Origin of the sequence: Gardnerella sp. DNF00109 (genome assembly GCF_049262845.1) — a bacterium.
GTDB lineage: Bacteria > Actinomycetota > Actinomycetes > Actinomycetales > Bifidobacteriaceae > Bifidobacterium > Bifidobacterium vaginale.
In genome coordinates, this window is the sequence record NZ_CP058406.1 from 403,701 (window position 1) to 461,371 (window position 57,671).

The window sequence follows — 57,671 nt, forward strand, 5'->3', positions numbered from 1 at the left end:
ATGCTTTGCAGAAGCTTCAGACTGCTGCAGCTTCGTTGAATGGTGCTGATATTAGTGCTTTGCAGGAAGAGATTGCTCTTGAAGGCACTGTGAGAATGTCTTCTGTGTACCTATATGACACTTCGGATAAACAGACTGCATATAATGATGCTTTGCAAGATGCGCAAGATCTCGTTTCAAAGTTGGCTGATATATCTGGTACTGGTAAAGATCTTGCTTCTAAGACTCAATCAGAGCGTCAAGCTCTTGTTGATTCTGCTTTGAAGAAGCTCCAGCAGGCTAAGAATGCGTTGACTGGTGTAGCTCCTACTCAGTCTCTGTCTCCAGTTATTCCTGTGAATCCAGAGTTTGAGCAAAAGCCTGTTCCAGTTCCAACTCCCGATACAACTCCAACTCCAGAGCAAACTCGTGATTCTGGTTTTGGTGTGAATGATAATGCGCCAGCTATTGTAGATAAGGGCGAGTTGCATTTGCAGATCGAGGGTGCTGAATCCGATTTGCAATCTAGCGATAATGCCAATGGTTCGCAGCAGAACAATGTGGATGATAACTCTGGCAATTCTATTAATTCAGGGAATGTTAGCAAGAGTACAAATAGTGGTAATGGTGTCACCAGCAGTTCTGCTGCTAAGCAAGATAATGCATCCAATGATAATGGATCACATGATGCAAATATCGATTCTGGTGTAGAGAATTCTCCAGCTGTTAAGCAGGCGGATATTGATGTTTCTAAGGCAAAATCTAATGTTGATAGTGCTTTGGCGGAAGCTAAAAAGGTAGCGGACGATCCTCATAGCACTCAGGAACAAGTGAATGCTGCTGTTGAGAAGCTGAGTGCTGCACGTAAGGCTTTGCTTGCTGCTAAGTCTCGTGCTTCGCAGGTTCGTGATGATGTTCGTGCTCAGGTTATTAAGAATTCTAAGTCTGCTGGTATGCGTGCTTATTCGAATGCTGAAATGAGTAGTGATAGTAATAAGCGTGGAGAAATCAGTGGCATGAATACTGGTTCTGTTGTTGCTCCTACTGGGCTGCTGGCATCGCTTCTCGCTGCTGCTGGAGCGCTATTTGCTGCTCGTCGTGGTGGATTGCGCAAAAATAAGTAAGCAGTTTTAGCAGTGTAAATTGGTTGCTCGGTTTTATAGCTTTTTGCTTGTAGCTGAGCAACTTTTTTTATTCTCGTAACCTGCATGGCTGACTAGTTTATAACCGTATGCACTTATGCAGGTCATTTTTTACTTGTATTTGTACGTGCTATGGGGGTGAATATGGCGTAGGGTGTGTTTCGACGTTCGCGCGTTACAGCGCGCTCACGTCTTTGTCTGCTATTGTTCCTTTTTGCCCGCATTTGTAGTCGTTTTTGTATAAAGAGGGAACAAATGTGAGAATAGGGTTACGATTATGTGAGCGTGCTGTAACGTGCGAGCTTTATGGCTTCGAGTTGAAATATGTGATATATATGAAGTTGTAGTGTTTTTGTTCCCAAAATGCGTAGTTTTGAAAACAAAAACACTACAGAGTAGTAACATGCATATGTACTAAGAATGTGTTATGTGATTATTAGAGGTTATTTTTGTTGCTGCTATTTATTTAGAAACAAAATGTATTTCACTCATAGCCATATGATGCCAAGTATTTCCGATATCTACAGGAATAATACGATAGTATTTAAAAGAATTCTTTAGAATAGCTGCAGGGATTTTTATATATTGGCGTTCTATATGGACTTGAGAAGTTTTCCAAGGAATAGTAAAAATCATATCTTTTTGTCCATCTTTTATATTTTCCCAATTTATTCCATCTTTAGATGTGGAAAGCTTAAATTTTTTAATTGCCTGATCATTACCGTAGTTAGCGTAGAACTCTATGCCAGATATTGATCTACATTTATCAAATTTATAATTAATTGATATCTTTTCTTGCTTTAAATGAGAAGGCTTAAAGTCGAATACTCCAGTTTTATATCTATTGGTGATCTCCCCATTAAAAAGATTATCTATAGCATGAGGTTCTACAGGAACAAGTCCATTAGAACTATATCGTTTCATATTGTTTGCTGAAAATTCAGGCGTGATAACCATGTGGGTTACATGACTGCTATGCTTCTGCAAAGAAACAATATTTACAATCCCACGTTTCATTACTGTTTTACCGCTACGTAATTTTGAAATATCATCTTCTGTTATTGGATCCCATGTTACTGGTTCTTGAGTTTCTATTCCATCACTCCAATTAACGCGTACATATGATTTTGTGCCTAATATGTTCTTTTCATAATAATCCTTAATACCATCACCATTAATGTCATAAGATTTTGTATTTATATCTTTATTACCAACAATTGGGTTTTCAGCAATAATGCTAACAATATGTAATTGATCGGAGGATAAATTATGTTGATTTTTAGGCAACTTTTTGTAAACTCGAACATAATCTATATCCATGGTATTAGGATAAGGCTCCCATTGCCATGACCCTGTCCAACCTCCTGATCGTTTTTCGTATAAAGACAAAAGCTGAATCATAGGATAGTCAATATTTACTGATACTTTAGCGTATTCATTACCATCTACATAAAAAACGATACGATCTGGGTATCCAGAGCGTGTTCCTGTACCTTTTTGCCAATCAAAACCATATACATGATATTCATCATTGAAACTCTTATTTTTGTCGTAATACGATCTCAATCCAGTAAAATGAGGAAAAGCAATTTTATCTCTCCAAGAATGTAGATTTGGTGGAACCTTATGATTGTCCCTGCCTTGTACTTCCATGATATCAATTTCAGCACTTTGCTCTGGAGTATCTTCAAATCCTAAGAGCCACCATGCGCTATGTCTAGCAGAACCAGGTTGACCTTTCATTCTCATCTCGTAATAGCCATATTGATTAATATGAGTTAGCTCTGTTTTGTCTGGATTGCGAACGATGTTTTTTCCTGTCCAATTGTGTAAGCTATTGCGATTACCGGTAGAAATACCGCTAACAATAGTTTGCCCATCAAATTCTGGACACCATGGTTGAGAATTTTGATTAATCTGTAATTGCAAATGTCCATTATTAACTAGATAGTTACTCGCATTTTGCGAAGTAGTGCTCCATGAAGATAGATATTTATTTACCCAATATTTTGTATCCAAATTATTTTCATTAAATTCATCATGAAAAATCAAACGATAGCCTTGTTTTTGTAGTTGATTACCTGGTATATTCTTACCAAATTTTGCGTAAAATGTGACGCCATTGCTTAGTTCAGAATGAAGAGTCTCAGGAATTAGAGATAATTTAAATGGGAAGATTGCCTTATATTCATTTCCTGAGCTTTTTATTCGCCAAAACCAGCCTAGAAAATCTTTACCTTTCCTAATAGGATTTTCTGGCAGATTACTGTCATAGATCGTATAATCTTTGCCATCAAAATCGACTTGTAATGTTTTTATTACGTTGTCGTCAATCATGAAACGAACAGGAATATTTGTCTTGGCTTTATCAGTGTCTCTATTCTTAAATGTACGGCTATGCTTAGAATTGATTTCTAAACTGTTTGCCACCGAAAACCAGTTACTTTGTACAACACATGTACTTATACATATAGCAGAAAATATGCACATGCACTTTTTATTAAAATTGATTATCTTCATTGATTATCCTAATTATGTAAAAACATTTAGCTATAAATATTTAGCCCTTTACTGATCCAGCTAAAAGACCAGAAACTATCCACTTCTGGCAGAAGCAGAAGAAAATAAACACTGGAATCAAAGCTAATACAGTCGTTGCCATGAACAAAGGCCAGTTTGTTGTGAATTGTTGTACAGCATTGTAAACCTGTAAGACAACAGTCTGTTTGTCTGTTGATGATAAGAACACGCTTGGTAAAAGAAAGTCATTCCAAGTACCCATTGTTTGGAAAACAACTACGGCTACAATAATTGGACGTATAAGAGGCAGAACTATAGTCCAATATATTCGGAATGGTCCTGCGCCATCAATTTTTGCTGCTTCAAATAATTCTTGTGGAAGAGCTTTCATATAGCCAACAATAAGAAAATAGCAAAAGACGCAGCTACCCATATATAGCGCTACAAGACCTGTAAGAGTATCTGTTAAACCTATTGAAGATTCCATACGGTATAAAGGCAATAAAGTCGCTTGTACTGGTATTGCAAATGTAATCATTAGGATTGACCCAATAATCATAGTAAAAAGAGATTTTTTCTGTACTACACCATAAGCTGCAAGTGATCCGATTAATACTTGCAAAATAACAGCAACAGCAGTCACAATAATTGTGTTTATAAATGCTTGAATGATTGTTCCATCTGCAAACGCATCTATGTAATTATTCCATAACCATTGTGTTGGTAGCTGCAATGGGTGTTTAATCATGTCGATAGGTGTTTTGAATGAACTAATTACAACGTAGTACAGGGGGACAGCGCATATTAGAGCAATTGTCCAAACAACTATAGTTCGAACTGTTTGAGATACGATTTTGTGACGCTTATTCATTATTGGAATCTCCTTGCAACTGTGCTTGATACCTTCATTTGGATTGCAATAACAATTACGCAAGCAATCGTGAATAATGTAGATAATGCTGATGCTAAACCAACGTCAGATTGTCCCATGCCGCGCATAATTATCGCTTGAGTTATGGTATTTGTGGAATGACCAGGACCTCCAGCGGTCAATGTGTATGGTAAGTCGTATATTTTCAAAGCAGTTGTCATCAATAAAAATGTTGAAACAACCATTCCTGGAATTAACTGTGGCAAAGTTATATGAACGAATCGCTGTAAACCATTCGCACCATCTACTCTCGCTTGTTCATAGAGATCTGCTGGAATTGCCTGAAGCCATGCGATGTATAAAGTAGCATGCCATCCAACTTGCATCCATACTGCTACGAACATTACGCAAAAACGTGCCCAGTTATCTTGAGAAAGCCATTGAATAGAAGGTAAGCCAAATGTGTGTAAAACTTGATTGGCGACTCCAGAATCTAAAGGAGAAAAAATGTATTGCCAAATTAGACCAATTACCGCTTGTGCTGGTACTCCTAGGAAGAAGAATAATGATCGCAAAAAACTCTTACCAATCATTGCTTGATTTAAAACAACGGCTAGAGGAATTGCCAGACATGTAACTACGATGGTAACGATGAATGAATACATCAATGTAAAAATTAATGCTGAAAGTAATGATGTGTCAGAAAAGACTTGTTGATACTTTTGCAAGCCGATGAAGTGAAAATTTAAATCGTAGCCATTGAAATCAGTAAATGAGTAAAAAATTGATTGCATTAAAGGAATTAAAGTTAACACAATAAAAATAATCACTATTGGCAATAGGAACCAAAATGAAGTTAAATTATCTTTAAAGTCAGCTGAAGATACAGAAAACTTATGTCTTATTTGCTCAGAATTGCTGTTATTGTTTGGTGAACACCTCATAGTAATGCCCCCTCTATGATCTACAAATCTGCTATTGCTAACAGGATTACAGATGCAAATTACTCTCGTCAATGAAAACGGGTTGCACTCTGTAACAGATTTTACTGATTTAAAATTTCAGAGTGCAACCCATTCTGCTTATACTATTTCATCGAATTCCATTTATCGTCTAACAACTTAGTGAATTCTTTTGGAGTGATTTTTCCTTGAACTAGCTCTTGTTGACGAGATGCCATTTCTGTCATCATTGCGCTAGGAGACTTGGAGAAGTTCACCCAGTAGAATTTGTTATTTTGGAAATAATCTTTAATAACTCCAGCAAGTTCAGCAGGAGGATCTGCGCGATACTTATCAGATAATGACAAAGTTCCAGCATTTGTTGTGAACGTCTTAAGACCATCCTTGCTGTTCAAATATGCTAAGAATGTTTTTGCTGCTTCTTGCTGAGCTTTAGATGCTTTAGCTGCAATAGCGAATCCTTGGTCAGGGCCACCATTAATCCACTGCTCTCCATTCTTATAAGAAGGCATAGGAGCAACACCAAAATTAATTCCAGAGGCTTTTACATCTGCCAAATCCCAAGGACCAGAACGCATAACTGCAAGATTTCCAGTGACAAATTCTTGCTTTACCTGATCTGCTGTTAGGCCAATGCTCTTATGAGGAATGACTTTTGCGTCTATAGCTTTAGCCCATTCGCTCAATGCTGGAGTCCACTCTTTACTAAATGTTGAAGATCCGTTCCAGATTACTTCGTCTTGCTTATCGTTTTTGTCAGAAGCATATTTACTTGCTAATAATGCCTCGAATGTGCCAGATGGCTGTGTGTTAAAATCTTCCAAGAATGCGACTTTACCAGAATCATTAATCTTCTTGCCCATAGTAATAAAGTCGTCCCATGTCTTAGGGAATTCAGTGTATCCAGCTTGCTTCAAAATATCTTTATTGTAAAACATTGCACCAACCCAAGCAGAAACTGGCATGCCATATGTTTTACCGTTGTGTTGGAATAGCTTGAAGTTTGATTCATCAATTCCAGAGAAGAATTTTGATCCTGAAATATCCAGAGCTTGACCAGATTGCATTATGTCAGTGCGGTTATCCATTGTTAAATTGAAAATCGTCGGAGGAGTACCGCCAGCTAGTCGAGTTTGCAGAGTTTGGATGTATTGCGTTGAATTTTGACCATATTGCGCATCAATCTTAATATTTGGATGTGCTTTTTGAAATGCTGAAATTACATTGCCTATCTGATTTTTCTTGAAGTAAGAATAAAACGAAATAGATACTTTTCCAGCAGAATTTCCATTGCCACATGCTCCCAATGGTAATAACACTGTGGCGAGTGTCACCAGTGCCACCGCCGTGCGCTTTACATTTCGAAACCCACACCTCATTGTGATTTCCTTTCTTTGTGATAGCAAATCTTCTACCATCTTTTCAATACGTATTAGTACTGATAGGTACAGTATGACACATATCTTATAAAAATGCAACTTAAATATAGTTATATGTGTTTTTAAAAAGATATATAACAAGCGTAAAAATAGTGATTTATTAAGGGATTTCGTTATTTATGGGCAAGATAAACTTGTATGGATAAAGAATATTTTATATATATTAGACAATATCCATTATTAATATTATAGTAATAATACGTATTAGTAATAATTGAATGTATACAGATAATATTTTTTAGGATGCAAGATGAACGTGGAAATTAGTCGCACAACGGATGTGCTAAATACAGCAGAGACAACAAAAACAAATGTAGTTTCAAACATGGCTTCAAACATAGCTGATAAATTTGTAACCACAATTAGGTTGCTCGAAGGGGAGCGCTGGTGGGGTGGAACAGTAATTGATGGGATATATGAACCATTTGGGAAACAAGTATTTACAAGAGATTTGTCTGAATGGACTCAAAAACTAAGAGAAGTTCCTGAAGCCTCAAATCAATCTTCTCCGCTACTAATATCTACGTGTGGACGATATGTATGGTGCAAAGAACCTTTCAAATTTACATTCGCAGATAGAACTCTATCGATAGAACATTCATCATCTCTAACGTTTACCAAAGTTGGGGATAAATTATCTGATGCTTATAAGTATGCTTGCAATAAATATTTTCCACCAAGCGGTAGAAGTATACCTGCAGATCTTATTGATAAGCCGCAATATAATACTTGGATCGAAATGCCTTATGCTCCAACGCAAAATAAAGTAGAAAATTATGCGCGTCAGATTCTTGAATTAGGAATGCCATCTGGAATCATTATGATTGATGACAAATGGTCACCTGATTATGGTGATTGGACATTTGATATTTCGCGTTTCCCAAAACCTCGTAAAATGATTGACTCATTGCACGAACAAGGCTTTCGTGTAATGCTTTGGCTAGTGCCTTTCATTAGTCCTGATTCTGAAAATTTCCGTTATTTGGAAAAAGAAAATCTTTTATTGAGAAGTGTAAATGGGGAAACAGCAATACGACGATGGTGGAATGGCTTGAGTGCTGTTTTGGATTTGTCGCATCCAAAAGCAATCTCTTGGTTAGAAGAGAAGCTTGATGCTCTTAGACAAATAGGTGTTGATGGGTTTAAATTCGATGGTGGTGATTTTTATGAGTGTCATAACGATGACATTTCATACGAATCAATGACGTCTGCAGAATTTTGTGAGCGATGGGCGAAATTCGGGTTGCGCTACTCTTACAACGAGTTTAGAGCATGTTGGAAAATGGGTGGTCAGCCTTTAGCGCAGCGCTTACGAGATAAGCCACAATCGTGGGGGGTTGAAGGTCTACAATCGCTTATTCCAGAAATAATAGCTCAAGGTCTTATTGGTCACGCATTCACATGTCCAGATATGATTGGTGGAGGCGAAATTGAATCTATGCAAAATGCTAATAGTATAGATCAAGATTTCTTTATTCGGTATGCACAGATTGCAGCATTATGTCCTATGATGCAATTCTCTACTTTACCTCACCGTGTTTTAGATAAAGAGCATATGAAAGCTCTAATTTGTGCTATAAGAACGAGAGAAGCACATTTGCCGACGATACAAAAGTTTGCATTAAATGCTGCTAATACTGGTGAGCCAATAGTACGACCAATGTCTTACCACTACGATCATTGTGAAGATATAATTGATCAATTCTTACTTGGAGACAGAATTATAGTGGCTCCAGCTCTTCATAAATATCAAAAACAGCGTTCTGTTTATATTCCTGATGGAAGTTGGGAAAGTGATGATAAAATTATTTTTGATGGACCAACTACTATCATTGTTGATACGCCGTTGGATCGAATTCCAATATTCACAAAAAAAATGTAGAGTATATTTTGTATATACTATATATTCTGTATATTTTGGGATTGATGGCAAGTAGTACAAAGGTTGTAATTGCTTAGCGATAGGTTGTAATGCAATGAGAATTTCACAAGACGGATTTGCCTACAAAGCTCCTACAAGTAAAGATGTAGCGACTTTAGCTGGAGTTTCGCAAACAACTGTTTCGTTTGTTATTAATGATAAAAACGGGATTGCTCCTGAAACACGTAACCGTGTACTCAATGCAATGCGCACACTTAACTATCATCCTAACGCTGGCGCTCGCATTCTTCGAACATCTAAGACGAACATTATTGCACTATTTGCAGAGATGCGTAGCAATAAAGATGCAAATGAAACTACTCCTTACATAGATACCATAGTTCGTTATGCTGAAGAACATGGATATGATGTTATTCTTAACACAACTGCACATGATTCAAAGAGTATACAAAGATTAGCTAATAAGACACTTTGTGATGCTTTTATCCTTATGGATATTGAGACTAATGATCCTCGTATACCAGTAGTTTGCCAATTGACTCAGCCAACAGTGCTAATTGGAAGACCTAGAAATGCGCAGGGCTTGGATGTCGTAGATTTAGATGCTCGTATTGCAGGACGCATGGCAGTTGATGAACTATATGAGACAAATCATCATCATATTGCTGTAATAGGGGAGCCTGTGAGTAACCCGTACTCTATAGACTTTGAAGAGCCTGAAAACATGTTCTTTATTCACGAGTTCCATATGGCCATACGTCAAGAATGTGAAAAGCTTAATATTCCGTATTCTATAATCCCAAGAAAATCTCCAGACTGGACAGGTTTTGTTGAATGCGCTGACAGATTATTGAAGTACAAAGATGATAGACTTGGTATTATTGTTCGTCAGCCTAGTGTGGCTCAGTGGTTGTTATGGTATTTGAAAGAACGAAATATTCAGCCTGGGAAAGATTTATCGGTTATCGTACATTGTTCTGATGATTATGCAGAGAGTTTCCCAACGCCTATTACTAATATTTCAACTGTTCCAAGAGAAGTTGCAAAAACTGCGATTCAACTAGTACTTCAGAGACTAGATAGTGAATCCAATCAACAGCATTCTGAATTTAAACAAAATAAGATTATTTCTAATCGCACTAATCGTGAGATACTTGTAGCTCCATCTAATATACATAGGAGAGCAACGACTGTTACATCATGGTAATACGCCTTTTAAGTATTTCATATGCAATTTGTGATATAAAAGTATTATGTCTCTTATGCGCAAAACAAAGCACGTGCTTATGAATAAACTTAAACGCGTGACATGTTTATGCGCAGCTGCGTCGATTTCTCTATTGGCGCTAGCGTCTTTGAGTGGGTGTGAGCCTAATAATCACGCGGTTGGGGATACGGGTAAGGCAGACGACATAGTTCACGATGGCATTGACGTAGAAGATATCAAGCTACTTATAGTTGGGTCAAAATCCGCATCTCTTGATTCCAAGCTTCTTCATTTATGCGAAAAATCTGGTTTGAGTGCAGCTTATGCTTCTGTGTCGGATGTTAAGAACGCTAATGAGGCTGCAAGGGATGCGATTAAGTCTGCTTCCGAGCAGCCTGTTTCTATGATATTGATTAACAACATCAATATTGATGCTTCAGATTCTACAGATTTAGGTGTTAAAAGCAATGCTGGTGGAGCGCATGTAGATTCAAAGGCTCGTGAATCTTGGATTGATGCGCTTAAATATGCTCGTTTTGCTGGAATACCAGTAGCTCTTGTGAATCCTAAAAATCCTCCAAAGGATTCAACTTTGTATGCTGCAAAATTGTATATTTTCAAGGATTTAGACAATCAAGCTTTGTTTGAGTTTAATAGGGATAATAAGTCGAATGTAGATAAATCGGGAAAAATTCAACATTCATCTCTTCTAAAAATCGTTCAATCCTTAATAGATAATACGCCTCACAGCAGGGATGTGATTATAAATGACAAGAACTAGCGTAATTAAGAAAGATTTGCCAGAGACTTCGCGGAGGCTGCAGATGCGTGATTTGAATAATTTGTGTGACATAAGTGACATGTCTGATTTGCCTGATTTGCCAAAAGTTAACGAATCTGGTTTAAATGCAGATGAAGTTTCTTATGCTGTGGAAAATGGCGACGTTAACATTACGACTAATCGAACATCTAGGTCTGTGCTTTCTATTGTGCGCGCAAACGTGTTTACACTTTTTAACGCGATTATCTTTGTAGCAATGGTGGTTGTTCTCGCTACTGGATCTTGGAAAGATGCCGTTTTTGGTTTTGTTATTTTGATTAACACTGGTATTGGCGTTGTTACTGAGTTGCGTGCAAAACACACGCTTGATAGGCTTTCGATTCTTGTGGCTTCGCGGTCGATTGTGCGACGAGGCGGAAAGAACGTTTTTATAAACCATTGCGATATTGTGCTTGGTGATTTGTTATGGGTTCGTGCTGGAGACCAGGTTCCTGCAGACGTGCAAGTGCTTGAATCTTGGGGTCTGGAGATGGATGAGTCAATGCTTACGGGCGAATCTGCAACTGTACGTAAGGCTGCAGAGGATCGTGTATATTCTGGCTCTACCGCTGTTTCTGGTGTTGCTTTGACTCGTGTTACGGCTGTGGGTGGCAACAGTTATGCTGCTAGATTGGCTGCTCAAGCAAAGGTTTACACTAAAACAATTTCGGATTTGAGCCGCGGAATTAACACGATTTTAAAGTGGATGACGATTGTTGTTGTGCCTCTTTGCGCTTTGCTTGTATGGTCTCAGATTAGTAAGGTTGGTGGTTTTGCGCTTGCGTGGCAGACTGGCAATTGGCGTAGTGCCGTGGTTTCTGCTGTCGCTGGTGTTGTTGGCATGATTCCAGAAGGTCTTGTGCTTTTAACTTCGCTTAATTTTGCTGTTGCTGCTATGCGCCTCGCTCGAAAAAAGACTCTGATACAAGAGCTAGAATCTGTGGAAACTTTGGCGCGAGTGGATTGTTTGAATTTGGATAAAACTGGCACTATTACGGATGGTGGAATCGCATTTGTAGGCGTGGATTTGCTTGATGACAATTTAAGTGATGTTGCAAAGCAGAGCAGCGCGGATGCTTTCGACTTGAATGATGGTTTGCGCGGTTTTGTAAATCAAGCTTTATTTGATTTATCTAATGAAGAAAATCCAAATGCTACTGGTATAGCAATTATGGAAGGTCTTGGTAGCAAAGATACCTTTAGCAAAGGTCTTAATGATAAAAATGTTGAAAATCAGGGTGTATCCTCTGGCTGCGTAATAAATAATCGTCTTCCGTTCTCGTCTTCTAGAAAATGGAGTGCTATTAATTACAAGCATAAAGATGGTAGTTTTGAAACTTGGTACATGGGTGCTCCAGAAGTTTTGGTTAGTGCGATCCGTGAGTTTCGTGATTGTTCTGACGGCAATTCTGATTCTAACTATTCTAATATGCGCTCGCATGAGCAGTTTGATCGTATTTTGCATAGTGTAAACGAATATGCTCAAAAAGGTGAGCGTGTGCTTCTCCTTGCTTTAGATGACAGCGATTCATGTGATTCTACTTTTTCTGATTCTCCTACTATTTCTTCTAATGCGCGTCCTGTTGCCTTGGTTCGCTGTTCGGAGAAAATTCGTTCGGATGCTAGACAAACGCTCGCATGGTTTAGGAAACAGGGAGTTAGATGCCGTGTTATTTCTGGCGATAATCCTATAACAGTTGCTGCAGTGGCTGAAAAAGTTGGATTAACCGGCGATTCTAAGCCTGTTGCTATGGATGCTAGGAATCTTCCTAAAGATGTTAATCAGCTTTCTCAGGTGCTTGAGAATGTTGATGTTCTTGGTCGTGTTTTGCCAGATCAAAAAAAGGCAATTGTTCAGGCTCTGCATGCTAAGGGTCATGTTGTTGCTATGACTGGCGATGGTGTTAACGATACTCTTGCGCTTAAAGAAGCGGATTTGGGTGTAGCTATGGGGAATGCTGCTCCTGCAGCTAAGGCTGTGGCTCAAGTTGTGCTTGTTGATTCGTGTTTTTCGCATCTTCCAGACGTGGTTGCTAGGGGTCGTCAGGTTATGGCAAATATGGAGCGTGTTGCAGGATTGTTCCTTGTTAAAACTGTGTATTCTGCACTTATTTCGGCTGGTGTTGTTCTTCTTGGTCTTCACTTCCCGTATTTGCCTCGTCACATAACTTATATTGGCTCGTTAACAATTGGTATTCCAGCGTTTTTGCTGGCTTTGGCTCCTAATTCAAGACGTTATATTCCAGGGTTTTTGCATCGTGTTGTGCGTTTTGCTCTTCCTAATGGTGTGGCTGTTGCTATATCTGTGTTGGTTACGGCTGTTTTTGCTCCTATGATGTTGGTGCGTGGTTTAGATGCTTCTGGTGTGAGTGCTTCCAAGCTCATTGTTGGTGCAGCCAAGTCTTTGGATGTGACTCGTAGTATTTGTTCGGTTGTTGTTTTTGCGCTTGGTGTAGTGGTTTTAGCTACTGTTTCTAAACCTATTTTTTCTTGGCGTGGAATAATGGTGTTGTGCTTTGCGCTGGCTGGTGTTGTGGGTGTGTTTATACCGTTTGTCGCTCATTTCTTTGATTTGCACATTCCAACTAATGGGAACGATATGTTTGTTATGATTTGTGCAGTAATGTTTGCTTTTGTTGTGTGGATGCTTTTACACTTATTTAGCAGACTAATCGTAAGTTGGTTAGACAACAGTCATTCTTCTGATATTTCTGCTGCAGATATTTCTATGGATGAAGATGCTGATTAGCTTTTATTAGCTTTTATCAACTTTAGTTGGTTTTTGGGTTTTGTAGTGCATTTTATTTTTATGTTGAACGCAACGTATATCGAATCGCTGCGTGTCGTGACTTTGAAATTATGCTTACAATGTATATGTGTTCAGTATTTTAGAAATGTTTTCGATTGGTGTAGGACCTAGTTCTTCTCATACTGTTGGTCCTATGCGCGCTGCGAACGCTTTTGTTACTTCTTTGAAGGAAAGTGGAAAGCTTAATAATGTTGCGCGAGTTCATGTTACATTGTACGGTTCTTTGTCTCTTACAGGTTTAGGTCATGGCACGGATCGTGCTTCTGTTGCAGGTTTGGAGGGTAATTTACCTGACGATGTTGATACAGAACACATGATGACTATTCGCGAATATTGTAAGAAAACTGGTACTTTGACTCTTGCTCATAGTCATACTATTGAATTTGATTACGATTCAGACGTGATTTTTGAAAAGTGGAAGCGCATGGTTGCACACCCTAATGGCATGAGGTTTGTGGCTTTTGATTCTCAAGGTAATACTGTTGACGAGCAAGTTTGGTATTCAATTGGAGGTGGTTTTATTCGCAAAGGTAACGCGAATGATGCAATGGTTGGGTTGCATGATCGCGTTTTAGACGATGCGAATAATGTTGATGATTCTAAGTCTGACTCGACAAATAATTCTGTAAATGGCGATTCTTCCGTAAATTCTTCCAATGATTCAACTGTTCCTTATCCTTTCTCGACTTGTAAAGAGCTTATTTCAATTTGCAAAAAAGAACATAAGAATATAAGTGATATTGTTTGGCAAAATGAGCTTGCTTTGCATGAGGGAGATGCGCATTACGTTCGCTCCTATTTGCTACATGTGTGGAAGGTTATGAGCAAGTGTGTGGAAAATGGTTGTAATTCTAAACAGGAGATTCTCCCTGGAGGACTTGATGTTCCTAGGCGTGCTCCCAATATGTATGCTCGTCTTGCTGCTAATTCAGATATGCTTCGTCAGAATCATCGTAGGGCTGATTCAGCTTTAGAAAGCTCCGATTCTGCGTGGGTTAATCTTTTTGCACTTGCTGTGAGTGAGGAGAATGCTGGTGGTGGTCGTATTGTTACGGCTCCTACTAATGGTTCTGCCGGAATTATTCCAGCTGTTTTGCAATATTATTGGCGGTTTGTAGATAGTGCTAGTGAAGATGGAATTGTAAGATTCCTTCTTGCTTCTGGCGCTGTTGGATACCTGTTTAAACGCAATGCTTCGATTTCTGGTGCAGAAGTTGGATGCCAGGGAGAAGTTGGTTCCGCGTGTTCTATGGCTGCTGCTGGATTATGTGAGGTGCTTGGCGGCACTCCTGAACAGGTTGAAAATGCTGCGGAAATTGGTATTGAGCATCATCTTGGTTTGACTTGTGATCCTGTTGGCGGTTTGGTGCAGATTCCTTGCATTGAGCGCAATGCTATGGCTGCTAATACGGCGATTAATGCTGTGAGAATTGCTCTGCTAGGTGATGGTTCGCATATTGTTAGCCTTGATAATGCGATTAAAACAATGAAGGAAACTGGTCAAGATATGATGTCTAAGTACAGGGAAACATCTAAAGGTGGACTCGCCGTAAACGTTGTTGAATGTTAGATTGAATGTTAGATTGAATCCTAAATTAAATTTTGGATTAGATTAGGATTTAACTTTATATTATTGGCATAGGTAGCGGTTGAGTGCTAATCTAAATCACGCTATAAGATTACAGAACTGTTATAATGTTTGAAGTTTTTGGATAATGCTATTAAACATTAGTTGATTTTTGCAAATGTTTTAAGCATTTACATATGGCTGTAAGGGATTGGAAAAGATTATAAAGGAGGGCAATATGGCACAGGATATGCCAGAAGTCGTTGCGGAATTTGGTACTACGCCAACGGTGACGTTCCCAGCGTCTGAGCCGCCAGCGGGGCTTAAGGTTGTTGAGTTAGTAGAAGGTAATGGTCCTTTAGTTCGCGCTGGAGATACTGTGACTGTTAATTATCATGGTGTTGTTTGGGGTGCGGATAAGCCGTTTGATTCTAGCTTTGATCGTCATAGGCCAGCAAGTTTTGGCATTGGCGTTGGTCAGGTGATTCAGGGGTGGGATCGTACTGTTCCAGGTCATAATGTTGGCTCTAGGCTTCTTGTTTCTATTCCGCCTGAGTATGGTTATGGTTCTCGTGGAGTTCCTCAGGCTGGAATTAGTGGTTCAGACACTCTTGTGTTTGTGATTGATATTATTTCTACGCGATGAATATTGCGTGTGGTTGATTTTTAATTTGCTGTTTTATTCTTTGTTCTTTATTAAGGAGATTACAAAATGGCTGAAGAAAAAACGATTTTGTTGACTAAGGAAGCTTACGATAAGCTCAAGGAAGAATTGGCTCATCGCGAAGGCGAGTATCGTGATGAAATTACTGAACGTATTGCTGCTGCGCGAGCTGAGGGCGATTTGTCTGAAAATGGTGGTTATCAAGCTGCTCGTGAGGAGCAGGGCAAGAATGAGGGTCGTATTAACGAGCTTATTGTTAAGCTTCGTAATGCTAAGATTCTCGAAGCTCCAGAAGCTGGCAGTGTTGGGAATGGCTCTCTTGTAACCTTGGAGCTTGCTGGCCGAGAAATGACTTATGTACTTGGCTCTCGCGATATTGCTGTTGCTACAGATTACGATGTTATTAGTCCAGAATCTCCAATTGGTGCTGCAATAATGGGCGCTAAAGCAGGTGATACTGTTAGCTATTCTGCTCCAAATGGTCGTGAGATTTCTGTAACTATCAAGGATTCTCATCCTCTTGCATAATAAATTTTATGTGACAGGAAAGTTCATTTTTTTTTTAATCGCTGTGATTTTAAAGCTCTTATAGCTGCTAATCACAGCGATTTTTTTTTATTGTTTGTTTTACATATTGAGAGAGTATTTGTAATGTTTTGCGTTTGCTAGAAATTTAGTTCTAGTTCTGCTTAAAACGTTAAATTTTTCTTAAGATAGTAACAACTTTACCCATTATTTTTGCGTGTGATCCATCTATAGGTGAATACGCTGGATTGTGTGGCATAAGCCAGACGTGACCATTGTCTTTTCTAAACGTTTTTACAGTAGCCTCATTATCTAGCAGTGCGGCAACTATATCTCCATTTGTTGCTTCATTTTGTTCTCGTACAACAACGTAATCTCCATCGCAGATTGCTGCATCGATCATTGAATCTCCATGCACTTCTAGCATAAATAGATTTCCGCTTCCAGTAAGTCTTTCTGGCAATCTCATAACATCTTCAACGTGTTGCTCTGCTGTTATAGGTGTTCCAGCTGCAATTCTCCCAACAAGTGGTACGTCGTGTGAGTGAATCAATGAGTCGTTGTTGTATATGCTTACATCTACTGCTGATTTTGTAATCAGTGTATGAGCTTTCTCCTTATTTTTCTTTAAGAAATCTCCAATAACCTCAATGGCACGCCCTTTATTGGCGCTTATTCTTATTAGTCCTTTCATTTCTAAGGCTCGCAATTGATGTTTTACGGAAGAAGGACTTCTTAAGCCTACAGCTTCGCCTATTTCTCTAAATGATGGAGGAAATCCATGTTCTTCAAGGCAATTTTGTATGGCATCCATGATTTTGCGCTGACGATCTGTTAGCGGTTCTGTGTTGTGCGCCGCGGAATCACTAATCTCGTTTGTGTTGATATTCATGGTGTCTCCTTTCGATGATTTTATTCTATGACAAACTTGCAAAAAAATCAAACATATGTTCGACACGCCGTTGCATCTTTAGAACAGATGTGTCAAGATTGATACACCTGTTCGATAGAACAAATGTTCATATGGATTTATATTGATTTAAATTTGTGAGAAAGGGTAATTATGCATAAGAGATCAAAAGCAACTGGTGCTTTATATAGTCAGTTTGCGAACAACGGTACTTGCGTAGATAAAACTTGTTTAAAGCGAAATAAGTATAGTAAATCTTTTATTAGATTTATTGTTTTTGTTGCTTTAGTGTGTTTTGCATGGATTATTTTTACTCCAAAGCCAGCAGTTTCTGCAGTGTCAAAATCTTTTGTAACATACACTGTTCGTCCTGGAGATACTTTATGGAGTTATGCAAAAACTATAACAAACAAAGACAGTAATATTTCTGATTCTGTAGATTATCTCATGCAAATTAATAATTTAGATTCAGCAGATTTAGAAGTAGGTCAGTCTATAAAAGTGCCGTTTATATATGATTAATCAATGTAGATAATTTTATTCGATAGTTAAAATATGGAGGTTTATATGGATTGGATTTGCGAATGTGACTCGTATGATGAAGATCATAACAATGTTGTATTTATGGCTTCGTCGATATATGAAACAAGGGTACGAGTAATTGCAGATATGGTTTTATATCCATCAATTCAGGTATTTATTGGTAAAATTTATCAAGAATATGGACAAAAATATGAAAAAATCGATTTATTTATATAACAAATATTAAAGCATATATAACATATTTTAATAATTTTTAGTATGCTAGATGTATGCATTGTCCTTTTTGTAAGAATTCCGATACTAAGGTTATCGATACGCGAATTAGTGAAGATGGATATTCGATTCGTCGCAGACGTGAATGCCAGATGTGTGGCAACCGCTTTACGACAGTTGAAACTACTCAACTGCTTGTTATGAAACGATCTGGTTCAATTGAGCCATTCGACCGAGCAAAGGTGGTTGCTGGTGTAGGAAAAGCTTGTCAGGGTAGACCTATAGACTCTGAAGCTTTAAAGACGTTGGGAATGGAAGTTGAAGCTGATTTGCGTGCTCGCGGATTAGCGCAAGTTACATCTGAAGAAGTTGGAAAAGCAATATTGAAACCATTGCGAGAACTGGATGAGGTAGCTTATCTTCGTTTTGCTAGTGTATATCAGAACTTCGCTGGCTTGAAGGATTTTGAACAAGCCATTGAGGATCTTAAAAAGAGTAAGCAATAACCCTTCTTGTTTGACCCATATATTTCAATAGGTCAAACAATGTACTAGGTTATTCGGGTTTAGTGTTTTTGTGTTTATTTTGAAAAATCAGCATCATCTTGTGTGCGCAAGATGACTAATCGCTGTGTTGGTCTTGTCATAGCAACGTACAGATTTGCTGCTGCTGTAAGCATAGATGCTGCTTCTTGTTCTATTTTAGAAGGTTGCATCAGAATTACGGCATCGTATTCTAATCCTTTAACGTCTTCAGGCGTGCAAACGCTAATCTGACTATCGTCTGAATTCTGTTGAAGTATACGATTGTATTCTTTATCGGAAAGATTTTTACGAAGAGTATCTTTAACGATTTTATCAGTATGGTCTAATAGTTCATTAGGAACTATTATCGCTACGCGACCACTTCCATCTTCTGATACGAATTCTTTAAACAAATCAATGCAATATTTTGAAAGTGTTCTATCTAGTTCATCTTGATGCTTAAGTGTATGGGTAACAAGAGAATCAGGAACAGATCGTACAGCATTAACTGTGGAAATGTACAATCCAGAGTTGTTTGCCACTTTTCCTGCAGCATCTGAAACTTCTTTAGGGTTACGATAATTAATGGTCAACTCGTAAAGATCCCAGTTTGCATCTCCAAACAGTGAGCTCATATTCTTTTGCCAATGATGCGTTCCACCTAAAGCAGATGTTTGAGCAACATCACCAACGATTGTAAATGATCTAGAAGGGCAGCGACGGATTAGCATTCGCCAATCCATTGCTGTAAGCTCTTGAGCTTCATCTACGACCACATGACCATAAGTCCACTCTCTATCTGACGCAGCAAGATTGGCTACCATGCTTGTATCGTCACCTTGAATGTTCTCTATGAGCATATCTGCGGTGACGATTCCATTTCCAATGCCATTTTGAGCAAGTGTTTCAGAAGCGTATTGCTGCTCTTCGAGCTTTTTGCGAGCATTTGCAGCATTTTGTGCCTCAACTTTTGGATCTGCACCTAGAAGCTCCATAGCCTCATCAAGAAGCGGTATATCAGAGCGAGTTAGAGGACTACCTTTTGGTCTAGTTAATACACAAATATCGTCTTCACTTAACCAAGGAGCATATATGCGAAGTTGTTCAGGTTTAGAAAACAGCTGGTCAATAAGCCACGTGGCAGTCATAGGGAGCCAAGCAAGATTCAGAGTAATCTTAAGTTTCTCTTCCATACGAAGCTGCGATGTAATATCGGATATTTCAGACTGCGAAGGAGTATAATCTAACTGTTCCAGGTATCTATTTCTAAGTGAACTTATAACTGACTTTACGAAAGTTTTGCGAGCCTGATTATGAGGTTGGTGTGTTCGTTGAGCATCTGATTGTGCAAGCTCAATATCCTCTTTTTTGAGTTGTACAGCAAACCCGTTTATGCGTAGCGTTGGTAAATCTTTAGGAACACGTATTCTTGCACAAACAGCGTTCTGAATAACGTTTTTCATGCGATACATTCCCTTAAGCTTTGCCGCATGTGGAGTATCTTCTGCAACAGCATGAACATTTGGGATCAAATCAGAAATTGTTCTACTTACAACACCAGTTTCACCCAAAGAAGGCAAAACTTGATCTATATATCTTAAGAATGCCGAGCTTGGTCCTACAATCAGAACGCCTGATTTTTCAAGTTTTCTACGATGTGTATAAAGAAGATATGCTGCCCTGTGCAATGCTACGGCGGTTTTGCCAGTACCAGGTCCACCTTGTACAACAATAGTATGGTCAAGAGGAGCGCGAATAATGCGGTCTTGTTCAGCTTGAATAGTTGCAACAATATCCGTCATTTTTCCAGTTCTACGAGAACCTAGTGAAGCTAGTAAAGCACCTTCGCCTGTTAGAGTTCCCTGCTTAGAAGCCTTGTTTACCTCGTCTGCATGAATATCAAGAATCTCGTCTTCAACTCCAACAACTTCGCGGAATTTAAGAGTTATATGCCTACGCATAACGATGTTTCCATGGTGACGTGGCGTCGCCTCATAGAATGGTCGCGCAGCTTCTGCTCGCCAATCTGTAAGAATAGGATCGTGATTTTCACTGAGTAGACCAATCCTACCTATGTAGTGTCTTGTTCCTTCGCGATCGTCCAGTCTTCCAAACACAAGCCTGTCTTCTACGGCTCTAAGTTGAGTTAACCGATCCTCATACATTGTTGCAAATGAATCACGTTCGGTGCGCTGAGTAGGCGACCCGTGTGATCCTGCAGCTCGTACAGCGTCAAGTCTTGTACGAACTGTAGAGCGCAAGTCATCTAAGCGTCCGTAAGCGCAATCAACTGCTTGTTGTTCTTCGCTAAGTTGTGAGGAGTACGTAGACATTTGTGTCCGTTCTTCTTAAATGTTGAGCTAAAAACTAGGCGTTTAAGTATATCTCGAGGCTTATACACGGTATTTTCTAAGAAAGTTTTTGCGACGAATGCATAAAGTGGCACTTTTATGAAAAAAAATATTATTTTTTTATAAAAAGTGGGGATTTTTGGTGAGGAATGGGGTAAAATGGTGAACGATGTGCAAGTGGCATATTGCATGTTGAAAAGGAGGTGGAGTTATGGCTCGTAATAATGCGGATGATAATGCGCAGAATAAAGCCAATTCCTCCTTTATGCATGCTCAAAATCTCTCTGACAGTGATTCTCAAAATATTGCTCAAGCTAATGCTCAGGAAATGCATATGCCAATGCAAAATCCTCAAGCGTACGCTCAGCCTTATTATGTGATGCCACAGATGTATCAGCCACAGCAGATTCCGCCAATGCAGCAGATTCCTTTTGCGCAATCCATTAGCCAGGCTCCATATTCGGCTTTTAATTCCACTCCTTTACCGAATAATGAAGATTCTCGTGGTAATGGCATAAGCAATCAGAATCAGCAGCAGAATCAAACCCCAATTCTTCTTGGTACATATGCTCCAAAAATTGATGGAAAAGGTCGTGTAGCTTTACCAGCGAAATTTAGATCTCAATTAGGGAATGGTTTTGTTATGGCGCGCGGTCAGGAACGTTGCGTATACGTACTGCCAATGCAAGAGTTTCAACGTATTACAACGCAGATTCAGCGCACATCTATGAGCAATAAGTCTGCAAGAGACTATTTGCGAGTGTTTCTTTCTGGCGCTGTAGATCAAGAACCAGATAAGCAGGGACGCATAGTAGTTCCACCAATGTTAAGAGATTACGCAAATCTTGGAGACGAGATTGTTGTAATTGGTGTTGGCACTCGCGCAGAAATATGGAATAAGTCTGCTTGGAACAAATACCTTGCAGATCGTGAGCAAGATTATGCAGATATTGCAGATGATGTTCTTCCGGCGGTGATCCAATGAAAGGTGATCCGATGAAGGACTTATCTACAATACACGCACCAGTATTGCTCGACGATTGTGTAAATCTAGTATCTCCAGCGTTAAACCACAAGAATTCTGTTGTTGTGGATTGCACGCTGGGTCTTGCTGGTCATGCAACAGCTTTTCTTAAAGCTGCTCCTCTTGCAACGCTTGTAGGCATAGACAGAGATGGCGAAGCTCTTGAGCTGGCTACGAAAAGAATGCGTGAAGAAGGATTAGACGAACGTTTTATTCCAGTACATGCAGCATTTGATGAAGTTGACAAAGTTCTTGAAGATTTAGCAATCTACCATATTGATGCAGCATTTATGGATTTGGGACTTTCTAGCTTGCAAATAGACGAAGAAGATAGAGGATTCTCATATTCTCACAACACTGCATTAGATATGAGAATGGACACTACACAAAGCATAACAGCTGCGACTATTCTCGCGACTTATGATTCGCATAAGCTTGCGAATATTTTCCGAGAATATGGTCAAGAGCGTTTTTCTGGTCCAATAGCTCGCAAAATTGTTCAAGTTCGTGAAGAGACTCCGATTACCACATCTGGTCAGCTGGTTGAATTAGTTGATAACGTCATTCCTCGTTTTCATCGTGCTCCAGGAAACCCAGCTAAGAGAGTTTTCCAAGCTCTTCGCATTGAGGTTAATGGAGAATTAGACAAACTTGCTAGGACACTACCAAAGTTGGCTCTGCGTTTAAATCAAGGTGGCAGGATTGTTGTTGAATCTTATCATTCGCTAGAAGATATTGCGGTTAAAAGATTCATGAACAATGGCTTAGAAGTAGATGTTCCAGCGAATATGCCTATTGTTCCAGCAGATGCACAGCCTTTCTTTAAGGCGCTAACTAGAGGAGCTGTAAAAGCATCTAAGGAAGAAATAGCAAATAATACTAGGTCTTCGTCTGTTCGCTTGCGTGCAGTGGAACTGATTCGAGATATTCCAGAACGTTGGATTAAGGAATTTGAATCTATTTCTAGAGGTATTGAAGAATCATCTAATTCTTCGACTATACGATTTGCACATAAAAAAGGGGGTAGGTTCTAATGATTAAACCATTAAAAAACCGTGCTCCTGGATTGTCTACTGTTACTGCAACAGCAGCTCCTGCAGGTCGTGTAAAAGAAAAAGTTGTTGGAGATTCAAGGAAAAATCGTGTTCTAAAATCCCTTCCATTGGTATTTAGCGCATCAGACCGCAGATCTTACACAGTAATGAACCGCTTGCATAAGGTTATAGAGTGGAGCAATACTCGTAAAGCGCCTCTTTTTAATGTGATTATCGTTGTTTTGTTCTTAGTAATCACTCCTACAACATCTCTATTGTTGCGCACAAAAATGGCAGAAATATCTTTTGAACAGGCTGCTACACAATCGAGTATTTCTAGGCTTCGTCAAGATGTAGAAACAGCGCAAACAAAATTAGATACTTTAGAGGCGGATCTTCCAGCAAAAGCGCAAACGATGGGAATGGTTCCGCAGCAAGGTGCAATAACCGTTGATTTAAGCGATTATGCAAATAAAAAGAAAGCTGAAAAAGCAATGCTTGATGCTAAGAAAGCTCAAACACAGGCTAGTTCTAAGAATCAAAAGTCGCAGCCCAAACAGCAGGCGCATGATTCACAACAATCTAAACAACAATCTAAACAACAAAAACCAAAGGATAAGGAGAAACATTGATGAGCCGCCAAATCAAGCAACGTTTCGCCAAATATTCAGGCAAAGTTAATGGAGTTGTTAATTCTATTAAAGACAAAGTTAATAGAACAAGCAATTCCAGTGGATTTTCAAAAACCAGTAAGTCTCTAAAAGATGGTATTAGTCGCGTTTTTAGCTTACTGAAGCTGATTAAAAGAAAATCGCAATTTACAAGGTTTAAAAAGGCCAGCACATACAATGCGAATTCTTATGAGGCTTACGGATCCTATAATCGGTCTGCTGCTAATAAGACTGCTGCGATGAATAGCACAGTTTTTGCAAAGAAGTGCGTAATTGTTGCAATTATTTTTGCGTTTGTTGCAACATGTGCAATAGTAAAACTTAGTTTTATACAGCTTATTAATGCTCGTTCTACTGCTCAGGCGGCTCAAGCAGAACGTATTAGGACAAAACCAATTCTTGCTAGAAGAGGTCGTATTTTAGATACAAACGGTTCAGTTCTTGCTCAAAGTGTTGAAAGATACAATATAATTGCTGATCCTATGAATGCGCAGGCGTTTAAACCTACTCCTTGCACAAAACAAACTGCTGGTAATTGTCATTCGATTAATGGTAAGGATGTTGAAGGTACTGGTGCCGTGGCGGTGGCACGTCTTTTAGCTCCAATTCTTCATATGAGCTCTGTTGAAATCGGCGGAAAGATTTCTGGATTGGGTCGTTACGCAGTTATCAAGAGGAATGTGAAGCCTTCTGTTAAGCGTGCAATTGACAAACTCAACCTTTCTGGTTGTGTTTATGCAGAAAACAGTAGTGAACGAGTGTATTCAAGTGGTCCTATTTTGGGTGCCCTAATTGGTTCTGTCAAAGATGCCGAAGAAAGCTCTAGACCAGAGGCAAAGGGTAGAAGAGGCGAAATAGGTGAATCTGGATTAGAGCTTTCGCAAGATAAAGTTTTAACTGGTACAGATGGATATCAAAAGTATCAGGGAAACAATGTTGGAAATGAGAAAATTCCTGGCACTGTTAGCGAATATAAAGATGCTGTAAATGGTAATGACATAAAGTTAACCATTGACAGCGATGTAGATTGGTACGTTAAAAAAGTTCTTCTTGACGGAATGAAGCAGTACAAAGCTGGATGGGGAATTGCTGTTGTTCAGGATATTCGCACTGGTGAGATTCTTGCGTTAGAAGATACTGACGATATTAAAGCTGGTTCTTCAGCTGCTAGAGCATCTGTTTCTAAAGCGGTTAGCCAGATCTTTGAGCCAGGTTCTATAGGCAAAGTGTTTGCCATGGCTGGAATGGTTCAATCTGGTGCGCGTCAACTCAGCGACAAATTCTCAGTTCCAGGGACAATAGACAAACAAGGTCAGGTTTTCCATGATTCTCACAGTCATGGTATTGAACGTTTAACATTAGCTGGAATTTTAAAGGAATCTTCTAATGTTGGCATGATTTTAGCTGGCGAAAAATATCCTAATAACAAGCGTTATGAGTTTTTGTCTAAGTTTGGAATTGGGCAATATACTGGTTTAGGTTTACAAGGTGAATCTCCTGGTCTTCTTCCAAGCGTACAAGCATGGGATGGTCGTAAGCAAAACACTGTTTTGTTTGGTCAGGGTTATGCCACTAACGCTTTGCAAATTACTAATGCTATTGCGACTATTGCGAACAAGGGTGTAAGGCTCCAACAGTCAATAATCAAATCTGTAATAGATCCTCATGGACGTGTTTCAGAGCACAAGAGACCTCAGGCAACTCGCGTTTTGGATGAACATGTAGCATCGCAAATGTTGAATGCTATGGAAAGCACAGCGGAATCTTACAAGAACTTTATATCAATTAATGGATACCGTGTTGCTGCTAAGAGTGGTACTGCAGAAGTAGCGGGATTCGGTGGAGGATTAAGTTCTATCGTTGCAGATTGTGCTGGAGTCATTCCTGTGGATAATCCACGATTTGCTATTACAGTGGCATTAAGTAATCCTCAGGGAACTTTCGGCGTTGTTGCAGCAGCACCTCTTTTGAAAGCAATTGGAGAATTCTTGATGCAAAAGTATGATGTTCCAGTTTCTACTCCTCGTAGCAACCCTATTGCTGTAGAATGGTGATATACAACAAATAAGGGCGAGTGCGAGTATGAATGCTGTTGATGAATTTTCCAGAACCAGAGTGACGCTTGGTTTTGCTGCTGAACAGTATGGTTTTGAGGTAATTCCTTCCTTTGCATCTGGTGTGACTATTACATCATTAGCTTGTGATGTTAGAAGTGTTAAACCAGGTTGTCTTTTTGTTCCTTCATCTCGAGTAGATAAGAGACAATTAGAGGCTGCTAGAGATGCTGGAGCGTATGCTGCAATGGTTCCTCCAGAGTTTAGATCTGAAGCAATGAGTGTAGGCATTCCTCTGCTGGTATCTTCTAATAATCCAATAACTCTCGGTAAGCTAGCTTGTGATGTTAATTGCGATCCGTCATCTTTTATAGCAACTTTTGCAGTTGCAGGAGATAGTGATGATGAGATTTACGCAAATGTTATACGTTTGGCTGATTTTCTTCATATGCTCGGCAATCCAGTTGGTATTATTAGTGCAGCTGGGTCTAGCTCTCTTCAAAGAGAGTTAGATTTAGAGTATCCTATGGGAATAATTGATATACAGCATAACTTGTCTGTGTGTGTAGAAGATGGCGCTGCAGCTGTTGTAATAGCATTAAATTCTGCAACTCTTAGTAAAGATGCATTGCAGTCTGTTAACGTTGATGTCCTTGGAGTTGAAAGCAATAATGCTTTAGCAATGGCTGGAAGCCTTGACTTATATGCAAGCGACTCTTCTTATTCTGATCCTTACTCTAATACTTCAAAATTTGATAGTCATGCAAATCATGCAAGTCATGCAGATGATAATGCAGATAATCATTCATATAATAAAAAGAAGTATGATTCTGATACTACATTAAATCAGAATTCAAAATCGCAGCAAAAAGTCGAATCACTTAATTCCGATAGTGAATCTCATAGTGAATCCGATAGCGTATCTGATATTTCTTCTTATAGAACTTCTGCTAATAAATCTGATAAACATTACGAAAATAGTTTTATCAAAAATCAAAATGATGATTCCGCTATAGATGAAGAAAGTATGAAGTCCGCGCGACCAGTAATAAGTTTTTATACTCTTCAACAACGTTATGGGTTTGTAAGTCATGAAAGATCTTATTGCGTTATGCGTTCCCGTGAATCAGATGAGTTAGCTGCTTTAGCAGATCAGATTGGTGGCAAGGATGTTCACAAACATCTTTCTCTTTCAATAGCGATGGTTCTTGCAGCTGGAGTTAGAAGAGGAACTATTAAAAGCGCGTTACGAGTGTCTCATGAATTAAAGTAGTGTTAATTAAAGTAGTGTTCAGAAACGTGTTGATGATTAATAGATTTGTTGCAAAGCAAATGAAACCAATGTTGGGAAAATAACGAGGTTATGATGCAAAATAAGACTTTGGGCAATAATACAACGACCAATAATATGCGTATGATGCCTATGAGTGTTAAGGAAGTAGCTGCTGCGGTTAATGGCAGACTTTTTATAGGTGGTTGTTTAGTAAAAGAAAACCACAGTGTTACTTCTGAGAAATTTTGCATAACAAATAATGATGTTGTTATTTCAGATAATGATGTTGTTATTTATGCAACAAGTGATTCTCGTAAAGTTGTGGATTCTTCCATATTTGTAGCAATACCAGGCGATCGTGTTGATGGTCATGATTTTGTTCAAAAAGCTGCAGAACTTGGTGCAAAAATCGCAATAGTGGAGCATTTTGTAAAGTTAGATGAGTCTAATAATAGTAAAATTGCTCAAATAGTTGTTGAAAATTCGGTTGAAGCTCTTGGACTTTTAGCAAAACACAATCTTGAGCGTCGCCGCGCGTTAAATACACCATTTAGTATTATCGGCATAACTGGTTCAGTAGGAAAAACCACTACAAAAGATATGCTCAAGGCTCTTCTTTCAACGCTCGGTAACACTGTTGCGCCAATTGGATCTTTTAATAATGAAATTGGTTTGCCATTAACATCTTTGCAAGTAAATGAAAACACGAGATTCCTTATTGCAGAAATGGGAGCAAATCATGTTGGCGAAATCGCAAAACTAACCACAATAGCTCCTCCTGATTTAGCTGTTGTATTGAAGGTGGGTGTTGCGCATTTAGGTGAGTTTGGTTCTGTAGAAAGAATTGCTCAGGCAAAAAGTGAGATTGTTAGAGGTCTTGTTGCACACGGAATAGCAATTTTAAATGCTGATGATTTTCGAGTATCTGCAATGCGTTCTTTAGCTGATCAAGATAAATTGCGTTGGTTTGGTAAAAACACCAATACGGAAGGTGATTTTGACGCATCTAACAATGGCAATTACCAATTGTCTGCAAGTGATATTTCATTAGATGAAATGGGTTGTGCAGAATTTGTTCTTAATGAGAAGAATGAGGATAAGTCTAAAAACTCAGTTAGAGTCCATCTTGCTATACAGGGACAGCATAATGTTATGAATGCAATGGCTGCTTCTAATGTGGCAAGATATTTTGGAATGAATCTTGAGAGTATTGCTAAAGTTTTGCATGAAGTTTCGCATATTAGTCCGCATAGAATGCAGCTTTCTAAAATTTCTAACAATAATAATGTTTTTACGCTTATTGACGATTCATTCAATGCAAACCCTGATTCCATGAAGGCTGGAATTGATGGATTGTGTTCTTATGAAAATCATGACTTACATAATTTAAACGTTAATGCTGAAGAAGATCTAACAAGTAAAAAGAATAATATTTTTAGAATAGCAGTTCTTGGATCTATGTTAGAGCTTGGTTCTAATGAGAATAATATGCATGAATCAATAGGCGAATATGTTGCAAAGCATAATATTGATGCGCTAATAGCTGTTGGTTCTAAGTTTGATAAAAAATTAGATGAACTAGCTGGTTGCATTTATAAAGGTGCTAAAGATAATTGGCAGAATAAGAGCCTTGATGTTGAAAATGGCGTATATTTTGTTCATGATTGCACTGAGGCGGATAACGTTGTGTGGAACCTTGTGGCCGCGCATTCGAGTAGTGTTGTGTTATTGAAGGGGTCTCATGCTTCAGGCTTGAGCGTGTTAGCTGAACGCTGGTCTAAACTTAATGAGAGTCTTAATGAACATACGGAGGTTAACCTGTGATTGCGCTTATCGTGGGAATTGTGGTATCGCTGATTGTTACTATTGTCGGTACGCCGCTTTTAATCCGCTTAGTACACCGTTTAAATTACGGTCAGTACATTCGTCAGGACGGTCCACAATCTCATTTAGTTAAACGTGGAACTCCTACAATGGGAGGTGTTGTTATAAACCTTGCTGTTGTAGTTGGTTGGGCTGCTTCTGCTCTTTACAGATACTTCTCTGTTGGGCGTACTCCATCTTGGTCTGCGGTTCTTGTGCTTTTTGCAATGCTTTCTATGGGTTTCCTTGGGTTCATTGATGACTTTGCAAAAGTTCGTAAAAAACAGAATCTTGGTCTTTCGGTTCGTGCAAAGCTGGTTGGTCAAATTATTTTTGCAAGCATTTACGCACTTTTGGCTCTAATGCTACCAACTCAGTCTGGTATTGCTAGTGCTCAGGCTGGTATGAGCTTTATTGAAAAACCATTCCTTGATTTTTCAATGTTTGGGCAAGTCGTAGGAATTGTGGTTTTTATTATTTGGGTTAACTTCTTGATGGCGGCTTGGTCTAATGCTGTAAATCTTACAGATGGTTTAGATGGTTTAGCTTCTGGCTCTTCAATGATTGCTTTTGCTGGTTACGCTATGATTGCGTTCTGGGAAAGTTACCACGTTAAAGGTGGCGGTCATTTTGGTTTCTCGTACGCAGTATCTGACCCTCTTGATTTGACTATTATTGCTGTTTGTGCAGCTGTTGCCTGCTTTGGATTCTTATGGTACAACTCAAATCCTGCTCAGGTATTTATGGGAGATACGGGATCATTGGCATTAGGCGGTCTTTTTGCTGCTCTTTCTATAGCTACTCATACCGAGTTCCTAGCTGTTATTTTGGGCGGACTATTTGTTATAGAAGCATGTAGTGATGTAATTCAGGTTGGATGTTTTAAGCTTACGCATAAGCGAGTGTTTAAAATGGCTCCTATACACCATCATTTTGAGCTTGTTGGCTGGGCAGAAGGTAAAGTCGTTGTCCGTTTTTGGATGATTGAGCTTATGTTTGTACTTTCTGCATTGATGATGTTTTATGCGGATTGGGCTGGTCATTCTGGGTTACTGATTTAACGATTAGTTCTGACTTAACGATTAGCATTGACTTAGTAATTGAGTATCTACTTGGTAATTGGTGAGGGTTAAATAATATGAGCAGCGTTGCAGAAGATTGCTTGCTTAGGGAATTGTCGTTCCACAAGAAGTTCCCATTCAATAATGTTCTTGTGGCGGGTCTTGGTGTTTCTGGCATTGGTGCTGTAGAAGTGCTTAAATCTGTTGGTGCTACAGCGATTACTGCAGATGAGCGTAAGGAAGAGGCTCAGGTACACGATTTTTCCAAGATTGATTGGGATAATATAGATGCTGTTGTAACATCTCCTGTTTTTAATCCTCGTACACCTTTTATTCTAGAAGCGCAGAAGCGTAATATTCCAGTTATTAGTGAAGTGGAGCTTGCTTGGCTTGTTCGTGTAAACTCAGATAAAACCAATAATCCTGCACCTTGGGTTGGAATCACTGGTACGAATGGAAAAACTTCCACTACAGAGATGACTTCCGAAATGCTAACTGCTTGTGGTTTTGATGCTCCTGCAGTAGGAAATATTGGAAAATCGGTTTCTCACGCTGCTATGGAATCAGAACATGATGTTTTGTGTGTAGAATTAAGCTCTTTCCAGCTTCATTTTACTAATTCGATGAGATTAGATTGTGCAGCTATTACTAATATTGCTGCGGATCATTTAGATTGGCACGGTGGGATTGAAGCTTACGCAAAAGACAAGTCTAAAGTTTTTAATGGGGTTAAAAAGGCTCTTGTTTATAATGCTCAGGATCCTAGAGTAAGTGAACTTGCAAGTAACGCTCAAGTAGAAGATGGTTGTAAGAAAATTGGTTTTACACTTGAACCTCCAGAATCTGGAGAAATAGGTGTTGAAAATGGTTGGATTGTAGATAAGAGTGGTGTTGCTGGCGGAAAAGTTGGAGATCCAGTTAAATTAGTGGAGCTAAGGGATCTTAAGCATTTATGCGAACCAGACGGAAGCGTATATCCTCATCTTCTTGCAGATGCTTTGACTGCTTTAGCTCTTACATTAGGGTTGAATCCAGATGTTGAAAATGCTGTAAAAGCTTTGTGTAACTTTGCTCCAGGAGGTCACAGGATTCAAACTGTTGCAACTTTAAATGCTAACGATGATCTTCCTGAACACTCGATTCGTTTTGTAGATGATTCAAAGGCTACTAACGCTCACGCTGCAGCAGCATCTATTTCTAGTTTTGGTAAAAAATCTGTAATTTGGATCGTTGGGGGGCTTGCAAAAGGCGGTTGTTTTGAAGATCTAGTTAAAGATAATAGAAGTATTATAAAGGCTGCTGTTGTGATTGGTGTAGATCAAAAACCGATTATAGAGGCTCTTAATGCTAATGGAAAAGATATTCCAGTAACTATTGTTTCTCCAGATGGAACAGGTTGTGAGTCTTTTGATTATGCGGATGATTCTGTTCTTAAAAAAGTGGAAAACGATAAGACTATTAGCCCAGATTCTTCTCTAGGTCAAAAAGTTATTTCTAAAGCAGTTGATGCTGCTGGATGTTATGCAAAACAAGGAGATGTTGTGTTGCTGGCTCCAGCGTGTGCATCAATGGATCAGTTTGTGTCTTATGCGGATCGCGGATCTCGTTTTGCTAAAGAATCTGAGCGATGGGTTAATAGTCATGAACGTGAATAGCAAAAAATCTAATCCTAACAATTCTAATAAAAAGCCTTTGCGATTGTTTTCTTCTAGTAAAAAACAGCGTTCTACTAAATCGTCAAGAGCGTATGAAACTTTTAATGAAAACAGTCATGCTTTTAAACAATACGTTGGTATTCGTAGCATATTTAACCCATTATGGTGTTTGTATGGTTTAAGAATATCTGTTGCAATGCTTTCTGTTTTCGGCTTATTTATGGTTTTTTCAAGTTCCTCAGTGACTATGATTACTTATGGAGCAGGTCCTTGGGGTTCTGGAATAAGTCAATTGATTTATTGCATTATTGGATTTATTGGTTATTTGATTGTTTCTCGTCTTCCAGTCGATTTCTATAAAAGTAAGATTATTGTTATTTACGCAATATCTGTTTTTATGCAATTTTTGACTTTTGTGCCAGGAATTAGACATGAGGTTAATGGTAATGCTAGCTGGATTAAAATAGGTCCTTTTACAATGCAGCCCGCAGAAATAACCAAGTTAGCTATATGTATTTGGCTTCCTATGGCTCTTATACTGGCTAAAAAAGCTTATGAGCGTGTTCAAATGCGCGCATACATTCCGTCTGTAGTGGCTCTCGGAGTTTCATTGCTTCTTGTTGTTGCTGGTAAAGATCTTGGTACTGCGTTGATTATTCTTCTTATAGCCGTAGTCGCATTTTATATAGGAGGATTCCCTACAAAGTGGCTCGTTATCGCTCTTATATCTGCATCTGCAGCTGTTTTATTGTTGGTTGTTACTAGTCAAAATCGTATGAGGCGTATTCTTGCGACTATCCATGGTTGTGATGCTAAGTCTATAAAAGGCGTGTGCTTCCAAGCTATTCATGCGCAATATGCTATGGCTTCTGGTGGTCTTATGGGTGTTGGCATAGGTAATTCTCGAGAAAAATGGAATTATTTACCTTATGCTCATAATGATTTTATTTTTGCGATTATCGGCGAAGAAATGGGATTTTTTGTAGCGTCTTGTGTGATTCTTCTTTATATTGTTATTGGATGGTGTTTGTTAACTTCCGCATTGCAATCTCATAGTAAGTTTGTTTCGATATCTCTTATAAGTATTGCTACATGGATTGTAGGTCAGGGTTTAATAAACATATTGGTTGTGGTTCAAGTTCTTCCTGTTATGGGTGTTCCTATGCCGTTTATTTCTGCTGGTGGTTCGTCTTTAGTTATGTGCTTGTTGAGTATTGGTGTTGCGGACTGTTTTATTAGAAGTAACCCTTATATTAAGCCTAGTATTAATAGCAGTATTAAGTCAGTTTCTAGTGAGGATGACAATAAACGTTAAAGTCTGGTTATTGTCTAATTGTTTAGTCTTAGATTAAAGTTTTAGATTAGGTTAGAAATTATTATAATTAGTGGTTTTAGATTGATTTAAATTTATTTTAGATTCACTCTAGCTTGAATGTAGGTGGTTTATATGGAAGATGTGAACTCTGATTCATCTGTCGATAATGTCGATGAAGATTCTTTGCATGTTGTTTTAGCAGGGGGCGGAACAGCAGGTCATGTTAATCCTCTTCTTTCTGTAGCTAGCGCGTTAAAAGATTTAGATGAATCTGTAAAAATTAGTGTTATTGGAACTAATGTTGGATTAGAAAAGACTCTTGTTCCACAAGCTGGTTTACCGCTTGATGTCATTGAGAAAGTTCCTTTTCCTAGAAAACCTAATTTATACATGTTTAAGTTTCCTTTTAAATGGGTTCGTGAAAAGAATAAGGTTCGTGAAATACTGAAAAAAAGACGCGCTGATGTTGTTGTTGGTTTTGGTGGTTATGCTTCTGCTCCTGTTTATTCGCAAGCTCACAGCATGAGATTGCCTATTGTTATTCATGAGCAGAATGCTCGTGCTGGAATGGCAAATAAACTTGGTGCGCGTTGGGCTAACATGATTGGTTGTGTTTATGATGGCACTGGTTTATGCTCAAAATTAGGTTCGTGCACAAAAGCGTTACGAGTCGGTTTGCCTCTTAGAAAAGCGATATCTGATTTATGCGCACAAATTACACAAGATTCTGATTTAGCTAGGATAGAAGGTGCTAAAAAGCTTGGATTAGATCCAAGTAGACCTATTGTACTTGTTACAGGTGGGTCTTTAGGTGCTAAAAGTTTGAACGATTCTGTTTCTATTGCTGCTGGCGATTTGCTTAAGTGTGCTCAAATAGTTCATCTTACGGGTTCTGGAAAGTCTAAAGAAGTTAAAGATAATGTTGCGCGAGTGGCTGGTCTTAATCAAATAAACGACGTTAAGCCAGAGCATGCAGGTTTAGGTGATTATCATATTTGTGAATATTTGGAGAGGATCGACTGGGCTTTTGCTTGTGCAGACTTGGTGATTTGTAGGTCTGGCGCTGGTACTGTTGCAGAAATATCTGCTATTGGTCTTCCTGCAATTTACGTTCCGCTGCCGATTGGTAATGGTGAGCAGCGTTTTAACGCACAGCCTGTTGTGGATGCAGGAGGAGCGATTATGGTTAGCGATTCTGATTTTACTGTTGATTGGATTCGTGACAATGTGTTGAAATTGCTTGACAATACAAATCGTCTTGAACAAATGCGTGAAAAATCTTGGAAATATGGCATTCGTGATGCTGCGAGTGTAATGGCAAAATATATTCTTGATATTGCAAAAGAAAGCAGAAGATAATTATGGATATTAATATGAATCCTATGCGCTCAGCATTTGAAGCAGACCAGACTATATCTTCGTTAGGCTCTGTTCACTTTATTGGAATAGGCGGAGCTGGAATGAGCGTTTTGGCAGAAATGCTACACGAAGAAGGGGTGGAAGTAAGTGGATGTGATTGTCAAGAAAATGACCACACAAGACGCTTAGAAGAACTTGGAATAAATGTAAAAATAGGTCAAAGTGCAAGTCATATAAAAAATTCCGATATTCTTGTGTATTCTAGCGCGATTAAGCCGAGTAATCCTGAAATTATTGCTGCTTATCAAAATGGTGTGAAACTTGTACACAGAAGCGACATCTTATCCTTGCTTTTAAGTGCTAAAAGGGGAGTAACTGTTGCTGGAGCGCATGGCAAAACTACAACAAGCTCACTTTTAGCACATATTTTGCGAGTTTGTGGTAAAGGTGATCTAGCAGACCCGAGTTATGCGATTGGTGGATCTATTCAAGCACAAGATGGTGGTGAAATAGACGGAGGGCATGCTGGCAGCGGAATCGTTATGGTTGCAGAGGCGGATGAATCCGACGGCAGCTTTGAAAAATATAATCCGTATATTGCAATTGTTACAAATGTTGAAGCGGATCATTTGGATCATTATGGAAATGCGCAAAATTATCGCTCGGCTTTTGTTGAACATTTAAGCCATGCTCTTGGGCATATTGTGATTTGTGCAGATGATGATGGCGCTCGTGCCGTTTTAGATGCTTTAAGCGATGATTCTCTTAAAAAAACAATCGTTTACACAAGTAATAAAGATAATGTTTCTTTGCTGAATGATCGAGTGAAAAGTTTTGTAAAATTTGCCTTTATTGAGCATGAAAGTGAAAAAACGGGTAGCGGAAGTGAATCGTTTGTTATTGAATTTAATGGCGATTTTATAGACGTTAATCTTATAATTCCAGGATTGCATAATGCTAGGAACGCATGTGCTGCTATTATTGCTGCGATGCTTTTAGGCATGAGCCCTAAAGATGCGGCAGATGGTGCTTCTAGTTTCCGTGGGGCTTCTAGGCGATTCGATATTCGTGGGTGTGTTAATGGAGTAACGGTTGTAGACGATTACGCGCATCATCCTACGGAAATAGATGCTCTTTTGCGCGCTGCAAGAAGAAGATATCCGAATGCTAGTATTCGTGTTCTTTTCCAGCCGCATCTGTTTTCTAGAACTCGCTCTTTTGCGCATGAATTTGCATCTGCATTATCTCTTGCAGATGACGTGATCGTCACTGGAATTTTCCCAGCTAGAGAAAAACAGGAAGATTTCCCAGATATTCACGCGTCAACTATTGTTGATGTAGCTAGGAAAGATGATATTACGTCTAATATCGAGGCAGTGGAAGATATGCGTGAAGGTGCTCTAAAATTGGCTAATCGAGCAAAAAATGGCGATGTGCTGTTTACTGTTGGAGCAGGAAGTATCACAGCTATGACATCTGTTATGCTTGAAGCATTGAGTTCCAAAAGTTTGTGAGTTTATAAGAGTTTATAAAATTTTAAAGCAGATAAAAGTCGTAAGCTGATTTAAGAGGTAATGTATGGGGCGTGTGATTTTTAGCAAATCTGAAGGTCGTACTGTATCTAGTACGACTGGAAACGATGCGGAAAATCGTAACCTGATTTCTAAAAAATCATTGCGCAAAAAAGGTAGAACAGCAAAATCGAATTTAACTACATCTGATAGTTCTATTGAGTTTGTTACATCTTCCGTGCCTACAACTGCATCTAAATCTTCTGCGTCTTCTGTAACTGCAGAGTTTTCTGTATCGGGTGAATCTACAAAAAATAATGCTTCTAAGAACACTTTTGTAGATGCTAGGAGACTTTCTGTAGTTGATTTTGTAAAACAGACTTTGCGTTCAACCGCTGGGCCATTAGGTATTGTTTCTAGGCCTAAAGTTATAGATTTCAGTGCTAGAGAAAAAGAAAAAAAGTTCGCTAGTTTACGTACGATTCTGTTGAGATTTCTCTATAGTTTTCTGATAATTGCATCTATAACATTGCTATGTTGGGTTCTATTCTTTTCTCCTGTATTTAGACTTAAGTCTAAAAATATTAGTATTTTTGGCTCTAACGAATGGGTTAGTGAGCAAAAAATTTCGTCTATTGCATCTAATCAGGTAAATAAATCGCTGTTTTTAGTGTCATCTCAAGAAATAATTGAGCAACTTAATAACATACCTGGTGTTACAGAAGCTAAGGTTTCAAAAAAATTCCCTCAAGGATTGCAAATAACGGTTAGGGCGCAAAAGCCTGCTGCGATACTTAAATCTCACGGTAGTGAAAAATTAACAGCTGTTGACGTTAAAGGTAGAGTTCTTAATGCAGTTGAAAATGTTCCTACTACAGGAATTCCAGTTATTGAAGTTACAGACGTTCACAAGAGTTTGAGCAGTAAGGCTGTACGTGAGGCGTTGAAAATTGTAAGTTCTTTGTCTGAAGATTTTCGTTCACATGTAATGCGAGTTAGTGCCAGAACTCAGGATTCTGTTGAAACTGAGATTTCTTCCACTGTTTCTAACGTAGAAATTCATCGTGTAATTGTTTGGGGTGATTCTTCAGATTTAGATCTTAAAAAGGCGATTGTAGACGTGATTATCAATGATCCTAGCAAAATTGGAAACAGGCAACGTCTTGATGTTTCTGCTCCCGCGAGACCTATTTTAAAGTAGTTCGTTTAAGCGGATCTTATTTAAGCGTATTTTAATTGTCAAGCAAAGATGTATAATAGTAATTCGTGTGTGCCAACGGTTCGCCTTATGTTATAGGTGTTCTCGTTGGGATATCCCAAGTGCCAAGGATAGCGCGCAGTAATGCGTGGCTGGAGGCATGAGGGCCATCGGGCCGGTGGACTGTGGCTTTTACTCTTTTAACCGATTCATGGTTTAAGGTGTGCTGCAGTGTGGCGGTTTTCACCAAATAGAAGATAACAATGAATCGGAGAACTTAAGTTGCCTACGATTGAACAACTCGTCCGTAAGGGACGTCAGGCCAAGCCTAAGAAGTCAAAGACTTTGGCCTTGAAAGGTAGCCCGTTGCGTCGTGGCGTGTGCACTCGTGTGTACACCACCACTCCTAAGAAGCCAAACTCTGCGCTTCGTAAGGTTGCTCGTGTGCGCCTCAGCTCGGGTATTGAAGTAACCGCCTATATTCCAGGCGAAGGTCATAACTTGCAGGAGCACTCCATTGTGCTCGTGCGCGGTGGCCGTGTGAAGGATCTCCCAGGTGTGCGTTACCACATCGTGCGTGGTGCTCTCGATACCCAGGGTGTTAAGGACCGCAAGCAGGGTCGTTCCCTGTATGGAGCAAAGAAGGCGAAGTAAAACATGTCACGTAAAGGACCTGCAAAAAAGCATCAGCTGCTTCCTGATCCAATCTACGGCTCGACCGTCGTGGCTCAGTTGATTAACAAAATTCTTCTCGATGGCAAGAAGTCCATCGCAGAAAACATCGTCTACACTGCTCTTGAGCAGGTGAAGGCAAAGACCGAGCAGGAGCCAGTTTCTGTTTTGAAGCGCGCTCTCGATAACATTCGTCCAAGCCTTGAGGTTCGTTCCCGCCGCGTCGGTGGTGCAACCTACCAGGTGCCAGTCGAAGTTAAGCCTGCTCGTGCAAACACTTTGTCCTTGCGCTGGCTTACAGACTTCTCCCGCCTTCGTCGTGAGAAGACTATGGCTGAGCGTTTGGCTAACGAAATTCTCGATGCCTCCAATGGCTTGGGTGCTTCTGTAAAGCGCCGCGAGGATACCCACAAGATGGCAGAAGCAAACAAGGCTTTTGCTCACTATCGCTGGTAATCCACAAGATAATCGGTATCTTAAAGAGCTAAGGATAATAATATGGCACAAGATGTGCTTAACGACCTGAATATGGTTCGTAACATCGGCATCATGGCGCACATCGATGCTGGTAAGACTACTACCACCGAGCGTATTCTTTACTACACTGGTAAGAATTACAAGATCGGTGAAACTCACGATGGCGCATCCACCATGGACTTCATGGCACAGGAGCAGGAACGCGGTATTACTATTCAGTCTGCTGCAACCACTTGCTTCTGGCAGTGTCAGACTCATGACACTGACGATCGCTACCAGATCAACATCATCGATACACCAGGACACGTTGACTTTACCGCAGAGGTTGAGCGTTCTTTGCGTGTTCTCGACGGTGCTGTTGCAGTGTTTGATGGTAAGGAAGGCGTGGAGCCTCAGTCTGAAACCGTTTGGCGTCAGGCTGATAAGTATAGTGTTCCACGTATTTGCTTCATCAACAAGATGGATAAGCTTGGCGCAGATTTCTACTATTCTGTTAAGACCATTAAGGAAAAGCTTGGTGCTAAGCCTCTCGTTATTCAGCTTCCAATCGGTGCTGAAAACGACTTCCTTGGTGTTGTTGACTTGATTCGTATGAAGGCTTACGTCTGGAATGACGTTAAGGACGATATGGGTGCCCACTACGACACCGTTGACATTCCTGCAGACCTGCAGGAGCGTGCAGAAGAATATCGTGCCGAGCTTATGGATCAGGTTGCAGAAGCTGACGAAGAGTTGCTTGAGAAGTACCTCGAATCTGGAGAGCTTTCTGAAGAAGAAATGCGCGCGGGTATTCGCAAGCTTACTATTGCTCGCGAAGCCTTCCCAGTAACTTGCGGTTCTGCATTCAAGGATAAGGGCGTTCAGCCAATGCTGGATGCTGTTGTTGACTTCCTTCCAAGCCCAGAAGATGTTCCATCTATTAAGGGCTTTGATCCAAGCGACGAATCTGTTGAAATTGATCGTAAGCCAGTAAACACCGATCCATTTGCAGCTTTGGTGTTCAAGATTTCAACCCATCCATTCTATGGAAAGCTTGTGTTCGTGCGCGTGTATTCTGGTGAAGTTAAGCCAGGCGATTCTGTGTACGATTCCACCAAGTCCAAGAAGGAACGTGTTGGTAAGATATTCCAGATGCACGCAGATAAGGAAAATCCTGTAGATTCTGCAGAAGCTGGAAACATTTACACCTTTGTCGGTTTGAAGAATGTCAGCACTGGTGATACTTTGTGCGACGAAAAGAACCCAATTTCTTTGGAATCCATGACCTTCCCAGATCCTGTTATCGAGGTTGCTGTGGAGCCAAAGACGAAGGCAGATCAGGAAAAGATGAGCTTGGCTTTGGCTAAGCTTTCTGATGAGGATCCTACCTTCCAGGTTAAGACCGATGAAGAGTCTGGTCAGACTTTGATTTCTGGTATGGGCGAGCTTCAGCTCGACATTATTGTGGATCGTATGCGCCGCGAGTTCAAGGTCGAAGCGAATGTTGGTAAGCCACAGGTTGCTTATCGTGAAACCATTCGTAAGGCTGTTATGAACCAGGAATACACCCACAAGAAGCAGACTGGTGGTTCTGGTCAGTTCGCAAAGGTTTTGATGAACTTCGAGCCAATCGATCCAGAATCTGGCGAAGTCTATCAGTTCGTTAACGAGGTCACTGGCGGCCACATTACTAAGGAATTCATTCCTTCCATCGACGCAGGTGTGCAGGAAGCTATGGAATCTGGCGTTTTGGCAGGCTTCCCAGTGGTTGGCGTTAAAGCAACCGTTACCGACGGTCAGACTCACGACGTTGATTCTTCGGAAATGGCCTTCAAGATTGCAGGTTCCATGTGCTTCAAGGAAGCTGCTCCTAAGGCTCACCCAGTAATCCTCGAGCCAATTATGGCAGTGGAAGTTCGTACTCCAGAAGAGTACATGGGTGACGTTATGGGCGATTTGAACTCCCGTCGTGGAAACATTCAGTCTATGACCGACGCTACTGGCGTTAAGGTTATTGACGCTAAGGTTCCACTGAGCGAGATGTTCGGCTACATTGGTGATCTTCGTTCCAAGACTCAGGGACGTGCAATGTTCACCATGCAGATGGACTCTTACGCGGAAGTTCCAAAGGCTGTTTCGGACGAGATTATTAAAGCCCAGCGCGGCGAGTAAAAGCGCACGCTACTTCGGTGTTTTGTGTCCCTAGTCAACGCTAGAATTTCGTACGTTGACTGGGTTCTGGCACCGAAGTGGCACCTAACCCAGAAACCCAGTAAATATGTAGCGAGAGGCTTCACATAAGGTTGTGAAGCAAACTACGAGACGTCCAGGAGGACAAACACATGGCAAAGGAAAAGTACGAGCGTACTAAGCCGCATGTTAACATTGGTACCATCGGTCACGTTGATCACGGTAAGACTACCTTGACCGCGGCTATTTCTAAGGTGCTGCATGGCGAGTATCCAGATCTGAACCCTCAGTATGACTTCGATCAGATCGACGCCGCTCCAGAAGAGAAGGAGCGCGGCATTACCATTAACATCGCCCACATCGAGTATCAGACGGCTGCACGCCACTATGCTCACGTGGACGCCCCAGGCCACGCTGATTACGTTAAGAACATGATCACTGGTGCCGCTCAGATGGATGGCGCAATCCTCGTGGTTGCTGCTACCGACGGTCCAATGGCTCAGACCCGTGAACACGTCTTGCTTGCTAAGCAGGTCGGCGTTCCAAAAATTCTTGTTGCTTTGAACAAGTGCGATATGGTTGACGACGAAGAGCTTATCGATCTCGTTGAAGAAGAGGTCCGTGACCTCCTCGAAGAAAACGGCTTCGATCGCGATTGCCCAGTCATCCGTACTTCCGCTTACGGCGCTTTGCATGATGACGCTCCAGACCACGACAAGTGGGTAGAGACCGTCAAGGAACTCATGAAGGCTGTTGACGAGTACATCCCAACCCCAACTCACGATCTTGACAAGCCATTCTTGATGCCAATCGAAGATGTGTTCACCATCTCCGGTCGTGGTACCGTTGTCACCGGTCGTGTTGAGCGTGGTAAGCTCCCAATCAACACCCCAGTTGAGATCGTTGGTTTGCGCGATACCCAGACCACCACCGTCACCTCTATCGAGACCTTCCACAAGCAGATGGATGAGGCAGAGGCTGGCGATAACACTGGTCTTCTTCTCCGCGGTATCAACCGTACCGACGTTGAGCGTGGTCAGGTTGTGGCTGCTCCAGGTTCTGTGACTCCACACACCAAGTTCGAAGGCGAAGTTTACGTCTTGACCAAGGACGAAGGTGGCCGTCACTCGCCATTCTTCTCCAACTACCGTCCGCAGTTCTACTTCCGTACCACCGATGTTACTGGCGTTATCACCTTGCCAGACGGCATCGAAATGGTTCAGCCAGGCGATCACGCAACCTTCACTGTTGAGTTGATCCAGGCTATCGCAATGGAAGAGGGCTTGACCTTCGCAGTTCGTGAAGGTGGCCGTACCGTTGGTTCTGGTCGTGTGACCAAGATTCTTGCCTAGTATTTTTTCTAACTGAAGATATTAGTTAAGTCTTAGAAAAGACCCCATGAGGAAAATCGTGGGGTCTTTTTGTATTTTCTGTTGAAGAATTACACATAGATCGTTTTGTGTTGTTTGGTGTGTTGTTTGGCGTTGTTTAGCGTGTTTTGAATTTTTACTTTTTTATAGTTATCACAAAAATTATCACAACATTGTTTTTTTTTTAAATGTTATTGTGTAAATGGCGAAAGTGTGTCTGAGAGTCAGTCTTTTGTTGGAATATTGGGGTTATAGGCCAAAAAGTGTGTAATAAATCATGTCTCACGCATTGCAATACAAGGGTTTTGCGGTAATCAAATCTGTTTTCTGCACATTCGCCACCCGGATAAAAAGTGTGTAAAAAATCAGTTCATAACCCTTATAGCAGTACGGCTCGCGGCATATCGAATGTGGGTTATTTCTTATGTTCTTTGGTGTTCGAAACATGTATTAGCTGAATATTTAACAATAAATCGTCAAACGCTGTTACTGTCGCAGATTACGTACTGCACTAGTAACATATGACCCTTACTTTCTCAGTTGGCTGACTGAGTTATTAACAGTGTCGTGCCTATTACCGTTATTTTCTCAGTTCGTTAACTGAGTTATTAACGGTGTGTGTACTGTGGCTTATACGCCAGAAGATTAATCAGCTTAGCTTTACACACTTTTTAGCCTATAGCCCATAAATCATATGTGAATAATGAAAAATCTAAATACGAAAAAACCCAAGCCGCAAAGCTTGGGTTTTGTTTGTGCCCCCTCAGGGATTCGAACCCTGGACACGCTGATTAAGAGTCAGCTGCTCTAACCAACTGAGCTAAAGGGGCGTTGGTCATTTCTTGAGCCGAGTAATAACTATACTCAGAATCGATTTATTTGCAAGTTACGGCGTGTCGTGTTTTGTTATTAGTGCTATAACACTTTTTGGTTTCACATTTTATATTTCGGAAAAATTTCGATAAGAAGTTTATCTAAAGTAACATATGTTTATAAATATAAGCAATATTTATAAAAAATAGTAACAAAAAACGAGTTTTGAATCTTTTGTGTGAACAACATGTTAATTTATAGTTGTATAATCAACGCAATTCTGAAAAATTTTCTCTTTAGAAATGGCTATATTTAGCCGTTCTTTGTGGGTTGATTCGTATTTTTTAACTGTTTATGCATAAAAATTTACATATTTATGTTTTTTTTTATTTTCCTCAATGCTAGGCTTGTGAAAAATATTTTATAAGTATTTCATTGAAGGAGAGCGTATTTATGAAGTTCAAAAGAGCATCATATTTAACTCGCTTAGCTGCATTAGGAGTTGCTACAGCAACCCTTATCGTGCCGCTTTCCGGATTAACTACAGCATACGCAGAAACTGTATCAAACGTAAATGTTAATAAAAAATCTGATAAAACCACAATTTCTGGTGCAAATAAATTGCTCAGCAAAGCTGCTGATTCAGGTCATGTGCCTACAGAAGCAGAAATTAAAAGAGCTATTAAAGATTTTGCTGAAAATAAAAAGAATGAAGGTACGGAAGAATCTTATAAAGGTTCATTGCTTGAAAAAGCTATAGAAGATTATAAAAAAGCGTATAAAAACGAATTTGACTTTAATTCTAAAGAAGAAGTAAATGTTGTAGTTACTCTTAAAGGTAAAGGTGGCATTGGAAAAAGTATTGCTTCAGAACGTAAGAATCAACAAAATAAACTTCTCCCTCAATGGTGCAAAAAATATAAGATGAAGGTTCGCCGTCAGCTTGGATACTTGGTGAATGCATTTGAGGTAACCATGCCTCAGAATATGGTATTAGAACTTAGAAAAGAGCCTGAAATTGAATCTGCTCACAAAGCACGTAAATTCCGGACAATGGAAAACAATGCACGTGTTTTACAAGGTGTAGGTGAGGCTTTTAAAAAGTATAAGCTTGATGGCACTGGTATGCTAGTTTCAATTATTGATACCGGTATTGATATGAATCAGCCAGATATGAAGCTCGATGAATCTGCAAAAGCTCATATAAAAATGAAACCTAAGCCTGGTTTTACAGATAAAATTCCTGACGGCTATAATTTTGCAGATCAAAACGATAATGTTAGAGATGATATTAGTGAAGAACAGCATGGCATGCATGTAGCTGGTATTGTGGCTGCTAATGGAGATGAGACAGGTAAACCAGCAGACAAGAATTGGCGTGTAGATGGTGTTGCTCCAAACGCACAGCTACTTGCTATGAAAGTGTTCTCGAATGAAGCTAGCAGATCTGGCGGTGCTGATGATGCTGATATTGCTGCTGCTGTTGAAAAATCCGTTGAGCTTGGTGCGGATATTATAAACATGTCGCTTGGTTCTATCAACGGCTTTAGTGGAGCCTCAAATATTACAGGTTTGGCATTAAAGAAAGCTAGAGCTGTTGGTGTGCTTCCAGTTATTTCTGCCGGTAATTCAGGTTTGAATTTTTCGTCTAATGGTGAAATAGATGATGTTTTTGGAAAGTTAGATGATGCGACTCTTGGCACGCCTTCTGCATTCCCTGAAGCTTTCAGTGTTGCTTCTGTTGAAAATTCAGTTATGACAGAGAAAAAAGCAACTTATAAAGTAGATGGTTCTAGTAAAGGTACAGATATACTTTATAGGTTGGCTACAGGCAAACCTGATGGTCAAGAGCGTGAAGTCGTTTCTGTAGGATATGGAAGATCATACGATGATGATTCAGATGATCCTGATATAGATGAGTACGATAGCGTAAATGTTCACGGTAAATATGTATTAGTTGAGCGCGGTAAAATCAATTTTGCTACAAAATTCAAGCATGCTTTTGAAGCTGGTGCCGCAGGTATACTTGTTTACAATAATGATAAAGGTACAGAACAATTCCTTGGTATGGCTGGTATTGAAGGATTTGGCAAAAAATTTGGAGTGTCGATTAGGCGTACTGACGCTTTAAAAATGCTCGATGATCTTAAGCAAAATAAGAAAGTTAAGATTTCTTTCAGCAATGATTATGTAAGCGCTCCAAATCCTGATAGCATGCATCCTTCAGGATTCTCTTCGTGGGGTTCAACGCCAGAGCTCGACTTTAAGCCTAATATCGCTGGTATCGGTGGTAATGTATTTTCTACTCAGAACGGTAAAGGCAATTATGTAAACATGTCGGGTACCTCTATGGCTGCTCCAAATGTTTCAGGTCTTTCTGCACTTATGGTGCAATATTATAAGAATCGTTTTCCTTCTATTAGTAGAGTAGAACGCGCAAAGAGAGCAACTCAAGCGTTGATGAATACTGCGAAGATTCTTACTGATGATGGTAAAGATACGGGCGTTCCATATGTTCCTCGTCAAATCGGTGCTGGCTTGGCACAGGTTGACAAAGCTATGGATACAAATGTTATTGCTACTGTTAACGGTGAATCTTATGTTCCTCTTCGTGAAGTTAATGGTGAAAGAACTATTAAAGTAGATTTGCACAATTACGGAAGCAAAGATTTAACTTTCAACGTTCCAACTCAACAAGTATTAAATGAATCAAACGAAGCTAATAAAAATACTGTTACAAATATAAGTAAGAATGAGGATTTGACTCCTCAAAATTGCAATGGCAGTATTTTAGTAAAAGCTAATAGTGTTGCAACAGTTGAATTTAAGCTTAAGCCAAATACTAGTAGAAATCACTATATTGAGGGTTATATTCGATTTGAATCAAAAGATTCTAATCAACCAAACATCTCAGTTCCATATCTAGGTTTCGTTGGAGATTGGAATAAAGAGCCAATTCTTGTTGATCCTAGTAAGGAGTATTCTTCAGATATTAAAGCAAGTACAACTCTTGTTTCTGCGGTAAGTAATACTAATAAAGTAAAGGTGAATCGTGAGGGTGAAGCTACTAAATTAGGTTCATTCTCTCCTAACAAAGATAAGCTTTTAGACACTATCATTCCATCTGTAATGATGTTCCGTAGTGCTGAAGAAGTCAGATATTCTATATATGACAGTAAGGGCAACCTTGTTAAAGATTTAGGTTATGACAATTATCTTAGCCGTAGTGATTACAGGAGCCTTAAAGGAAATGCTCATGGTAATGAGAGTTCTACTGGTGAATGGGATGGTAGTGAATACGATCCTAAAACCGGTAAAGAGGTAATTGCTCCTGATGGAATATATACGTACAAGGTTACAGCAAAATTGTCTAAGAATTCTGATCGTTCACAAACCTACACTATGAAGGTTGGTCTTGATACCAAAGCTCCTAAGATTAAGGTTTCTGACCGTGACTCTAATGGTGATGTGATTATTACTGTCACTGACGATTTGAGCGAAACTTATGTGCCTGATATTCATATAAATGGCAAATGGTCTGCAGTTAGAAATGTAGATAAAACATGCCAGGAAAAAGATGACAAGGGTGCTTGTAAGTTAAACTTTGATCCTTCTAATCCTGCGACAAAGCATACTTATAAAGTTCATATTGGGTCTGATGCTAAATTCCTTTATGTCTCAACTAAGGATTCTGCTGAAAATAAAAGTGGTTATGTTTATAAGATTTTTAAGGATTCTAAGGATTCTAAAGATGTTGTTATAAATGGAGCCTCTAAGCTTGCAAGTAAGACTATGGCCATTAGATTCATGTCTAAATTCGATGGTGACAATAATCTTTATCTTCCTATCGGCGGTTATGCTTCCGATGATGTGAAAGATATTAAAGTTTCGGTTACCTATAAAGATAATGGGAATAAGACTGTAACTGTTGATGATGAGCATAAGAAATTCTTCAAAGATAAGTCAGCTTTTGCCGCCTATGTTCCTCTTGAGAACGGTGTTAATCATATTGTTGTTACAGGTTTAAACAATGAACGTAAGCCAATTGGTAATGATGAAGTTGATGTAACTTTCAATGCTCATGCTCCAAATATAACAGTAACCAATTTGAACAAAAATAATAATCTCGATGTTCTTAAAAACGGTGAGGTTACTATTAAGGGCAAAGTTACTGATGATAAAGGTGACAAGCTTTCGATGCATTTGGATTATGTTAAGACAGCGCAAACTCCTGATGGTGGTGTTTCCGTTGGTAGCGGTTCTTCTTCTGGAGAATTTGTAGATCCTGATGATGTAAAGCTTAATGATGACGGTTCATTCGAAGTTACTATTAAACCTGATGCTACTGCTTATACAGTTACTTTAACTGCATCTGATGGTGCGAATGATTCTTCTAAAGTGTTTGCTTTAGAAGGTCGTACGAAGCCAGTAGATAAGTTTGATAGTGAAGTTCATAGGATATTCAGCAAGGATTATGACTTTGAAATAGATAAGGAATCCGCAAATAAGTTTGAAGGAATTAACACTTATATAATTCAACCAAAATTGAAAGACGGTAAGCCAAATCCTAATATAAGTGGTAATTCCTTTACAGTAACAGGTAAAGTTGGACCTAAGATTTCAAACATAGTGTTCACGCCTTCTGCTGAAATAGTTGACGGTCATATGAAATTGAAAGATCCTATTGTTGCTTTAATTAAAGATGGTCATTTTTCTGTGACGCTTCCTATGCATGTTGGAATAAATGATTTCCGTATGCAACTTAAAGAAAAAGTTAAGAAAGAAGGGTCAACAGAGGAATTAGAGAGAAGCTTCCTTGATACTAAGGCAAGATTCTACTTTGACGTAAATCCAGCTAAGGCTGTGTTTAACGAACCTATTGTTTACGGTAATAAATTGTTCACCAATAAAGATTCTGTGGACTTCAAGGGTTCTATGAGCCAGGATTGCTTTGGGTATTCTCTGTTTATAAACGGAAGTATAGTTAGTGAATTCTTCTCAACAGATGGTGGTGGTGAAAAGGTAAACAAGTCATTGTTTAACAAGAATTTTGCTGTAAAAGATAAGGATATTATTCATGTAGAAGTGAATAATACAACTGCTTCATCTTTGGAAACCTTCATACCTGTAGTTGTTGATAAGAAGGATCCTGAAGTTAATATTGGTGTGGAAAGCAATGAAACTATTAGTGATAATAGATCCATCAAGGTGAAGGTCAAGGATAATAATCTTCAACTTGCAAAAGTATATGTTGATGGAAAAGTTGTCGCTTCTGCTAAAAATAATCTAGTTAAGAAGAATATAGAAGATATTCTTGTAGATTCTGATAATAGTAAAGATAATGCTGCTGTTGTTGCTAGCAAGCCGGGTGAGACTGAATTCAGTCTTGATATTCCAACTGCTGATTTAAATAACGGTAGTCATACTATTAGAGTAGAAGCTGTTGATTACGCGGGTAATATTACGACTAATACGAACGCTGATAGTGATACGGTTTCTAAGGTAATTGTGATTGACAGAAAGAAAGAAAAGAAAGATACGCCTCAAGGTCCATCTGAACATTCTGGCTCTTCTAATACTTCTGTAAATCCACCTGCTGAGTCGACTTCAGCGCCTAAGGCTCCTGAATCAATAGCAGATCTAAAACAATCACTTAAAGGTGATCTTGTAGTTGGTAATCGCTTGAATAACTTTGCTCGTGCTGGTAAGAGCAATCCTGTTGTTATGCTGATTGCTGGAATGAATGATTCTGCTGAATCTGGTTCTGAGTCTCCTAATGCTAAAGTTTCTAGTGATACAAGTGCATTCATTAACCAACTTAAGAAGAATAAGTTAGCTTATGCTTATGCTTACATTTATTCTTCGCCTGTGCTATTGCATGGTAAAGATGGATCTAAGTATGTAACGGTAACGTTAGGTGATGATGGGTTGCCTCGCTTCGACGCTAAGATCCCAGAAGGATATTCAGGTGAGTATACGATTGTTCTTCTTGATGAAAATGGTTCGCAGATTGCATGGACTACTGTGTGGGTTATTCCAGCTAATGCAACTTCATCTGAAGAAACAATTGCAGAATATAATCTGAAATATTCTGAAAATAATTTCGGAAGTGTTTTGGGAAGTTCTTCAGGATTTGGATTTGATTCATATCACGAGAATTATGAATCTTCTAGCAATGCTGCCAATGATTATTTGAGCTCTGGTTACGCAAATGCTAGTGGATCTGCAAATGCAAGCAATGCTGATGCCAACGGTAGCGGAAGTAAGAACGGAAGCGGATCTAAAGCTAATGGTGCTGCCAATTCTGGTGCAAGCAATTCTGCATCTTCAAAGGAAGCTAATGCAAGTAGCATGCTTTCAAAGTTAAGTGCAACTGGTGTTGGAACAGTTTCCACTCTGGTTACAGTTACTTTGTTGATGCTAATTAGTGCTTTTGCGTTAATTGCTAGCAGATTGCGGAATCGAAGTATTAAATAATTGAATTTTAGATTCTGAAGTTGAATTTTAGATTCTATGATTCTAAATAATTAAGTACTCCTCATGCTTAATCGCATGGGGAGTATTTTATTGTGGGCACTACTGTCGAGAGTTATCGCGTGTTTGTCCCTCTTTGCAGTCAAGCTGTAAACATGACCTCGTCAAATATGATGCCGCAATTATTCCAGGATGATGCTTCGCAAGATATGCCGCAAGATTCGCAGCAGACGATTATGTCGCAGCCGCGCCAAACGTTCGTTCAGTCGCAGCCGCAGCCGCGCCAGCTTCCTCTGAAGGCAGCCGACACGACTGCCGAAAATCCTTGGCCGGTAAGCGTTATAAGCCAAAAGTTCCATGGTGCTGTAGAAAAGTGGCCTGCAGCTTGGGTAGAAGGTCAGATTGTTGAAATCAACATGAGAAGGTCTACGTCTGGCTACATAACGCTCAGAGACAGTAACGAAGACATTTCAATCTCCATAATGGGCTTTAGCAAGTTTGTTCAGCAATCGAAAGATTTGCGGCAGGGCGATAGAGTAGTAGTTCACGGCAAGGCGGATATTTGGGTAAAAGCAACGCGATTGAGCTTTGTTGCAGACGAAATTAGACGTGTTGGCGCTGGCGACTTAAAAGCGCAAATAGATGAGTTGCGCAAAAAGCTTAAAGGCGAAGGCTTGTTTGACGTGGAGAATAAAGTGCCTCTGCCTGAGTTCCCAAAGTGCATTGGTCTAGTGTGTGCGCCTCAAGCTCGCGCCGAGGGGGATGTTATTACAAACGTCAATTTGCGCTGGCCTGTAACGCGTTTTAAGGTGGTTCACGCGCATGTTCAGGGTGTGCAATGCCCAGCGGACGTAATTGCGGCCATTAAGCAGCTAGACGCAGACCCAGAGGTTGATGTGATTATTGTTGCGCGCGGCGGCGGTAGTTTTGAAGATTTGATTGGATTTTCGGACGAAGGCGTGGTTCGCGCTACGGCTGCTTGCGTAACTCCGATTGTTTCTGCGATTGGTCACGAAGACGATTGGACGCTTATTGATTTGGCTGCAGATATGCGAGCCTCTACTCCTACAGATGCAGCAAAGCGCGTTGTTCCAGATGTTAACGAGCAATGGCAGTTGATTGATAACGCTTTGCAACACGCGCGTATGAGGATTTCTGCGCGAGTTAGCAACGAGATTCAGCTTATTGAAGGCTACGCGAATCGTCCTAGCCTTACTAGACCTAGCACTATGCTGGAGCCGCATGAGTTGTTTGTGCAGCAGGCCGTTGAACGCATGAGGCATGGTTTGGTGCGGCTGCTTGACGACGCTAGTTTGACTGTTGAAAAAGCGCATGCCAGTATTACGGCTCTTAGTCCGCAATCAACGCTTAATCGAGGTTACGCAGTTGTGCAAATTAGCGGTGGGAAAGTACTCGATGATTCTAGTCGTGTAAAAACTGGCGATGATATAACTGTTACTCTTAAAAGTGGATTGATTACAGCTAGCGTTACTTCTGTAGAAAAGTCGTAAAGTTGTAAAATCTAAAGCTGTAAAGTCGTAAAATCTAAAAGTCTTAAAAATAAAAACGCAAAAATTTTAAATAAAAAAATCTTAAATAAAAAATTAGAAAAGGATAATTATGAGCGACGAAACAAAAGACGCAGGTGCAAAAGTTGACGCTATTAGCACGCTTAGCAGTGAAGAGCGGGCTGCGATTAACGCAATGCCTTACGAAGAGGCGCGCGAAAAGCTTGTGCAAGCTGTTAAAGCACTTGAGGCTGGCGGTTTGACTTTGGATCAGTCTATGCATCAATGGGAGCTTGGAGAAGCGCTAGCAAAGCGTGCGCAGGGCTTGCTTGCATCGGTTCGCGCTAAGTTGGACGCGGCTCAAGCGGAGCAGTCTGCTACGGCTGCAACTGCTGGAACGCAGTCTAATCTTGAATCTTGAGCAGGTTATAGCGTGTAAACCACGCTATAGTGTATAATTGCCATTTGTTGCCTCGGTAGCTCAGTGGATAGAGCACCACTCTCCTAAAGTGGGTGTCGTCAGTTCGATTCTGATCCGGGGCACTTTTTGCTAATGTTAGGGGATAGTGTTAGATTGTTTCTAACTTAAGCGATGATCCGTTATCGGCGGGGAGTTTTCGGAAGAACGGCGAGGATTCGTAAGATCCTCGCTTATTAGAACCGACGGGGTTGGCCCGTATAGCCAAACACGAGAGGCTGCAAGAGTTGCGTAAGCATCTTGCAGCAAGCGAGGTGGTACCGCGGCAATAACTGTCGTCCTCGCAGGGAAATATTCACCCTGTTGAGCGAGGAGAGCACAGTGAGCGAATCCACTAATCCAGCAACTAGCGCGTGCGCAAATACGTCTGCAAATCACGTATATCCGAAAGCAAATGTAACTGCATCAACGCAAGAAAACGCCGGCGCGCAAGTTGCACCAAATCCTTCCTTCCCAAAGCTTGAAGAATCAGTTCTCCAATACTGGGATGCAAACAACACTTTCCGCAAGTCAATCGAATACCGCCCGTCTGGCAAAGGTAGCCAAAACGAGTTTGTGTTCTTCGATGGCCCTCCATTCGCAAACGGTCTTCCTCACTACGGCCACCTTCTCACAGGCTATGCAAAAGACGTGGTTCCGCGCTATCAGACTATGCGCGGCCGCAAAGTAAACCGCGTTTTTGGTTGGGACACTCACGGACTTCCAGCAGAGTTGGAAGCGCAGAAGGAACTCGGCATCGAGTCGGTTGAGCAAATCGAAAAAATGGGCATCGCGAAGTTCAACGATGCTTGCCGTGCCAGCGTTTTGAAGTACACGAACGAGTGGCAAAACTACGTACATCGTCAGGCTCGCTGGGTTGATTTCGAGCGCGGCTACAAGACACTGAACATTCCATATATGGAATCCGTAATGTGGGCATTTAAGCAGCTTTACGATAAGGGCTTGGCTTACAAGGGTTACCGCGTGCTTCCGTACTGCCCGAAGGACCAAACTCCACTTAGTGCCCACGAGCTTCGCATGGATGCGGATGTGTACCAGAATCGTCAGGACACTACCGTTTCCGTGGCTGTTAAGCTTCGCGACGAAGACGATGCTTACGCAGTATTCTGGACCACTACTCCTTGGACAGTTCCAACAAACTTCGCAATCGTAGTTGGTGCAGATATTGATTACGTGGAAGTTCGCCCAACTGAAGGCAAGTTTGCTGGCAAAAAGTTCTACATTGGTAAGCCTTTGCTTGGTTCCTACACTAAGGAACTTGGCGAAAACTATGAGGTTGTGCGCGAGCTTAAGGGCGCTGAGATGGCTGGCTGGCGCTACTATCCAGTGTTCCCTTACTTTGCAAGCGATTCTGCGCTCGCTGAGGGTGGCACTCCTGGTCCTAACGCTTTTACGATTTTCACAGCAGATTATGTTGACACCGCTGAAGGTACTGGCCTCGTTCACCAGGCTCCTTACGGCGAAGACGATATGAACACGCTTAACGCGCACGAGATTCGCAGCGTTGACGTGCTTGACGCAGGCTGCAAGTTTACAAGCGATTGCCCAGATTACGAAGGCTTGTACGTTTTTGACGCGAACTTGCCAATTTTGCGCAACTTGCGTGCAGGAGACGGTCCGCTTGCTCAAATGCCGGAAGATCAGCGCGCGTTGCTATTCCAAGAAAAAAGCTACGTGCACAGCTATCCTCACTGCTGGCGTTGTGCAACTCCGCTTATTTATAAGCCTGTTTCTAGCTGGTTTGTGTCTGTTACGAAGATTAAGAAGCGCTTGCTTGAGCTTAATCAGGAGATTAATTGGATTCCTGGAAACGTTAAGGACGGCCAGTTTGGTAAGTGGCTTTCTAACGCTCGTGATTGGTCTATTAGCCGTAACCGATTCTGGGGCTCGCCAATTCCAGTGTGGGTGAGTGACGATCCAAAGTATCCTCGCGTAGACGTTTACGGTTCGTTGGATGAGCTTAAGGCTGATTTTGGCGACTATCCTCGCGACGACGACGGCAATGTGAATATGCACCGCCCATATATTGATCGCCTTACTCGTCCAAATCCAGACGATCCTACTGGAAAGTCGCAAATGCACCGTATTACGGATGTTCTCGACTGCTGGTTTGAGTCTGGTTCTATGCCTTTCGCGCAATTCCATTATCCTTTTGAAAATAAAGACTTCTTCGAAGAGCACTTCCCATGCGATTACATCGTTGAATATATTGGTCAGACTCGTGGATGGTTCTACACGCTTCACATTATGGCTACGGCTCTGTTCGACCGTCCAGCTTTTAAGAATGTGATTTGCCACGGCATTGTGCTTGGCTCCGACGGTCAGAAGATGAGTAAGCATTTGCGCAATTATCCGGATGTGAACGGTGTTTTCAACGAGTATGGTTCAGATGCTATGCGTTGGTTCCTTATGTCTTCGCCAATTTTGCGCGGTGGCAATTTGATTGTGACTGCAGACGGCATTAGGGATACGGTTCGTCAAGTTATGCTTCCAGTTTGGAGCTCATATTACTTCTTCACTTTGTATGCGAACGCTGCAAACGGTGGTAAGGGTTACGATGCTCGCAGGCTTCGCGCGGACGAGGTTGCAGGACTTTGCAACATGGATCGTTATTTGCTTGCTCGCACGCGTTTGCTTGTTGAGCGCGTAGAAAAATGCTTGAACGAGTTTGCAATTAGCGATGCTTGCGCGGCAGTAAGCGATTTTATTGACGTGCTTACGAATTGGTATATTCGCGGCAGCCGCGACCGATTCTGGAATGAAGACGAGACTGCTTTCAACACGCTTTACACTGTGTTGGAAGTGTTTATGCGCACGATTGCTCCTCTTGCTCCTATGGAAGCAGAGGCTGTGTGGCGTGGTCTTACTGGCGGCGAATCCGTGCATTTGGCTGATTGGCCTTATTTGGTTGAGCCGCAAATGCTTTCAGATGGCGAGAAGAACCCTAAGGCTGGCGAAGTCACTGAGCTTGGTGCTGTTCTTGCGCACGACGATGCTTTGGTTGCTGCTATGGATAAGGTTCGCGAGGTTGTGTCTTCTACGCTTTCTTTGCGCAAGGCGGAACAGTTGCGTGTGCGCCAGCCGTTGGCAAACTTGACTGTTGTTGCAGAAAATACTGCTGCTGTAGAGCCTTACGAGCAGGTGCTTGAGCGCGAGCTTAACGTGAAGAATGTCACATTCTGCACTTTGCAAGATGCAAGCGAACACGGTTTGAAGATTGTTCACGAGCTTAAGGTTAACGCTCGCGCGGCTGGCCCTCGTTTGGGTAAGCAAGTGCAGTTTGCTATTAAGGCTTCTAAGAGTGGCGATTGGCGTGTTGACGAGTCTGGCGCTCCTGTTGTTATGACTCCAAACGGCGAAGTTGCGCTTGAACAAGGCGAGTATGAGCTTGTTAATCGCGTTGAGTCTTCGGATGCTCAAGCGGCTGCGAATACGGCTTCTTCTGCAATGCCAACTGGCGGTTTCGTTATGCTCGACACTGCTTTGACTAGCGATTTGCTTGCTGAAGGTTACGCTCGCGACGCTATTCGCGCTGTTCAGGATGCTCGTAAGGAGAACGGTTTGGATGTTACAGACCGAATCGCTTTGACTTTGAATGTGCCTAGCGTGGACGTTGCTAAAGTTGAGCAGTTCCGTGATTTGATTGCTAACGAAACTCTTGCTACAAGCTTAGAAGTTACTGAGGCTGATTCTAGCGCAACTGAGCTTAGCGTAAGTCTTAAGCGCGCGTAAAAAACACAACTAACAGCTAATTAACTAAACAAAAAACGTGCCGTTGTATGATTCATACGTCGGCACGTTTTGTTTGTCTTCGGATTTCGCATAAGTGTAGGCGAAATCGGGGTCGCGATACGCTCTAAGCGAAAAGTGAAGCAATGCGACACTCTGATTTTCTACACTTCCATACCTTCATATAAATTCGTTATGACAACAATACAAATTTATTCATGTTTGTATTTGTTAGTTTTATAGAAAAATTGCAATACGAAAGTGCAGGTAACGAAATGAGTGGCGATGAAAAGGGGCGGTGTATTTTATTCGCGTAGTAAGCGCGACTTATCAAGTGTTACCGCAATTGTTGGAATTGCAATAATATCACTGTTTGTTTTATTGGCGATTTTTGCCGACCTTTTTACTCTTATTACAGGTAATGATCCATATAGCGAAAATCCCGATGTTTTGTCGGATTCTTCGTTGCCTATAGGCATAGGCGGAATAAGCTCAAAACATTGGTTTGGCGTAACGCCATTGCGCGGAATTGACTTATTTGCAATCATCTCTCACGGCGCAAGGATCTCTCTTGGAATTGGCTTAGCTTCTACTGCAATCTCCGTTGTTTTAGGCGTTGTAATTGGCGTTATTGCTGGTTATTTTGGTGGTTTTGTTGATTTTGCAATTTCTCGCATTATGGACGTGTTCTTTGGGTTTCCGTTCCTAATCTTTGCGATTGCGCTTTCTGCGATTGTGCCTCAAACTTTCCCGCGTCCGCTTCTTTTAACTCTTATAATCGGCTTTTTTGGTTGGCCTAGTATGGCGCGATTGGTTCGCGGCGAAACACTTAGCCTTAAAAATCGCCATTTTGCTGTGGCTTCTAGAGTTATGGGCGCTAGTGCTTTTCATGTTTTGCGCAATCAGATTTTGCCAAACATGCTTCCAATAATCATTGTTAATACAACACTTTCTATACCAGGCCGTATTGCACTTGAAGCGGCACTTTCATTTCTTGGCGTTGGCATGAATCCGCCTTCGCCTTCGTGGGGACGCTCAATATCCGACGCAGTGCAGTGGGCATTGGTAGACCCGTGGTATTTAATATTCCCAGGTTTATCTTTGTCCCTGCTTGCGCTCGGGTTTAATATGCTGGGCGATTGGCTTTCTTCAAAAATGGAGATAGCAGCATGAGCGTTTTTCTTTACATTATTAGGCGCGTTGCAAGCGCTTTGGCTGTTATTGCTGTTATTGCAATGGCAATGTTTTTGATTTTCTTTATGACTCCAACAAATCCTGCTCAGCTTATGTGCGGCAAACCTTGCACGCCTGAGCGTTTAGCACAAGTTTCTGCGTTTATGGGAACTGATTTGCCTTGGTATAGTCAGCTTTTTAACTATTTACAGGGTATTTTTGTTGGCCGTACTTTTGGCGATTCTGCATCTGCCAGCGCAATTGTTTGCGCGGCTCCTTGCTTAGGATGGTCTTTTGCGCTTAATGAACCTGTTACTGGTTTGATTTTTAGTCGTTTTCCAGTTACAGCATCAATCGCCATTGGCGCTGCTGTTTTGTGGATGATAATTGGCGTATTTGCAGGCGTTTTGCAAGCTGTTAAGCGTGATTCGTGGATTGACCGCTTAATTGTAGCAATATCTTCGATTGGTATTTCGTCTCCTACCTACTTAATTGGTTTGCTGGCGATTATTGCTTTTGCGGTTTACATTCCCGTTTTTCCTACGGGTGGATATGTTAGCTTCTTTGCTAATCCTTTTGACTGGGCTTGGCATCTGCTACTCGCTTGGATTGTTTTAGCGTTGATAAATGGCGCTTTTTATGCGCGCATTACTCGTTCTACAATGATTAGGGAATTTGGTAAAGATTATGTGCGAACTGCAATAGCAAAGGGCATGCCTGATTCACATGTTGTAGTAAATCATGCTTTGCGAAATGCGATTTTACCAATATTTACAATGTTTGGTTTAGATCTTGGCGGTCTTCTTGGTGGAGCGGTTATAACTGAGCGTGTGTTCTCTATGCACGGGTTGGGTTCGCTTCTTTTAGACGCTGTTAAGACTTTTGATTTGCAAGTTTTGGTTGGAGTTACGCTGTTTTCGGCCGCTCTTGTAATAATTGCAAATCTTATTGTTGACGTCTGTTATTGTTTGCTTGATCCTAGAGCGGCTAAAGTCGCCCTTTAAAGTGGTGATTAGTGAGCGATTAAAATCGCCAGCAAAATCGCCATTAAGGTTGCAACTAAAGTCGCTACTAAAGTCTTCTTTAAATCACAATAATAAAAATTTTTAATAACTTTATAACTTTATAAAAAATTAAGGAAAAATCATGCAAAATACACAAAATATACAAAATTATTATCAAATCATCAAAAAATTTAATCGCGGTTTTGCTCTAAATATATTAAGAGCAATTGCTGTAATTCTAGTGTTTTCGCTGGTTTATGCATTTTCTGCTTGCGGAACTGCTGTGCAAAGTGGTCAAAACCTACAAAAAAGACTACCAAATGCTTCTGTGCTTAATAGCAATCCAAAAAAGGGCGGAACACTTACGATTCTAAGCTCTGAATCAAAAATGGATTTTGATCCTGCAAGAAGTCAGGGTTTGCCAATAACTTCTAATAGCCTAGTTTTCCGCGCTTTAACAACGTGGAAAGTAACGCCAAGTGGCAAAACGCGTGTTGTTGCCGATTTAGCAACAGATACGGGAACTGCTTTAGACGGCGGAAAAACTTGGAAGTACACTCTTAAAAAAGGCATTAAATACCAGGATGGAAGCCCAATAACGTCTAAAGATATTAAATATGGTCTTGAGCGTTCTTTTGCAAACTCGCTTACAGGCGGATTCGGTTACCACAAAGCGCTTTTGGAAGGCGCTAAAGACTATGCCGGTCCGTTTAGTGGCAAATCTTTGGATTCGATTGAAACTCCAGACAATCAAACAATCATTTTTAAACTAAATGCTGCTTTTGCTAATTGGCCTTGGGTTGCGTCTTTGGCGGCCTTTGCTCCCGTTCCGTTAAATTCTGGGAATGCGCAGGATTA

The 57,671-nt window shown here is 40.5% G+C and carries 40 protein-coding genes and 2 tRNA genes (2 of these 42 cut by a window edge); 35 read left to right on the top strand and 7 right to left on the bottom strand.

Annotated elements, in window-relative coordinates; all coding sequences use genetic code 11:
* A protein-coding gene (locus HXT20_RS01505; protein WP_422114410.1) for a sugar-binding protein crosses the window boundary here: on the top strand, positions 1–1,103 show its 3' portion. Its footprint begins 4,330 nt before the window's first position; the window shows 1,103 of its 5,433 coding nt (coding positions 4,331–5,433); the start codon falls outside the window, past its left edge; the stop codon is at positions 1,101–1,103.
* A gap of 480 nt (positions 1,104–1,583) precedes the next feature.
* On the opposite strand, the gene HXT20_RS01510 is transcribed toward HXT20_RS01505, so the two are convergent.
* From HXT20_RS01510 to HXT20_RS01525, 4 genes are all read right to left on the bottom strand, one after another.
* Positions 1,584–3,551 carry a family 16 glycosylhydrolase gene (locus HXT20_RS01510; RefSeq protein ID WP_004112247.1) on the bottom strand — a complete coding sequence of 656 codons (1,968 nt, stop codon included), beginning with the start codon at positions 3,549–3,551 and terminating at the stop codon, positions 1,584–1,586.
* A 130-nt stretch (positions 3,552–3,681) separates the two neighbouring features.
* Positions 3,682–4,512, bottom strand: coding sequence for a carbohydrate ABC transporter permease (locus tag HXT20_RS01515; protein ID WP_004115716.1), 831 nt, complete (start codon positions 4,510–4,512; stop codon positions 3,682–3,684).
* On the bottom strand, positions 4,512–5,456 hold the full coding sequence (locus tag HXT20_RS01520) for a carbohydrate ABC transporter permease (RefSeq protein WP_020760108.1): 945 nt from the start codon (positions 5,454–5,456) through the stop codon (positions 4,512–4,514). Before HXT20_RS01520 ends, HXT20_RS01515 begins: the two co-directional genes overlap by 1 nt.
* Positions 5,457–5,599: 143 nt before the next feature.
* Complete coding sequence (locus tag HXT20_RS01525) at positions 5,600–6,853, bottom strand: ABC transporter substrate-binding protein (RefSeq protein WP_004112252.1); 1,254 nt, start codon at positions 6,851–6,853, stop codon at positions 5,600–5,602.
* Between the two features lie 310 nt (positions 6,854–7,163).
* Here HXT20_RS01525 and HXT20_RS01530 point away from each other — a divergent pair, with 310 nt between their 5' ends.
* The 7 genes from HXT20_RS01530 (at position 7,164) to HXT20_RS01560 (ending at position 16,390) form a co-directional block, all read left to right on the top strand.
* Positions 7,164–8,795, top strand: coding sequence for a glycoside hydrolase family 31 protein (locus tag HXT20_RS01530; RefSeq protein WP_020760919.1), 1,632 nt, complete (start codon positions 7,164–7,166; stop codon positions 8,793–8,795).
* 94 nt (positions 8,796–8,889) lie between these two features.
* On the top strand, positions 8,890–10,002 hold the full coding sequence (locus HXT20_RS01535) for a LacI family DNA-binding transcriptional regulator (RefSeq protein ID WP_004575042.1): 1,113 nt from the start codon (positions 8,890–8,892) through the stop codon (positions 10,000–10,002).
* 46 nt (positions 10,003–10,048) lie between these two features.
* Positions 10,049–10,783, top strand: a complete 735-nt coding sequence (locus tag HXT20_RS01540; protein ID WP_004112257.1) for a hypothetical protein — start codon at positions 10,049–10,051, stop codon at positions 10,781–10,783.
* A complete protein-coding gene (locus HXT20_RS01545; RefSeq protein WP_410309167.1) occupies positions 10,770–13,571 on the top strand; it encodes an HAD-IC family P-type ATPase in 2,802 nt (933 codons plus the stop codon). The genes HXT20_RS01540 and HXT20_RS01545 overlap by 14 nt, the downstream gene beginning before the upstream one ends.
* 145 nt (positions 13,572–13,716) lie before the next feature.
* On the top strand, positions 13,717–15,201 hold the full coding sequence (locus tag HXT20_RS01550; protein ID WP_004112260.1) for an L-serine ammonia-lyase: 1,485 nt from the start codon (positions 13,717–13,719) through the stop codon (positions 15,199–15,201).
* Positions 15,202–15,436: 235 nt separating this feature from the next.
* On the top strand, positions 15,437–15,844 hold the full coding sequence (locus HXT20_RS01555) for an FKBP-type peptidyl-prolyl cis-trans isomerase (protein WP_004115707.1): 408 nt from the start codon (positions 15,437–15,439) through the stop codon (positions 15,842–15,844).
* A 66-nt stretch (positions 15,845–15,910) separates the two neighbouring features.
* Positions 15,911–16,390 carry a GreA/GreB family elongation factor gene (locus HXT20_RS01560; RefSeq protein ID WP_004112265.1) on the top strand — a complete coding sequence of 160 codons (480 nt, stop codon included), beginning with the start codon at positions 15,911–15,913 and terminating at the stop codon, positions 16,388–16,390.
* A gap of 169 nt (positions 16,391–16,559) precedes the next feature.
* Here HXT20_RS01560 and lexA read toward each other — a convergent pair whose 3' ends face one another.
* Entirely contained in the window at positions 16,560–17,279 is a 720-nt protein-coding gene (lexA, locus tag HXT20_RS01565) for a transcriptional repressor LexA (protein WP_004112267.1), read from the bottom strand.
* Positions 17,280–17,450: 171 nt separating this feature from the next.
* On the opposite strand from lexA, the gene HXT20_RS01570 reads away from it, so the two are divergent.
* From HXT20_RS01570 to nrdR, 3 genes are read left to right on the top strand one after another with little or no spacing between them, the layout of a single operon-like run.
* A complete protein-coding gene (locus tag HXT20_RS01570; protein ID WP_004112269.1) occupies positions 17,451–17,819 on the top strand; it encodes a LysM peptidoglycan-binding domain-containing protein in 369 nt (122 codons plus the stop codon).
* Positions 17,820–17,864: 45 nt separating this feature from the next.
* Positions 17,865–18,056 (top strand): hypothetical protein, encoded by a 192-nt coding sequence (locus tag HXT20_RS01575; RefSeq protein WP_004112270.1) that lies wholly within the window; start codon positions 17,865–17,867, stop codon positions 18,054–18,056.
* 53 nt (positions 18,057–18,109) lie between these two features.
* Entirely contained in the window at positions 18,110–18,559 is a 450-nt protein-coding gene (gene nrdR, locus HXT20_RS01580) for a transcriptional regulator NrdR (RefSeq protein ID WP_004116911.1), read from the top strand.
* A 74-nt stretch (positions 18,560–18,633) separates the two neighbouring features.
* Here the strand turns inward: nrdR and HXT20_RS01585 are convergent, their stop codons facing one another.
* Positions 18,634–20,910: a HelD family protein gene (locus tag HXT20_RS01585; RefSeq protein ID WP_101887886.1), complete on the bottom strand. Its 2,277-nt coding sequence runs from the start codon at positions 20,908–20,910 to the stop codon at positions 18,634–18,636.
* 229 nt (positions 20,911–21,139) lie between these two features.
* On the opposite strand from HXT20_RS01585, the gene mraZ reads away from it, so the two are divergent.
* The 16 genes from mraZ (at position 21,140) to tuf (ending at position 41,616) form a co-directional block, all read left to right on the top strand.
* On the top strand, positions 21,140–21,913 hold the full coding sequence (gene mraZ / locus HXT20_RS01590) for a division/cell wall cluster transcriptional repressor MraZ (protein ID WP_101887885.1): 774 nt from the start codon (positions 21,140–21,142) through the stop codon (positions 21,911–21,913).
* 11 nt (positions 21,914–21,924) lie between these two features.
* Entirely contained in the window at positions 21,925–22,986 is a 1,062-nt protein-coding gene (rsmH, locus tag HXT20_RS01595; RefSeq protein WP_004112279.1) for a 16S rRNA (cytosine(1402)-N(4))-methyltransferase RsmH, read from the top strand.
* On the top strand, positions 22,986–23,618 hold the full coding sequence (locus HXT20_RS01600) for a hypothetical protein (RefSeq protein ID WP_004112281.1): 633 nt from the start codon (positions 22,986–22,988) through the stop codon (positions 23,616–23,618). Before rsmH ends, HXT20_RS01600 begins: the two co-directional genes overlap by 1 nt.
* Positions 23,618–25,711 (top strand): peptidoglycan D,D-transpeptidase FtsI family protein, encoded by a 2,094-nt coding sequence (locus HXT20_RS01605; protein ID WP_004112286.1) that lies wholly within the window; start codon positions 23,618–23,620, stop codon positions 25,709–25,711. The genes HXT20_RS01600 and HXT20_RS01605 overlap by 1 nt, the downstream gene beginning before the upstream one ends.
* A 28-nt stretch (positions 25,712–25,739) precedes the next feature.
* A complete protein-coding gene (locus HXT20_RS01610; protein WP_004112287.1) occupies positions 25,740–26,984 on the top strand; it encodes a hypothetical protein in 1,245 nt (414 codons plus the stop codon).
* A 93-nt stretch (positions 26,985–27,077) separates the two neighbouring features.
* Positions 27,078–28,808, top strand: a complete 1,731-nt coding sequence (locus HXT20_RS01615; RefSeq protein ID WP_422114411.1) for a UDP-N-acetylmuramoyl-tripeptide--D-alanyl-D-alanine ligase — start codon at positions 27,078–27,080, stop codon at positions 28,806–28,808.
* Positions 28,805–29,908, top strand: a complete 1,104-nt coding sequence (gene mraY, locus HXT20_RS01620) for a phospho-N-acetylmuramoyl-pentapeptide-transferase (protein WP_004116897.1) — start codon at positions 28,805–28,807, stop codon at positions 29,906–29,908. The genes HXT20_RS01615 and mraY overlap by 4 nt, the downstream gene beginning before the upstream one ends.
* A 77-nt stretch (positions 29,909–29,985) precedes the next feature.
* Positions 29,986–31,563, top strand: coding sequence for a UDP-N-acetylmuramoyl-L-alanine--D-glutamate ligase (murD, locus tag HXT20_RS01625; protein ID WP_004124704.1), 1,578 nt, complete (start codon positions 29,986–29,988; stop codon positions 31,561–31,563).
* Positions 31,550–32,878 (top strand): FtsW/RodA/SpoVE family cell cycle protein, encoded by a 1,329-nt coding sequence (locus HXT20_RS01630; RefSeq protein ID WP_422114412.1) that lies wholly within the window; start codon positions 31,550–31,552, stop codon positions 32,876–32,878. The genes murD and HXT20_RS01630 overlap by 14 nt, the downstream gene beginning before the upstream one ends.
* A 132-nt stretch (positions 32,879–33,010) precedes the next feature.
* Positions 33,011–34,237: a UDP-N-acetylglucosamine--N-acetylmuramyl-(pentapeptide) pyrophosphoryl-undecaprenol N-acetylglucosamine transferase gene (locus HXT20_RS01635; protein ID WP_004115689.1), complete on the top strand. Its 1,227-nt coding sequence runs from the start codon at positions 33,011–33,013 to the stop codon at positions 34,235–34,237.
* 2 nt (positions 34,238–34,239) lie between these two features.
* Positions 34,240–35,751, top strand: coding sequence for a UDP-N-acetylmuramate--L-alanine ligase (gene murC / locus HXT20_RS01640; protein WP_004137913.1), 1,512 nt, complete (start codon positions 34,240–34,242; stop codon positions 35,749–35,751).
* Between the two features lie 64 nt (positions 35,752–35,815).
* Positions 35,816–36,949 carry a cell division protein FtsQ/DivIB gene (locus HXT20_RS01645; protein ID WP_004575091.1) on the top strand — a complete coding sequence of 378 codons (1,134 nt, stop codon included), beginning with the start codon at positions 35,816–35,818 and terminating at the stop codon, positions 36,947–36,949.
* Positions 36,950–37,228: 279 nt separating this feature from the next.
* Positions 37,229–37,600 carry a 30S ribosomal protein S12 gene (gene rpsL / locus HXT20_RS01650; protein WP_003813881.1) on the top strand — a complete coding sequence of 124 codons (372 nt, stop codon included), beginning with the start codon at positions 37,229–37,231 and terminating at the stop codon, positions 37,598–37,600.
* A gap of 3 nt (positions 37,601–37,603) precedes the next feature.
* Entirely contained in the window at positions 37,604–38,074 is a 471-nt protein-coding gene (gene rpsG / locus HXT20_RS01655) for a 30S ribosomal protein S7 (protein WP_004112309.1), read from the top strand.
* A 42-nt stretch (positions 38,075–38,116) separates the two neighbouring features.
* Complete coding sequence (fusA, locus tag HXT20_RS01660) at positions 38,117–40,246, top strand: elongation factor G (RefSeq protein WP_422114413.1); 2,130 nt, start codon at positions 38,117–38,119, stop codon at positions 40,244–40,246.
* A gap of 170 nt (positions 40,247–40,416) precedes the next feature.
* Positions 40,417–41,616: an elongation factor Tu gene (gene tuf / locus HXT20_RS01665; RefSeq protein ID WP_004112314.1), complete on the top strand. Its 1,200-nt coding sequence runs from the start codon at positions 40,417–40,419 to the stop codon at positions 41,614–41,616.
* 774 nt (positions 41,617–42,390) lie between these two features.
* Here the strand turns inward: tuf and HXT20_RS01670 are convergent.
* A tRNA-Lys gene (locus HXT20_RS01670) sits at positions 42,391–42,464 on the bottom strand.
* 436 nt (positions 42,465–42,900) lie between these two features.
* Between HXT20_RS01670 and HXT20_RS01675 the strand changes: the two genes are divergently transcribed.
* The 8 genes from HXT20_RS01675 to HXT20_RS01710 form a co-directional block, all read left to right on the top strand.
* On the top strand, positions 42,901–48,924 hold the full coding sequence (locus tag HXT20_RS01675) for a S8 family serine peptidase (RefSeq protein WP_422114414.1): 6,024 nt from the start codon (positions 42,901–42,903) through the stop codon (positions 48,922–48,924).
* Between the two features lie 152 nt (positions 48,925–49,076).
* Positions 49,077–50,432 (top strand): exodeoxyribonuclease VII large subunit, encoded by a 1,356-nt coding sequence (gene xseA / locus HXT20_RS01680; protein ID WP_042711320.1) that lies wholly within the window; start codon positions 49,077–49,079, stop codon positions 50,430–50,432.
* A gap of 109 nt (positions 50,433–50,541) precedes the next feature.
* Positions 50,542–50,850, top strand: coding sequence for an exodeoxyribonuclease VII small subunit (locus HXT20_RS01685; protein WP_004112318.1), 309 nt, complete (start codon positions 50,542–50,544; stop codon positions 50,848–50,850).
* 49 nt (positions 50,851–50,899) lie between these two features.
* Positions 50,900–50,972 (top strand) — tRNA-Arg (locus tag HXT20_RS01690).
* 256 nt (positions 50,973–51,228) lie between these two features.
* Entirely contained in the window at positions 51,229–54,639 is a 3,411-nt protein-coding gene (gene ileS / locus HXT20_RS01695; RefSeq protein WP_004574981.1) for a mupirocin-resistant isoleucine--tRNA ligase, read from the top strand.
* A 282-nt stretch (positions 54,640–54,921) separates the two neighbouring features.
* Positions 54,922–55,809 (top strand): ABC transporter permease, encoded by an 888-nt coding sequence (locus tag HXT20_RS01700; protein ID WP_192381777.1) that lies wholly within the window; start codon positions 54,922–54,924, stop codon positions 55,807–55,809.
* On the top strand, positions 55,806–56,813 hold the full coding sequence (locus HXT20_RS01705) for an ABC transporter permease (RefSeq protein WP_004115673.1): 1,008 nt from the start codon (positions 55,806–55,808) through the stop codon (positions 56,811–56,813). Before HXT20_RS01700 ends, HXT20_RS01705 begins: the two co-directional genes overlap by 4 nt.
* Positions 56,814–56,955: 142 nt before the next feature.
* On the top strand, positions 56,956–57,671 hold the 5' end (the start) of the coding sequence (locus HXT20_RS01710) for an ABC transporter substrate-binding protein (protein ID WP_174190559.1). 1,033 nt of this gene lie beyond the right edge of the window; only the first 716 of its 1,749 coding nucleotides appear in the window; it begins with the start codon at positions 56,956–56,958; the stop codon falls past the right edge of the window.

What these genes read in the sequence shown, in the direction of transcription:
- HXT20_RS01515 (WP_004115716.1), bottom strand. Translation starts at nt 4,512, where the DNA reads ATGAATAAGCGTCACAAAATCGTATCTCAAACAGTTCGAACTATAGTT.
- HXT20_RS01520 (WP_020760108.1), bottom strand. Translation starts at nt 5,456, where the DNA reads ATGAGGTGTTCACCAAACAATAACAGCAATTCTGAGCAAATAAGACAT.
- HXT20_RS01525 (WP_004112252.1), bottom strand. Translation starts at nt 6,853, where the DNA reads ATGAGGTGTGGGTTTCGAAATGTAAAGCGCACGGCGGTGGCACTGGTG.
- HXT20_RS01530 (WP_020760919.1), top strand. Translation starts at nt 7,164, where the DNA reads ATGAACGTGGAAATTAGTCGCACAACGGATGTGCTAAATACAGCAGAG.
- HXT20_RS01535 (WP_004575042.1), top strand. Translation starts at nt 8,890, where the DNA reads ATGAGAATTTCACAAGACGGATTTGCCTACAAAGCTCCTACAAGTAAA.
- HXT20_RS01540 (WP_004112257.1), top strand. Translation starts at nt 10,049, where the DNA reads ATGTCTCTTATGCGCAAAACAAAGCACGTGCTTATGAATAAACTTAAA.
- HXT20_RS01545 (WP_410309167.1), top strand. Translation starts at nt 10,770, where the DNA reads ATGACAAGAACTAGCGTAATTAAGAAAGATTTGCCAGAGACTTCGCGG.
- HXT20_RS01550 (WP_004112260.1), top strand. Translation starts at nt 13,717, where the DNA reads ATGTTTTCGATTGGTGTAGGACCTAGTTCTTCTCATACTGTTGGTCCT.
- HXT20_RS01555 (WP_004115707.1), top strand. Translation starts at nt 15,437, where the DNA reads ATGGCACAGGATATGCCAGAAGTCGTTGCGGAATTTGGTACTACGCCA.
- HXT20_RS01560 (WP_004112265.1), top strand. Translation starts at nt 15,911, where the DNA reads ATGGCTGAAGAAAAAACGATTTTGTTGACTAAGGAAGCTTACGATAAG.
- lexA (WP_004112267.1), bottom strand. Translation starts at nt 17,279, where the DNA reads ATGAATATCAACACAAACGAGATTAGTGATTCCGCGGCGCACAACACA.
- HXT20_RS01570 (WP_004112269.1), top strand. Translation starts at nt 17,451, where the DNA reads ATGCATAAGAGATCAAAAGCAACTGGTGCTTTATATAGTCAGTTTGCG.
- HXT20_RS01575 (WP_004112270.1), top strand. Translation starts at nt 17,865, where the DNA reads ATGGATTGGATTTGCGAATGTGACTCGTATGATGAAGATCATAACAAT.
- nrdR (WP_004116911.1), top strand. Translation starts at nt 18,110, where the DNA reads ATGCATTGTCCTTTTTGTAAGAATTCCGATACTAAGGTTATCGATACG.
- HXT20_RS01585 (WP_101887886.1), bottom strand. Translation starts at nt 20,910, where the DNA reads ATGTCTACGTACTCCTCACAACTTAGCGAAGAACAACAAGCAGTTGAT.
- mraZ (WP_101887885.1), top strand. Translation starts at nt 21,140, where the DNA reads ATGGCTCGTAATAATGCGGATGATAATGCGCAGAATAAAGCCAATTCC.
- rsmH (WP_004112279.1), top strand. Translation starts at nt 21,925, where the DNA reads ATGAAGGACTTATCTACAATACACGCACCAGTATTGCTCGACGATTGT.
- HXT20_RS01600 (WP_004112281.1), top strand. Translation starts at nt 22,986, where the DNA reads ATGATTAAACCATTAAAAAACCGTGCTCCTGGATTGTCTACTGTTACT.
- HXT20_RS01605 (WP_004112286.1), top strand. Translation starts at nt 23,618, where the DNA reads ATGAGCCGCCAAATCAAGCAACGTTTCGCCAAATATTCAGGCAAAGTT.
- HXT20_RS01610 (WP_004112287.1), top strand. Translation starts at nt 25,740, where the DNA reads ATGAATGCTGTTGATGAATTTTCCAGAACCAGAGTGACGCTTGGTTTT.
- HXT20_RS01615 (WP_422114411.1), top strand. Translation starts at nt 27,078, where the DNA reads ATGCAAAATAAGACTTTGGGCAATAATACAACGACCAATAATATGCGT.
- murD (WP_004124704.1), top strand. Translation starts at nt 29,986, where the DNA reads ATGAGCAGCGTTGCAGAAGATTGCTTGCTTAGGGAATTGTCGTTCCAC.
- HXT20_RS01630 (WP_422114412.1), top strand. Translation starts at nt 31,550, where the DNA reads ATGAACGTGAATAGCAAAAAATCTAATCCTAACAATTCTAATAAAAAG.
- HXT20_RS01635 (WP_004115689.1), top strand. Translation starts at nt 33,011, where the DNA reads ATGGAAGATGTGAACTCTGATTCATCTGTCGATAATGTCGATGAAGAT.
- murC (WP_004137913.1), top strand. Translation starts at nt 34,240, where the DNA reads ATGGATATTAATATGAATCCTATGCGCTCAGCATTTGAAGCAGACCAG.
- HXT20_RS01645 (WP_004575091.1), top strand. Translation starts at nt 35,816, where the DNA reads ATGGGGCGTGTGATTTTTAGCAAATCTGAAGGTCGTACTGTATCTAGT.
- rpsG (WP_004112309.1), top strand. Translation starts at nt 37,604, where the DNA reads ATGTCACGTAAAGGACCTGCAAAAAAGCATCAGCTGCTTCCTGATCCA.
- fusA (WP_422114413.1), top strand. Translation starts at nt 38,117, where the DNA reads ATGGCACAAGATGTGCTTAACGACCTGAATATGGTTCGTAACATCGGC.
- tuf (WP_004112314.1), top strand. Translation starts at nt 40,417, where the DNA reads ATGGCAAAGGAAAAGTACGAGCGTACTAAGCCGCATGTTAACATTGGT.
- HXT20_RS01675 (WP_422114414.1), top strand. Translation starts at nt 42,901, where the DNA reads ATGAAGTTCAAAAGAGCATCATATTTAACTCGCTTAGCTGCATTAGGA.
- xseA (WP_042711320.1), top strand. Translation starts at nt 49,077, where the DNA reads ATGACCTCGTCAAATATGATGCCGCAATTATTCCAGGATGATGCTTCG.
- HXT20_RS01685 (WP_004112318.1), top strand. Translation starts at nt 50,542, where the DNA reads ATGAGCGACGAAACAAAAGACGCAGGTGCAAAAGTTGACGCTATTAGC.
- HXT20_RS01700 (WP_192381777.1), top strand. Translation starts at nt 54,922, where the DNA reads ATGAAAAGGGGCGGTGTATTTTATTCGCGTAGTAAGCGCGACTTATCA.
- HXT20_RS01705 (WP_004115673.1), top strand. Translation starts at nt 55,806, where the DNA reads ATGAGCGTTTTTCTTTACATTATTAGGCGCGTTGCAAGCGCTTTGGCT.